Below are 55,557 nucleotides of genomic sequence, written 5' to 3'. Positions count from 1 at the left end.
TCGACACCTCACGCAAAAGCGAAAAGTGTTACCTATGTGTCCGGTACGTTTTGTTACCTATCTCTCAGGCCGGGCACCCCGATGCGGAAATCATCATATTCGGATAGAGTTTTGGTGCGTCCGTAAGAGCGGCCAGGCGTCCGTGAACGCTAAGTGTCAGTTGACCTGAACTGTCATGGCCAACAGCAATCTTCTGGACTAAATCACGGATCGCTGATGCGGCCTCTTCGTTGTCAGGGGATATGCCGTCGTCGAATGCTTTGGACAGATTTGTGACGTATTGCCGGTAGCGTTTAACGGCGGTTGGATGAAGAGAGATAACATTTGGTTCAGGCTCCATTGCCGCTAGCCGTAATTCGATAGCTTCCTTATCATCATTGAGTGATCTGAGTTTCGGACCGGCTAATTTCATGTCGATGAGTTCGTCCTCATATTCCGCCCAGATGCGGTCGATGGATCGCTGAGTACGGGCAAGATCGTTCTCAAGCTTTAGGTGTGCCTTTTGTTTGTCGGCAGCGAGCCTGATCCTTTCTTTCTGGTATGTTTCTACAAACTCTGCCAATAGCTCTGGGCTCTCAAGGTGTTCTTGCAACCCGGAAAGCACAGCTGTTTCAATCTGATCCAGATAGTAGATTTTCTTGTTGTCGCACGAACCGGATTCCTTTCGCGTGGAGCAGTGAATTCGGATACGCCCGTTATCTCTATCCTTGATCGAAATTCCGCCACCGCATTTCTGGCACTTAAGCAGACCCGACAACAGACGCTTCGCCTTGCGCTGCTTTGCAGGATATTCACAGCTACGCGCGGTCTTTCTGGCCTGCACGGCGTCAAAGATCTTGTTGTCAATTATGGCAAGCTGAGGAACGTTTTCGCGATTCCATTCCTCAGGTGGATTGGGCCTCGACACGCGTCGGCCGGTATCTGGATCTTTGACCATCCGAACACGGTTCCAGATGAGGCGACCAGCATATAGCTCATTGATCAAAATCCCGTAGTGCCGGGACCGATTGCCATTGATCGTTGATGCTACCCATTGCTTACCGCGTGGCGGATCAATACCATCGTTGTTGAGCCCCGATGCTATCTCCCTTGGCGTTTTTCCAGCCAGATACTCATTGAATATTCTCTGAACGATCGCGGCCTCTTCATCTACGATCTCTAACGCGCCCGGTCTGCCCGGAACCGGGCGGTAGCCGTAGGCTTTTCCGCCAGCATGTCTGCCGTCGCGGACAACGCCTTGCATTCCTCTTCGGACTTTATTGGCCAGATCTGCGAGGTAGAGAGTACCCAGCAGCCCACGAATGCCAACTTGAACGGCATCAGCGGTTCCCTCATGTACTGCTCGGATTTCAATCCCCAGAAAACTCAATCGTTTCCATAAGTGTGCAAGATCTTCCTGATCTCTTGACAGCCGGTCTAAAGCTTCGACCACCAGCACGCAATACTGGCCATCCTGAGCTGCCCGCATCAGTTTTGCTATTCCGTTCCTGCCGATTATCGTTGAACCGGATTGGGCGCGGTCTTCAAATACAGCAACGGGTGTCAGGTTTTCTTTCGCCGCAAATGTCCGGCAAAGTTCGATCTGGTCATCAATGGATCGGTCATTTTGTAGGTCTGTAGAAAACCTTGCGTAGATAGCGGCTTTAAGCATCGATCAATCCCCTTTGGATATCCGACGCTCCATTTCTTCCGTGTGGTCTGCTCTGGCGGCGGCAATCGCTAGTGTCCGCACAAAATTTTGTAAGAACGACCGTTGTGCTCTCTGTTCTCTGGGTTCTTTCGGGTCAGGAGCATCACTGCTGGTTTTGCGCCCACGGTTTTCCATGGGGCCAATCTGACTCTAACCAATTTGATTGGTCAAAAGAACCCGAAGATATCGAAATCCAAGCCAAAAAAACTCGTGTCGATTGGTGTGCACAGATACACATAGTGGTCCAACCGATCACAATTAATATCGGGCCAACAAAATTTCGCCGATAGGCGGTCGCTCTCAGAAGGCAGTGGCCACAAGTTCGAATCCTGTCGGGTGCAAGACAATGAGGGTAATGACATCCTCGGACGCCCCAAAGAAATCGGCGCAGCGTGGAAACGAAAAGGCGACAAGCAAGGCGCAATCATCCAGCTTGATATCGTGCCTACCGACCTCATGAACCACAACGGCGTGATGTTTCTGGTTCCCACTGAAATTGCAAACAACGGTGGCTCACAATGAGCCACCAACCTTCTCAATCCGAAAAGGTGAAGTCTGAATCTCAAAAGTGTTCGTTCACGTGACAAGATAGAGCAATAATGCTTCGCTACTCAGGCGACATTGCAATCCGGTCGCAATCACTACAGCACCACAATGACCCAAGGGGAAACCTGAAGTCCAATGCAATTTGGAGGTATTTATTTGCGACTGCTTATCGGTGACAAATCAGTCTAAAGTGGCATTTCTAACTGTGCCAATGTTGAGTTGTGTTGAGCCATGCGTTACGTGGTTGTGTTCGGGTCGTAATGTCGGGGGGCATGATGCGGAAATCCATTTTTGTTTCTATATTGGCTTTGGGAATTTCAAGCTGTTCTAGCACTGGACCGAATAACTCTTCCCCGACGAGAGAAGAGATTTTGACCAGCTATTCAGCTCAGTTTAAGCGCTGTGATCGCGAAAACATTTTCAACGGCCGGGAAATGCGCGGTAATAAACGATGTCGACACCCGGATCCACGCAGGCGTGATTTGAACAACCTAGATGGCTTCTTCCGATTGAATGGTAAAGCGATTGCGTTTAGGGCGAAAATGTCGGTTGACGTCGATGGTGGGTACGCACCCTGCGCTGGGACGCGCGGAAGAACAGATCAATGCCCAACCACGTATTTCTACAAGAAGCTTTCACCGGGTGATGAAGCATTGCCAAAATGGCGGCAGAAATACGTCACCTCCGATATTGTTCCTTATGTAGTGATCCCTTACGATAGCCTACGCCCTGGTCGACCGAATGATCGAGAATCTCGCGAGTTTCGAGACAAAACGGGTGTAGCTATGGGGGATGTCGGTGTCGTTGTTGATGGTGACAAAGTCATCCCGGTCTTGGTTGCCGATGGCGGTCCGCATAACAAAATCGGGGAGGGGTCACTAGCGTTGTTCGATGCGCTCGGTGATACTCGATGTGCTAAGCGCCTTTCGAGTGACCCGAGGTTTTGCACGAAGGTAAAAAACTACAGCTTAGGTCGCACAGTTGAGTACGTTCTCTTCCCCAGCTCAAAGATCAATGACCTTACGCCGTCAAACACAAATAGAAAAGTTAGCGAAAAAGCATTGAAACTTTATCGTGCATTGGGCCGATGAAATGATGCGCCAGAAACCCGCTTTCGAACCCAAACGATCTTTTCGTTTTTTGGTAATGAAGGCTATTAAGTAAGACCGCGAACTGTTGCCTAAAGAGCTATTGCAAGATGTGTGGTGTAGCACACCACATCTTGGCAAGGGGAACTCGTTGTTCCCCGTTGCATCCCCTCAGTGTGTGGCACTGATCTGGCATTGAGCCCTTCAACACCAGCGAAACGATCCAGCGATTCATTGAGGCCAACGGCGGGACGCTGAATCACCCTAAGTCATGGAGAAAGCCTGGCATTGGGCGTCGGAGCTCGGTTCAAACGGTCCGCTGTTTGAACCTCATCAAAAGAGCTTATGCTATGAGAGGATTTCTATCGAAGCCTCCTCTTTGCCGGCTACGGGTAAAGAAATACCCCATGGAAAGGGTGGTTTGTGGTCAGGCTCATACTGATAGATGATGGTGGGTGGCGACAACCGCTTATCAAACTGCGTTCCGAACCGAAACGATAAGCTTGCAGGCGCGGCCAAAAAAAGATGGATCTTCTTTACGCCTTTGTCTTTCAAAATCTGCACCGTGTTGCGGAGACTGGCAGCCAGAGCAATTTGCTTGCTTTCAGACCAGTGGCTTGTAGTTGACCGATTTTCCAGATCGAGCTCAACAAGCGGCAGATCACCGGCTGCCTGAAGTGCACCTTCAATGTCCACCTTAAACGACGCTGATACCGCTAAGATAACCTCATCGGTTTTGTCTGGTAATTCCTGAACATTGGATGGCACAAATCGATATAAATCATCTACCCCATCAAGCTCTCGCCATTTCAAAAGGTCTCTGTCCCAGTCCAGTATGGCTTCTAAGCCTTGCTCATTATCTAGCATCACACCAGTCAAGAACAGGAATGGTACGGGAGCGAGACCACCAAAAACTCTCACAATATCTGCACGGTTCTGTCCCTGCTCCCGTTGCTGAAGAGTTGAAACGACCGTAGAAATCTCCTTAATCGCTGCGATTGGTTCGATCTGCCCATCGTCTTTGGGCTTTAGCGAAATAAGCAATGGATCTTTAGTGCCTCTAATGCTTTTGGGTATGGCTTCTGCAAGAGGCGCTCCTGATACGCCTCTCAGACCACGCAGTTCGATGACGGCTATTCGCCTTCTGTTTTCCCGTTGTATGTCTCTCAGGTGAGAAGCAATTTCGAACAAAATTCCTATAACGAGTACACAAAAGCCTAGAACTAGCTGTGCGCTAGGGGCATCGCCGAAGGTAAAACTCGCTGTAATGGGGACATTGCCAAATTGGAATGCGGCCACCGCTCCAAATGTTATACTGGATGAGCCGATAAGAATTAAACCAATATTAGCTAGATATCGAGGGGTATTTTTTAGTCGAAAATAGTAATCAATAGCTCTGGCGGCAAAATGAAAAATTAAGATAAAAATTTTTCTCATTTTTATATTTGCCTCTCGATATAAGCTTTATGTGTCGCGAACCACGAACGAGGGGCAATGCTTCTGAAAGAATTGATTTTGTGCCGAAACTCACAAACTCCAAGCCTTCGGTCACACCCACAAGGGCACTTTCGTTTGTTTGCGATGCGGCGTCGAAGTGAGGCAAGCGTAAAAAACTGAACAACTTGGCGTTCTGTTTGAACGTCGAGCATGTCTTTGTAGTCTTCGATCAATCCGGCCAAGCCATGTGAAAGTTCGCCAAACAAAAAGCGACCTAACGAATGGGCATATAAGAATGGAAATATGCAGTTCGACGCAAATCCCAACAGCGTTTTGTCACTATCTGTGAGAAGCTTCAGGCGCAACGGAGAGCCCAGGCACAGACTTCCATCTAGGTTGACGTGATTCTCAGGCTTTCGAGGAATTTTTTGTCCCACCTCAAAAACCGTCGGCATTTCTCTCGGGAAGTTTTCTGGAATTTCAATCCGCAGATTGTACGAGCCAAAAGTCTCGTTGCCATGTTCATCAACAGCCGCGAATTCATATAAGCCTTCTAAAGTCAAAGCGGAGGATTTCGATGGACGAAGAACCATCCTCGGTTGGCTCTTAAGAAAATTTCTGACACCGAGGGAGACTTCCTTCATTTGGTCGAACTTGATCTCCAGGGCTTAGGATTTTCGCTCGTTACAACGTGAACCTGCGACGGAATGGTTTCAGCTTTTGCTGGCTCATCAATTATTCCGGCAATAGCCGCTAGTGGAATAGTGGTGCCTAACTTGGTTTGTATTTGCTCACTCACGAAGGCGACGCTCTTGGGGTCATTCAACAACTCAAAATCGGTCTGCGCCTGAGCGAGCCAGCTCCAAAAATTCTCTTCAAGATGCAAATGCCCGTATTGAGGCATACTCCAGCGATCAGCAAAATCTTCACTTGGATTAACGGGGTTTGCGACCCTCGGCGCTGAAGCATTGACGTGATCACCCATTCTTAGGAGAACACCTTCAAGGGCGCTCTCAAGTGTTGTTTCTCCCTGATATGACCGTGCAGCGAGTGTGGTGATGATCACCGATATAGGCTTGGAATCTTCGTCGTTCTTAAACATCTGATCCCGATGGCGCTTCAAGATTTGCACAACCCTTTGCAAGGGTGTCTTACGCTTGTACGCTGGCAGATCATCTATTTGCGCTTTTTCAGCAAGGGCGATCGCGCGCTTTTCGGTCATACGATCTTCAAACCATTGAGCATATCCCTCAGGATTACTGGACAGCCAATCGTCTGAAATAACGCGGTAGTTGGGAAGCCTGTTATCTGTGATGCAAACTGTGTGCTCAGAAGCAATCTGTGAAATTCCGGCGCCTTCGTAACGAGCCATCTTTGTAAACGCGGCGCGCTGTTCTTCTTCTGCCGCTGGTACGCAGGGCACGATGTCCATGTGGAAACTCGGTGAGTCTCTATAATCGAGACGCCAGCATCTGTGCTTTTCTTCCTGTTGTGACTTTATTCCTCGCGCGTCTCTGTACCTACCAATTTCATGTCCAACGAGAGATTTGATCTGCTCTTGCGTGTGCGAGGTCTTGGTTGCGCCCTGACTCAGTTTACAAGCAAGGTCCAAGTCATACTCCTCGGACTCATCCAGCGGACGAATAGCAGTTCCGAGACGAAACGAACCCTGAGGATAAACATGGGGTTCGAACTTCACGACAGCAGAATCTGCACGACCCAGCCACTCCCCCAAGTCCCCATACCGCGCTGCTGCACGTTCGTATGCGGTATCAGGAAGGTCCAAAACCTCGACCAGCTTCTCAAGAAGTTTGTTTTTTTCGTTATTGCTGTGATGCTTCATAGCCTCATCCTTTCGGGGGATACGGATCATTGCCATATGAATTCCGTTCCCGAATTTGACCGTTTTTTCCGTGAATGAGCATTTCGCTCTGTTGGTTGATGGCAGTAGACCGAGCTGACTGGATAGCCTCTGCCTGAGTGGCATGGACGCTCGTCGCTCTTTGGTTACCGGCACCTTTCACAGCCCACCCATCCTGGTGGGGCACAACGTGTTGATTTCGTTTACTCATCTTAAATTTCCTGTTCTGGAAGCTCGATGAACCTCAAAATTTTTGGTTTGACGCTTCATTTCAATTAATAGATAATATAATATCAACTAAGAGATGTGTCAAGAAAATAGGAGGATGATTGTGAATATTCTTATTAAATGTGCGCTTGTGAAATGACATACGCTGATTTCGACGTAAAGTGGGGTGTTCGTAAGCGTATGGAGTTCATAGAGTTTCGGCTGTTTTGGTACGGGCGCTTTAATCGCCCTGATTTGTCCTCTGCCTTCGACATTTCAGCGCAACAAGCCACTAATGACATATCGATGTACCAAAGGCATGCGCCTGAAAATTGCGAGTATGATCCAAAACAAAAATCATATGTTCGATTGCCGCGCTTTGAACCGAACCTTCTCAAGAAAGCAGGAGAGCGGTATCTACTACAACTAGTTGCGGTCGAGAGTGGTTGGATGGAGCGAAAGGAGACGTGGTTTGAAGAAATGCCACCCGTCGAAGTCGTGTCCCTCGAACGAGCTCCGATTAACACCATGCATCTCATGTCCGTTTTGGACGCAATCCGACTAAAGCAAGAGCTCACAATAAGCTATCATTCGTTGACCGGGTCGCCCGCCTCGGAAAGAACGATTGCTCCCCACGCAATTTCGCACAGCAAAGGTGTTTGGTACGTTCGCGCCTGGAACAAAGGCCACAATGACTTTCGCGACTATCATCTAAACAGAATTAGCGCGACCAGAAATGCGACAGCCTGCGACATCGACTATGATCTTGATTATCAATGGTTTCAAAGAATTAACTTTGAACTCGCCCCAAACCCCAAGCTAGACAGGGGCAGACAGAAAGCAATCTCAAGCGAATACGCAATGGTTGACGGCATCAAAAAAGTTCCCGTCAGGTTGAGTCATGCATTTTACCTCATGGATCAATACAACCTTGATGTTGAGGAAGGGAAAATACCACCTGAAAAACAGCAGCTTGTCTTGATCAACAGAGAAGATGTCTTGGCTGCAGTCCGAACTGCCAGAACGATGTCCACCGAAGCCTTGGAAAGAGTGTCCGAGCAATGAAGCTATCTGGGCTGAAGGTGAAAAAATGTCCATCTTAGCGGCTGCTCTTTACGGCAGCCGTGCAAGAGGCGATCAGAGTGAAAATTCAGATACAGACATATTGCTCATAACCGACGATGGGCAAATACAGCACAAATCTGCAAGCAATTTGTCGCTTTCATTTTACCCGCTCTCAGACTTGAGGAACAGAGCGCAAGAAGGAGACCTCTTCCTCTATCATGTATTGAGTGAGGGAAACGTTTTGTACGATCCCCTTAGTCTATTTGCAGAACTCAAAGACGGCTTCCAATTTAAGTCATCGTACGATTCGGAAATTGACAGCGCAAATGAGATCGCGTGGTTCATAACAAAGTGCTCTGACGAGCTCTTGTCGTCGCCCTTACTGCCAAAACGAATTGCATGGTGCGTGAGAACCATTCTGATTTCACTATCAGCAAATCGGGGGAGTCCGGTCTTCAGTCTAGAAAGATTAGATCAATTTCATGAGGGGCATAACGTCCTCAGTTTGATACGAGCAAAAGATGCACAAAGCATCTCTCAAAACCTCATCGCTGACTTCGAGACGTTTCTCAAATCTCTTAAATTGACTGACCCAAACCCACTAGCCTTACATTTCGAAGACTACAAACAAGCATTTAAGCTATCTAAAAATAGACTGGGTTTAAGTCTTTTGAGGCATTTGGAAGATGCGACGTCATGGTCTGAATATGATTGACTATTTTTCGAGGCACTTTAATGCCCTCGAAATTGTGAGCGGTGCGACGCCGTAATTTCGGGCGATGTCAGTGATTGTGTATTGCCTTGCTGCGATTTGTGTACGGGCGCGAGTGATCTGGTCTGCATTCAGTTTTCTCGGTCTTCCGATATGTTTGCCGCGGGCCTTCGCCGCTTGCATGCCTGCCTTGGTACGTTCGCTGATTTGTTCCCGTTCGAACTCAGCAAAGACAGCGAGCTGACCGTAAAGCATTCGGCCGACTGCGTTGGTCGTGTCGATGCCCTGCGTGATCGCCTGAAAGTCCACACCCCGTTTTCTCAGATCATCCAGCATCTGCAATAGATGGATCGTGGAACGGCCCAGCCGGTCCAGTTTCCATACACACAGCGTGTCGCCCTGCTGGAGTGAGGCAAGCAGTTCTTCCAAACCCTGCCGTTTCGTGACTGCGCCTGACACACCGTGATCGCCGTAAATCACATCGCATCCGGCATGTTTCAGAGCGTCAATCTGCAGATCCTCAGTCTGCTCCTTATCCGAGACACGGATGTAACCGATTTTTTTCAGTCGTCTTTGGGATGGGGCTTTCGTCGTCTTCGTCGCCGAAATCCTAACGTTTTCAGCAGCATGAGCAAGGACGGCACATGCAATCGAAACCCATCAAAAGGGTTGCTTTTTGAAATCGTTGATTGACGGTGTTTTGAGGGCGACTGCACCTCAAGATTGTCCTAATGAATCAATGGATGAGAGCGAAATCAAGAAAAATATGGTAATGATATCAATAGGGAAGCCTTTTGACATGCGCCCCTCAACTGCTCTTTTCACTGCAAGCATTTTTGTTTGTTTCTCCTTATGCCAACGCCGATACGAATGGTATCAGTTCTTCGTTCACAGGACTGGAATTTGATATCAGCGGTGTTAGCCTTGACATTCCAGCCGAGCGAAGTCTCAAGGCACTCAATCCGAATTTCCGGTTCAAGACAAAACACTGGAAAGACAGTCAGAACCAAAAGGTTCGGGAAGACATAGCAGATCAGAGTTTTGCCACCGGCAATATCATGGGTGTTAGGGAAGGCGTCAGGATTATCGTGACGCCTTGGCATTCCGGCAACCTGATCCAGCAAGTTACCCGTCAGGTTTCGATTAAGCCCGACGACCAGAAACCGACGATTGATGATTTCGTTGCTGCGACCAAGGCTAAATACGGAGAACCCTCACAGATCATCACCAAGGGAATATTCGGACGGCAACCCCGCCATCAAGCCAAATGCTTGCTCCACCATAGGTAGACGACCAAGGGCAGGCATTTCGTCAAGAAAGAAGAGAATGGGCTTTTTGGGCTTCTGCTCAATGTTGCGCGCATTGACCGTCAAAGACTGCTGGATGTGCACACTGAGCCAGGCTGAATGGGATTCCAGCTTATCTGCGGGCAGCACTAGAAAGACGCTCATCTGGCTGTTCTTCAAGTCCTCATAACTGTGGCTAATTCTGCCATCATTCACTTGTACGGTGAATTCCCGTACACTTGACATGTACGCCTATTTACCGTACATACTTGGAAATCTCATGCCCCTGAGAGATCAGGTTGGCCCTAACGCTGAAAGGAGACGATCATGTTGGCATTTGAAGATGCGACTGCTTCAGTCGACGAGCCGAAAAGTGCTCGCCTTGAGGCACGCACCCAGCCTTCCGTGAAAGACACGATCAACCGTGCCGCGACATTGAACGGAGTCGATGTTAGTTCTTTTGTCGTGAGCGCTGCCTATAACGCTGCGCAATCGACGATTGAGGCACATAAGGTGACGGTACTCGAAAGCGAGGCGGACAGAGAGGCGTTCTTTAATGCGCTCGATAATCCTCCGAAGCCGACCAAGCGACTGCAAGAAGCGTTTGTACATCGCAAGAAGCTGATTGCGAATGCCGACTGACGCGGAAGAGCAAGCACCTTTCACAATTCAGCCGTTCGATCCGAAAACACATGATCGGGCGGCTTTTTCTTGCGGCGTTCCGCAAATCGACAATTACCTTAAGCTGACAGCGAAAAAGGGCACCAAAGCAGACGTCGTTCGAGTCTGGGTTGTCATTGACGCAGAAAACAACATCGTCGGCTTTTACGGCATTAATATGCATTCGGTCGACGTTAAAGAGATGCCTGCCTCCTACAAAAAGAAAGCCATGAGGCATGGTCTATTACCGGCCGCATTTATCGCTATGATCGGTGTGGACGAAAAGCATCAGGGCAACGGTTTGGGAAGTGCATTGGTAGCTGACGCGCTCGACAGAATTGCGCGCGCCTCCGAGGAAATCGGGACCTGCGTGATCATGTTGGACGTCTTTGACGATGGAGATAGTGACGCTGTCACCCGCCGCAAAAACTATTATGAGAGCTTTGGCTTCGCACCACTGCCTGATCAGCCACTTCGGCTCTTCATGCCCATCGCAACGGCGCGAGAAGCAGCAGGATAGTTTATGGACAGCGATGAAGAGTATTATGATGACTATGCGGCGGATCAAGAGCCGAGTTTCCGATCGCACACCGAAATCACACCGCATGAATTGACGTCAGCACTCCACTCGTTGGTTCTGCTTCGCAACGACGTGTATCTCGGTTTGCAGGTGACAAACCTGACAGTGGTCGATCAGTTCATAATGAACCTCGAAAATCAAACGCTTCAGGAATACATCCAGACGGACAAAACCCCGCCAACGACGTTGTTCCTCAATGCACAATCGCAGATGTGGATCTTTGCAGCCTACGAGTTTCTGAGGACCTGGAGGGCACGAGCCAGGGACATCATCAAGCTGGCGAACAACGGCGGTTTGGAGCTCAAAGCCACTAGCCTTGAAGAAGATCAAGGGTATCTGCATGCCGGCCGCGAAATGCGGGCAAAACAACTGCGAGAAATCGCTGCCGATCCATCAATCATCGAGACAATCAAAATTGCATATTCCTTTTTCGAGGCTCGAGCACCTCAGAGTGTCCTTCGCCAAACATGAAGTGCGTGGGCGAAACAACTCGATCGCCTATGCGCCAGGCTACGGTCGTATCAGCATGACGAATGGTTCGCTTCAGTATCAACTGGAAAATGGACCAGTTATTCTCGACACCATCAGCAGACGCGATGTTGCCGACGAATTACGTGCGCTGAATGATCAAAGTAGCATTCCAACTGACGAGGATTTGCAAGGCTTCGATGAATTCATGCGTGCATCAATGGCGAAAGAGGAGCTTCAAGCCATGCGCGCAGAAGATGTGGAGTTTTGATCGACGGCACAATAATAGTCAGTCTTCGACTTCTATCGCCAAACTGAAGCTGTTCGGTTTCCCTTATCGCTCAAACGATCGGCGATATCGCTTGAGAAGACGCATTTTGGAACTCTATTCCACGCTAATTCTAGAAAATGGATGTCCGCTTCTAAGGTATAGTCGATGTGTCTCAGCATTCGCAGCGAATGACTGCTTCCCACCCAAGTTGGTCATGTGCTGCAGCGCAATATGACGTTTGTGAATCTAGGTCTGCGCACCTCTTTATTTCAGTAATCTATAACCGTCAGAGCTTATCCATCGCGCCCGTATGAGATGCGAATCAAATTGCAACTTACATCGAGATTTATCTTTCGCAGGATCGGTTCCGAACGCGGACTTGAATGCACTTTCCCAATGCTCGCCAGTATTGTCCGCTTCGAGCAACATCAGGTAAAGCTTGAAGCACCTGCGATCGTATGCGGTGATGCGCTCTGAATTCGGCGGAGCGTCCAGAAATTCCTGCATGAGCATCTATACCGCACTTCAAGATACAACTATTTGTAGAGTATACTCCGTGGTTAAATACGCCGCAACGGCGTCGTCTCTCGTTCATGAATCTACGAGAGACATTCGCGGCAAACCTGCGGTACTACCGGCAGGAGAAGGGTGTGTCGCAGGAAGACCTTGCCCATCGAGCCGGTCTTGATCGCACCTATATCAGTTCGCTCGAACGAAGCGTCTATTCGGCCAGCATTGACGTCATAGAAAAAGTTGCATTGGTTCTTGAAGTTGAGCCGCACAGGTTCCTCAAAGTTCGCAACCAGAGCTAGTTCTTACTTGGCTGTTTGTGGTGGCTTTAATGACGAAGAGGGCGCTTGCTGAGAAGGCTGGCTTTTCGCAGTACGGAATTGACGATCTGATCCGACAAACGTCTCCAGCATATATGGGATCAGATCGGTGATTGCTTCCCGTTCCCCATATTCGGCTTCGTATAGATTGGCGTAGGCTGCGAGCATTTGCTGCAGGTCCGCGCTAGCGGTGAACGTGATCTTGGCCGTTTCCCGGTTCGGAAGTTTTTTGAGTTTGAGTGGCGACATGGCTATTGGTTCCCCTTCATGGGCGGGAGGACTATGTCCTTGTGCACGATGATGCGAAGCGGCCAGCCGGGTCGTACGGTGATGGTTGGTTGGATATCGAGGCTGCGCTGAACCAGGGACTGGCCGGCCCGATTGGTAGATTGCTGAGCGCTTTCCCGGATCGCCTCGACGAGGTCGGATTCGTTGTCGCCCAACGTGAGCTCGGTGCCGACGCCTAGGACGCTGGAGAGTGCGATGCCTTTGAGAAGGGCACCGGCGTGGTGGTTCACCCGATCGGTAAGACCCGCATTTCCGGCTTCATCGGTTCCTGGCAGATTTTCTATCACGATCGAGGAGCCGTCCGGCCGGATAATGCGTTGCCACACGACAAGCGCCCGGTTTTGTCCGAAGGAGACCTGGCTATCGTACTTTCCGATGAGGCGGGAGCCCTGAGGGATAAGCAGGTATTGGCCGCTGACAGTGTCATAAACATGTTCAGTGACCTGGGCGATCACCGTGCCGGGAAGATCGGAGTTTAGCCCAGTGGCGAGGCTTGCCGCGATGATTGTACCCGCCATGAGCTGATAGGGTGAGGCGGGATGCTGGGTGGCGTGTTCGTTGTAGATGTCGTCGTCTGGCCCATCCTCAAGGAACGCCAGTTTTGCCTTTTGCTGGTACTGATCTGTGGGCCGGTTGGCTTGGGGCAATGTTGATAGCGCTGATTGTGGGCTTACACTCGGCCTGGCGGTCGATGCAGGCTCTGCCTTTCTGTTGTTTCCGAGGTCAGAGGTTTGCTTCCTCTGCGAAAAGAACAGATCGGATCCAGCGGATTGCGCTGCAAGACGTGCCAACCTGATGCGCTCGGCGCGCCTAAACTCCTCTTCCGGATCCGGCCGGTAGGACGGTAGCTGTCGACCGGGAAGTGGTTTGATGCCGAGATCACGCTCGACCCGAGTGATGGTTTTGCCAATGTCGCCGGCATTGGGCGGGCCGAGCTTCGGAATGCGGTCATAGGTTTCGGGCAGTTTTTCAAGTCCGTCCGGAGGAGCCTTGTGCCGTGTCTGATAGAGCTCCTTTCTTTCTGTGTCGGTTCGCCAGTTCGGCGGATCGAGCGCGATCAGAAAAGCGCCGCCGATGAGGGCGAGGGTGATGGCCGCACCGCCAAGCAGGACCTTACGGTTGATGCGCGTCACCGGTTTTGGCCTGGCCCGCAGCTCGAAGTTTTCGGGAGGCTGCTTATTATCTGTCATGGAAGAGCTCCCGCTTTTTCGCTGAAGCCCTTCGTTTCGCGTCGGTTCGAACGATACGCACAATCCTTTGCGGCTTCTTTCCAAGGCGCAGTTCAGCCACCGCAAAGAGCCTGTCGATGATGTAGTAATTGTCCCGCACCCGGTAGTTGACCAGCGCCGGTTGTCCATCTGACGCGATGACGAAGAGGGGCGGCGCCTCACCCTGGCGCAGGCCGGAGGGAAACTGGACGAAGACCTTTTGACCGTCGTCGAAGGCACGCAGCGGCTTCCAGGGGGCATTGCCTTCGATGCGGTAGCGGAACTTGATCCGGTCCAGCTTCAAACCGGAGCTGATCGTGTTGTTTGCCGTTTCGGTCGCCTTGGCGTTCACCCGGTTCAGGGCAAGGAGGTCGGAGTATGGATAAGTCCAGGAAACCGACGCCATGTAGGTCTCGTCCGTCGAGTGCATCTCCAGGTGATAGGTGCGCCGGTCCGTGGCGATCACCAGATTGGTCTGTAGGTCCGGTGCTATCGGCTTGACCAGGACATGGACCTGATCCTGCCGGTCACCTTTGACTGACCTTGCACCGGAGCGTGTATCGCCCACCACCCAGCGAACCGTGTCGCCGCTCGACACCGAGATCAGTTTTTCGCCAGGTTCAAGCGTGATGTCCGAAACCTGGTTGACGGCTGCGTAGAGCTGGTAGAGCGCACCTTCTACGAAGGGGTAGTTCTGGATGGCGTTGACATAACCGTCCTTTGTCGGCTCGAACTTGGCGATCTTGTTGGCCTCGGTCACCAGCTGCTCCGGGGGCAGATTGTCCTCTTTCTTCTTTGCCCCGCCACCTCCGGGCGGTGGTTTCAACTGGCCGGGCAGGGGAAGCGGCTTCGGCAGTTCCACCAGCCTGACCGGCTTTCCAGGTTCCTGTTGGCGTAGGGCCGTGTCGAAGTCGAGGTTGTCGTAGTTGATTTCCGGAATGTCCGGCTTCGTAGCGCAAGCGGCAAGGTGAAGCGGAAGGACGAGCGCGACTAGTCGCACCGCCTTTTTTGGGGCAGCTGATCTCATGGATTGTCTCCAGATGATGGTTGGTGGGATCGGTTGGAAGGAGAACTCGTCTTCAGATCGCGCGACCAGTTGATGTCGTGCACATAAATGCCGAGCGGATTTTTGCGCAGCGTCTCGATATCGCGCGGCTGTTCGATGACGACCGCAAAGACACCAGTCCATCGGTCGGTCCGGCTGAGCGATCCATTGACGTAAATGCGTTCCAGCCAGCGGATCTGAAAACTGCCAGTCGAGGCGCGAACGACACTTGTGACTTCCACCGACACGGTGCGTTCGCCAACGCGAGCGAAGGGATCGGTGTCACGCGCGTGTTCGTTCAGCGTATTGGCTGCGCGGGCAGTGGTGTAATCGTAGGCTCTCAGCCAGTTCTTACGCACAACGATGGGATCGGCGGGCAGGGAGCGGATGTTTTCAATAAAGGACGCCAGATGGAAAGCAATCTGCGCGTCGGTTGGATCGTAGTCTGCTGCTGCAGCTTTTGTTGCCCTCGCCGAACCATCCGCTTCGAGTTCGATCACGTAAGGAACGATCCGCGATTGCGCGGCAAGCCATGTCATGCCGCCTGAAAGGCTCAGCGACAGCGATAGGCATCCGAAGGCCATCAGCCGCCAGTTTCGTGCCCGCACCAGTGCGTCGCCCATCCTAGTGTCCCAGACTTGGGCAGCCTTCTGATAGGGTGTTTCGGGGATGGGCGTATCGCCATAGGCCGTGCGTGATCGTTTGAAGATCATGGTGTCCTCACTTGTCAGGATCGAGTTTGGGGCCGTCGCCATGGGCGCCGCGGTCGCCCTCGCGCAGGGAATGGGCTGCCGACTGGCTGGCTTCGCGCAAGCGCTGCCGCCGATGCAACTTCCTGGCCCAGCCTGGTGCTCCAGTGCTGCCTGAGGGCGGTCCAACGACACCTGCGCCACGCCCGCCGGCGGGTGACGGTGAAGAGGATTGGTTCGCCCGAAAGCCGTATGCCTGACCTTGTCGGTAGGAATCCGTGACCGGTGCAGCCGCGGCCGAGGCCGTGTTTTTCAGCGGCGCGCCGACCGTGGCCTTCATTGCGCCAGCCGTGCCACCGCTCTGAAGGCCTGCGCTGGTTCGTCCGGCCATGTTGGCAGCTGCCTTGACGCTTCCTCCCGCCAGATGTCCTGCGCCACGAAGCGCGCCGGATGCCGCCATGCCTCCGACAACGCCGGTGCCGACCAGACCCGCAGCCGTGCCGGCCGCTGCGCCCGCGCCCAATTGCGGTGCTCCAGAGACAAGGCCAGCCGCGATACCGGGAACAAACAGGGCAAGCCCGAAGACGGCGATGGCGGCAAGGATGACGGAAGCGGCATGCGCAAGATCCACGTCGGCCGAGGGAGGTGTCGCGATTTCACCGAAGATGGACGAGCCGATCCCGAGCACGATGGCAAGCACCATCAGCTTGATGCCGGAGGTGATGACATTGCCGAGGACGCGCTCGGCCAGAAAGGCCGTCTTGCCGAAAAGCGCAAAGGGTACGAGCACGAAACCGGCAAGCGTCGTCAGCTTGAACTCGATGATGGTGATGAAGAGCTGGACAGAAAGGACGAAGAAGGCGAGGAGCACGATCAGCCAGGCAATCAGCAGCACGACAATCGTCACCACATTGTTGAAGAAGGTGGTAAAGCCGATGAGTTCACCCGCCGCTTCCAGCATCGGCCAGGCGGCGGTAAAGCCGGTGGTGGCAACAAATCCCGGCCGCATGAGCTGATCGGCGCCGAACGGCGCATTGCCGGCCTTCAATCCCAGTCCAGCGAAGGAGTCGAAGACAATGCCCGAAAGAGACTGGAAGTTGTTTATGAGCAGCGCGAAGAAGCCGATATAGAGCACCTTCCGGATGAGCTGCGCGGCAACATTGTCCTCGCCCATCAACGCCCAAAAAAGGCCGGCAAGCACGATATCGATCGCGACCAGTATCGAGACCAGGAAAGCAACGTCGCCGGAAAGCAGCCCGAAGCCAGATTCGATATAGGTGACGAATGTCTCAGTGAACCGGTCGATGACATTGAGATCGTCCATGGGGCTCTCCGGGCAAACCTTTCCCGTTCACGGAAGAGGTGGCTTCCGTGCGCATGTGTGTGGGTTGTTTCAAAAGCTGACCGCCTGCTTCAGTCAGGCGGTTCAGCGATTGGACGGATCAGTCCGGCGAATAGGCATCGCTTTCTCCGAGAAAGTTCCTGAACCGGGTCCGGGCTTCTTCCTCGGCCGCCAGCGTGCTTGCTCGGTCGACCGTTGCAGCGCGAGCCTCAGTTGCAAGCAGCTGCTGCAGTTGCAGCGATTGTTTGACGGCAAGGCCCGTCAGCTCATTCCCGGCCTGCATTGCCTGCAGGTTTCCGACCGACGCGCGCGAGCGGGAAAGCAGGGTGTTGAGTAGGTCGCCATCGGCTTCCGCATTCTCACTGATCTGGGCCTGCAGGTTGGCGGAGCGTTTGTGAGCGGCAAGCGCTTCTTCCCATCGTTCCCTGGCGTTCTGCACCATATCATCGGTGGAGAGCGATGCCTCGAAAGTGTTCGGAAAGAGTTCCTGCATCGCCGCATCTGTTTCCTGAACCGTCATGGCGATTGCGTTCGCCTGATCCATCAGGGTGTTGATTTCGGAAAGGGTGGCGGCCAGATCCGGCGCAATCGTCTCAGTCAGCTGCGTCAGATCCAAGTCCATGTTGAGCAGCATCTGCGCCTCGTTGCGCAGCTGCTCGATTTGCTGGTTGATTTCTGTCAGCGTCTGCGAGGCCGTCATGATGTTTTGGTGATAGTTCCAGGGATCGAACACGGTCCAGGCCGCAGGCGGCCGTTCCGGGTGTGCCAGGATGAGGCCTGTGCAGATGGCGGCGACGGCTGATGCGTGTTTCAAGGCGGATTTTCTGGTCCTCATTGTGGAACTCCTTTCGAACTGTCGTTGGGGGTGATTGGTTGCTGTGGGCTGTCGATCATGTCTGCTGTGGTCTGCGCCCGATCCTGCACGTCGGTCGGTGTTTCGTGTTCATGGGCAAAACCGGTGAGCAGGTCTGCTCCCCAGTCGAGACCCTTTGCGCGCAGTTGGTCAGCGACCCGCCGGCCAGTCTTGCCGGTGCCGCCGGTTACAAGGATATGGTTAGCCATCGATGAACTCCTGAAAGTTGGATGTGAGTGTTTCGATCCCGCCAACCGCTTCGAGCAGGATCAGAGGGTTCCAGTAGTCGCGGTAATGCACAATTCGCCCATCGCGGACCCGAATGACTGAAATGTAATTCTGATCGTATCGCGCACCCGTCTCGCTGCCACTGCCTTTGCAGGAGAACTCCAGCACGAAGGTTTCGCCGTCCATGGCGGCATGGGTAATCGGCGTCCCCATGCTCTCAAAGGCAAGGAGTGCGCCGACCTTCGGAAGATAGGCCGCCATTCTAACCTTGCCCCGCACCTCGGTGACGGTACCGGGCGGTGCAAAGGGAAACTGGAAAACGATATCGTCATCGCACATGGCGAGAAAATCCTCGCCCGCATCGGCGGCGAGTGCGTCGCCCAGGGCAACACGCAGCATTGCCCCGAAGCTTGGAATGGTTTGCGCATCGGACATCTTCATCTCCTGTTGGTTCCATGGTGCTGCCGATCTCACAGGTTTATTCGGCCTGCCATGGCTTATGTGTTTCGGTTCAGTTGCATCGCCAGGACACCGCCGATAACCATGATCGTTCCGACAATGCGGCTCAGCTCAACAGGGCGGCGGGGAAATCCAAGCAACCCGAAATGGTCTACCGCCAAAGCCATCGTCATCTGTCCGGCAACGACGGCAGCGATAAACGCGGCGGTTCCCAGGCGTGGCGTTAGCAACATGGTGGCGATGACATAGGCGACCCCAATGGCTCCGCCGAGCCAGGCCCAGACTGGTGTCGCGGCCAGCGAAGACCATGTTGGCAGGCCGGGGCGTAACAGCGCTGTTGCGACCATGAGGCATCCGAAAGAAACACCAAAGGACAATATAGTCGCCCAGATCGGGTGCGCTGCGGTGCGGCTCAAACTGGCGTTCATCCCGGCGTGAACCGGGATGAACGCACCACAGATGATTGCCGCAATCACAAGGGAGGGAGAGTGAGCCGACATTCACATTGCCTTTTGCTTATACTCGCCACCAGGCGAAGTGTTTTCAGGTCTTGATTAGTACGACATACGTCGATACGGTACCGTTCCGTCGATATAGGAAGTGTTACGATGGAACGCAAGAGTTCCGACGAAAAATCGTCAAATAGGCCAAGCCGCAAAGTCGCCGGGGCGGCGGTTCTACAACCTTCGGTGACGGCCTCATTGCATCGGGCATTGTTCGAGGAGTGGGCCGAAACAGGCTACGCCTCCCTGCGGATGGAACGTATTGCCGCGCGTGCGGGCGTTGGAAAGGCGGCACTCTACAGGCGTTGGAAAACCAAGCGCGATCTGGCCTATGAAGCGGTGGAGACGACGGCGCTGACAATTACCCCGATTCCGGATACTGGCACCCTTGACGGCGATGTCCATGCTATCATTCGAGCTTTCGCCATCGTTTTGCGCCATCGTCTTGTCCGGTGCATCCTGCCGGACCTGCATGCCGAACGCGCGCGATCCGATGCGTTGGACGCGCTTCTGGACAAGGTGACGAAGGGGCGCCGCGCGCAGGCCGCCGTTGTGCTCAAGCGCGCAATTGAACGCGGTGAACTTTCCACTGATATTGACCGGCAACTGGCCTTGGACATGTTGGTGGCTCCCCTCTACTGGAGCGCCATCGTTCAGCAACGTCATCTGAGCACAGCGGAAATCGAGCGAATTGCCGAACTTGCATTGCTTTCAATTCGAAATGTTTCGTGCTGATACTGGCCCATGCCCGGCACGGGTCAAAGGCTTCAGGCGCCCGGGCAGCGAACTTGCAGTTGATGGATATACAGAAATGGGCAAGGCGACCGCCAAGGCCAACTTCATCAGTAAGTGTAACTCGAAGAACATTCGAAGTTCAGGATATAGATGCTGGTAATCCAGTGGGCAGAGCACAGATTGTCAGAGCGAGATTGAGGTGCAATTAGACGAAGCTCAATCATCATGCCACTGATTCGAATAACTGCCGTGGACAGCATTGGTTGCGAGCCCCTGATTTGAACCCGCAGTGTATGCACGACACAATGCGAAAGGTTTCCGGTCGCGCGTTTGGTAATTTTCCACATTTTTTCATTGGAAGTGTGAAAAAATAACGCAAGCAATTCCAGAAGCTTACGATATTGACGTTATTTCTGACGGTATGCGCGAATTGTCGCAGATAAACTCGACATGAAATCATACACTTACCCGCTCCATTGATCATCGAGTGGGAGTGAGGATTGCGATGGACCTGTGTTGACGGCGGTTGACCAATGTTCTCAAAAGCAATTGATATAAAGAAGTTTTCCATCATCACCCAATGTCTGTCATGTGCGGAAATTGCGGTGAAGCGAGAATTATTGACGGTATATTTGACGGACCTTGGCGCCACCGATTTCGGCGACTCCGACCGGTACCGTCTCCTATGTTGGCGCTCGTGACGGTATTTCTCGAGACCGAACCAGCTGAATTCACTGCGAGAATATCGTGAACGCGGTCCCGAAAAGGGCTGACGGTACTTTTGTGCCGAAGGAGGCCGTGTGCTCACCGATTCAGAGCTTAAGCATCTGAAAGGAAAAGCAAAACCGTACGATGTGTCTGACTGGTCCGGATGTATGCCTACGTATCATCTGCGGGCACTGTGAGCGTTCGTTACAACCACCGGATCAATTGGCGCCGCGAGACATCGGTTATCGGTTAATACGGCCGCGACGGCAAAGGGAGAAGCAGAAACTGCGGGAGGCGAGAAGCTTTGGTCGGTTTGCGAAGACTGGTTCAGGGATGCCCGCATGGCCGAGAGCACCAAGGTTATGCGGCGCTTAATTTATGATCGCGACATTTCCCCGACGCTTCGCCTCTAATTGCTGAAGCAGATCAGACCTGAGAGGGTTGATTTCTTGAAAAACATCTAATTAGATAGTAATCTATATTTATTTCGATGCAAAGAGAATTAACCTATGCCCCTTCAATGTCCCGTCGACGAAATCTGGATAGCCTGTTTCGCTGACAGTTTCCGTATGTCCGGCGTTCAAGGGGGGGAACTTGTTTATGTATTGTCGGAATCCCGGTCCAATCCGACTCTGGTCCAGTTGGCCGAGCTTGGGTTGGGGCGGATCGGCGCGCGCGTTGTGACCCTGAAACTCCCTTCGGCGCGATGCAGCGCAGCACAGCCGATCCGCTCGACCGGGGCTTCGGATGCCGCTGACAGCTATGGCGATCTGATGCGGGCAATCGGGCCGACTGGGCTGATTGTGGATCTGACGGTGGAGGGCATCCTGCACAGCCCCGCGCGACAAGAGTTGCTGTCGGCGGGCGGGCGAGTCTACATGATTTCCAACGAGCATCCCGAGGTGCTGGAACGCTGTATGCCCAACCCCGATCTGGTCGCGAGGGTGGATCATTCGCTGAAGCGGCTGGATGCCGCAAAAACCATGCGCGTGACCTCAGAGGCCGGAACGGATTTGACCGTGGACATCACGGGCGCCCCGGTCCGCGGCGGCGCTGGGTTCCTGACGGATGGCCAGCCGATTGCCTATTGGCCCGCCGGGCTAGCCCTGTGCTTTCCGTTGCGAAAGACGGTCAATGGTTTGGTGGTTCTGAACACTGGGGATGTGAACCTGACATTCAAACGGTATTTCGAAAGTCCTGTCACGCTGACCATCGAAGATGACCGCGTGACGGATATTGCCGGGGAGGGGCTGGATGCGGTTTCCTTGCAGTCCTATTTTGCGGCGTGGAACGATCCCGAAGCCTACACGATCTCCCATGTCGGGTGGGGGCTCAATCCCGGTGCACGGTGGGACAGCCTGCATCTTTATGACAAGAACGAAATCAACGGAACGGAACTGCGGGCCGTTGAGGGGAATTTCCTGATCTCGACCGGCGCCAACGAATTCGCCGACCGCTACACACTCTGCCATTTCGATTTTCCGATGCGCGATTGTTCGGTCTGGATCGATGCGGTGCAGGTGGTGGATGCCGGCCGACTCTTGCCCGAGTTTCAGTAAATGGCGGGTCTCATGCATCATTTCGTATCCGGTGCCCCAAAGCTGTCATTCGATAGGATTGGGGACGGTCCGCCCCTGATCTTTCTACACGGAATTGGCGGCAACCGGTTTCAATGGCGCGATCAATTGGTTGCTTTTGCAGACAGATTTACCGCCATCGCCTGGGACGCGCGGGGTTATGGAAGGTCGGATGATTATGCCGGGGACCTGGCCTTTGGCGACTTCTCTGATGATCTGTTGCGGTTGCTGGATGATCTACAGGTCGAAAAAGCGCATCTGGTCGGGCTGTCGATGGGCGCGCGTATCCTGCTGGATTTCGCTCCGGATCGTCTGGATCGTATTGCCACGCTGACCTTGTGTGATTTCTTCTATGGGTTTGACGAATCCCTCACCGAAGAAAAGCGGGAAGAGTTCATCGCACTGCGGCAAAAACCGCTGCTGGAAGGTAAAACGCTTTCCGATCTTGCACCGGACCTGGTGGCGTCCTTGCTGTCACCGTCTGCGTCTGATGCGGTGCGCCAAAGGCTGGTGGACAGCATCGAGGCGCTGCATGTCGGCAGCTACCTTAAGACCCTCGCCGCGACGCTGCGCTACAACCGTGGCGCCAATCTGGCGGCGCTGAAGGTGCCCGTGCAGATGATTTATGGCGAAGACGACCGGCTGACGCCGCCCGGCATTGGGGAAGGGGCGTTGGCACATTTGCCGGACGGGCGGTTGAACGTGATCCCGAAAGCCGGGCACCTGTCCAATATCGAAACTCCCGACGCCTTCAACACCATCCTTGGGCGTTTTCTGTCCATTTACCGCGATACTGCCTGCTGGAAGGAGGTGTGATGCTGTTTTCCGTGACCCTGATGGACCGCCCGGACGGTGCCGCGCTGCGCGCCGAAACGGCGGCGCGGCACCGCGAATATGTTGCGCGGTTCCTTCCGCAGATTGTGCTGGGAGGTCCGCTGCTTGCAGCGGATGGCGAAACCATGATCGGCAGCCAGATCATCATTGATATGCCCGACGTCCAAGCCACGCGCGCCTTTGTCGAAAACGAGCCCTACAACAGGGCCGGCCTGTTCGAACAGGTGCAAATTCGGCGGTTTCGAAGCGTCGCGTCAAACCCCGAGCTGATCCGGGAAAACCAAATATGAGCCAGCAAGACGCAGACATTCCGGTATTGGTTGTCGGGGCGGGATCAGTTGGGCTGTCGCTGGCGGCTGAACTGGGTTATCGCGGTCTGGATGCGATGTTGATCGAACGGGCCGCTGGCCTGAACCCCCATCCGAGAGCCAACGCGGTCGCCAACCGGACGATGGAATACTACCGCCGTTGGGGGTTGGACGAGGCAATTGCCTCGACGGGTCTGCCGCCCGACTTGCCATCGCGCTATCTTTGGGTGTCATCCCTGTTCGGGCAAAAGGTGCACGAGGTCGACTTGCCGTCCCCGACCAACATCCGAGAATCGGCGCGTGGGGGTTATGCGGCGGGCGAGCACAGCTGGTCTCCCTATCTGAAAACGATCACCGGACAAAACAATGTCGAAGAGATCATTCTGGGCTATGTGAAATCCCGTGACAGTTTGTCGGTTCACTTTCAGACCGAACTGGTGTCGTTTCGGGACATGGGCGACCATGTGCGCTGCACCCTGCGCGATCTGGCCACGAGACAGGACCGGGACATCACCTGCCGATACCTGGCCGCCTGTGATGGGGGCAGATCGCCGGTGCGCGAACATTTCCAGGTGCCGCTTCATGGCCGCGCGGCCCTGTCCCGGTTCATTTCGATCTATTTCCGGGCCCCCGACCTGATCGAGAAGAACCGGTTCGGCAACGCCAACATCTATTTCCCGCTGCACAAGGAATATCGCGGGTTCCTGCTGAACTGGGACGGGGTAGAGACCTTCACCTACCATCTGATCCTAAAAAGTGGACAACACTGGGAAGATGTTGATCCCGCGTCTGTTATTCGCGCCCTTGCCGGCCGCGATGATATGCCGGTCGACGTCATCTCAACCCAGCCGTGGACGGCCCATGCGCTAACGGCGGAAGAGTATCGGCCATCACCCAATATCTTCCTTGTCGGAGATGCCGCGCATCTGTTCACGCCAACCGGTGGGTTCGGAATGAACACTGGTGTGTCCGACGCCATCGATCTTGCGTGGAAATTGCAGGCCGCGCTGGAAGGATGGGCAGGAAACGGGCTTCTGGACAGCTACTCGGAAGAACGCCAGCCCATCGGTGTCCGCAACACCAGCGAAGCTGCGCATTGCTTTGACGGGCTTTATTCAGTCATGCAAAACGGCGATGAACTTGATGGGAAGGGCGCAGAGGGCGCGGAACTGCGCGACGCTCTCAGAGAAAACATCAAACAGCAGGAAAAGTTGATTGTGTCCTCGGGCACGTTGCTGGGCTATCGCTATGAGGGGTCGTCCATCATAGCATCGGACGGAACGCCCGCCCCGGCAGATCACCCGCGCAACTATCAGCCCACCGCGCGCCCGGGCCACCGTGCGCCGCATGTCTGGCTACAGGATGGCAGCGCACTGATGGACCATTTCGGCACGGGCTTTACCCTTGTGGTTGCGACCGGCGCGGAGGCGGACACATCCAAGATCGAACGGGCGGCGCAGGATGCCGGGATGCCCTTGACCGTTTATCATCAGCCCGAGCCCGCTGTTCGGGATGCGTATGAGGCGGATTTTACGCTTGTGCGGCCGGACCTGATGGTGGCTTGGCGCGGCGATACGTTGCCGCAAGACCCCGACAGCGTTCTGAACGTCGTGACCGGGTCCAAGACGTGACAGTCCCTGCCTGGAAACGACCCCGAACGGGATCAGTAATCGTCTTCGAAACAGGCGATTACATCTCTCAATTGTCGCGCGAACTCGCTCGCCCGCTTACGGCCCAACCGTTCTATCAGGCGATCATTCATGGTGCGCGCGCGGCCTTCCAGTTCGGCCACCAGGGCCTCGCCGGCCGGAGTCAGCGTGACAACCGCCTGACGGCCGTCCCTGGCGTCGTTGGATTTGTCGATCAGCCCGTCATCGACCGCCATATCCACAAGCCGCGTGACGGTCGGCTGCTTGAGCATCAGCCGTTTTGTCAAATCCTTGATGGAATAGGGCTGGTGTTCCGAAAGCCATACCAGCATACGCCATCTGCTGCGGGAAATATTCTGCAGTTTCATGCCCTTATGGAATTCTTCGGTTACGAGGTAGCTGCACCTCTGCGCAAGATATGGCAACAAGTCGGGCAAAAGTTTTTGGGGCATGACAAAGTTTCGCAGTCCAATGATTTAAATAGCTTTCTATGTTTAACCCTCGGCGGCGCCAGCCGCAACGTAAACAAAAAAACAATGCACCCGCCCCTCAACAAGGAGAAAATCATGAAGAAACTCAGCAAGAGAATTGTGCCTTTCGTTCTGTCATCGGTTCTGTCGCTTCCAGCTTTGGCGCAAGACACGGTTCTGCGCGTATCAAGCTGGTTGCCGCCGTCTCATCCGATCGTCCGCGACATGGTTCTGCCCTGGAGCGAGGACGTGGCCGCCGCGACCGAAGGCCGGGTGACCATTCAACTGCTGGACGCGCCTCTTGGTCCGCCGCCGGCGCATATGGATCTGGCAATGGCCGGAGCTGCTGACATCACCTATGGTGCCCATGACTATACGCCCGGTCGCTTCACTCTGCACCAGATCGTGCAACTGCCCTTCCTGGCGGACAGTGCGGCAACAGCATCGGTGGCCTATTGGCGTCTTTTCGAGGAGCACCTTGCCTCCGCTGGCGAACACAAGGGCGTCCAGGTTCTCAGCGTGTTCACCCATGGTCCAGGCCTGATGTACCTGCGCGACAAGGCTCCCAGCCCCCTGTCCGAGCTTGCCGGCGCCAAAATCCGCGTGGCCGGTCCGATGACCTCTGACATGTCCAAGGCCCTTGGTCTGACGCCGGTTCAGGCACCTGCGCCGTCGTCCTATGAAATCCTGTCGGGCGGTATTGTGGATGGAACCTATTTTCCGGCCGAGTCCATTCCGTTCTTCAGGATTACCGATGAATTGACACATGGTCTGCGCGCGCCCGGCGGGCTTTATAACATTTCGTTCTTCATGGTGATGAACAGCGCAGCGTTTCAGCGGCTGTCCGAGGCCGACCAGAAAGCGATCATGAAACTGTCGGGCGAAGCCTTTGCCCTGCGCGCCGGCCAAGCCTGGGATGCAGCGGATCAGCGCGGCTATGAAGCAATGGACGGCAAGGTCGACATCATGGATGCATCCGAGGCCGACATTGCCGCCTTGACTGCAGCGACCGCCCCGATGTTCGACAAGGTTCGTGAAAGCTATGACGCCAAGGGCATCGACTTTGAAGCGGCGATGACCAGCCTGAAGGCCGATATCGAAGCCCTGTCGGCTCAATGATCCTTCAGGGCCGCAATACCGGCAGAGCCGCACGGCTTCGCGCACGTGTGGTTCTGCTCACGTCGATTGTCAGTGCCTTCCTGCTGATCGCGCTTACGGCGGTTACGGTCATTGACGTCGTGGGCCGCTATGTCTTCAACGCTCCGCTTTCGGGCGCGTCCGAATTGACCGAATTCCTGCTCCTGGGAATCATCTTCATCGGTCTCCCGGCGATTACCCTGGACGACGATCACATCGCCATTGACCTGCTGACGTCCCAGTTGGCGCAAAGGCCCAGGACTGTGCTGAAATTCGTTGCCCGGGTTCTATCGGCCGGATTCTTTGGGTTCCTCGGCTGGCAACTGCTCGAACATGCCAAACGGTTGGAGGCGTATCAGGACATCACAGTGTTCCTGCGCATACCGTTTGCGCCGTTCTGTACGGCGGCGGCCTATCTGATGATGCTGTGTTCGCTCATCCTGTGTCTGCAGATAGTAGGCCCTCTTTTCCATCGAAGCTCGGGAGTTTCCAAAAAATGAGTTGGCTTCTGGGCCTTGGGCTGCTCTTCCTGCTGATCTTTGCAGGTGTGCCAATTGCGGTTGCGATGGGATTGGTCGGGTTGATCGGCACCGCTTCCATATTGGGTATAGAGCCCGCCCTCTTTCTGATCGGTGGCGTTTATTTCGATTCTGGTCGGAACTACACGCTGTCGGTGGTACCGCTCTTCATTTTGATGGGGAACCTGATCATCATGTCGGGCATCGCCACCGAACTTTATGCGTCGGCCCATGCCTGGATGCGCCACAAACGCGGCGGGTTGGCAATGGCAACCATTGTTGCAGCGGGTGGGTTTGCCTCTGTCTGCGGATCGTCCCTGGCAACGACAGCAACACTCGCCAAGATATCATTGCCCGAAATGCGTAAATACGGATATTCCAATCGGCTTGCTGGTGCGTCCGTCGCTGCGGGTGGCACGCTTGGCATTCTGATCCCGCCTTCCGTGATCCTCATCCTTTACGGGATCATGACGCAAGAACACATTGGCAAACTCTTTCTCGCGGGGCTGGTGCCGGGTCTTCTTGGCGTTTTCTTTTATCTTGGCGCCGTGCGCTTCTCGCTAATCATCAGCGATGAGACCCTGGAGGCGCAGGATAAACTGCCTTTACGCGATCGTATCCGCAGCCTGCGTGGTGTGTTCCTGACCTTGCTTCTGTTTCTGTTCGTGCTGGGGGGCATTTACCTCAACGTTTTCACTGCAACGGAAGCCGCTGGAATGGGCGCTGCCGGAGCGTTCATCATCACCGCGTTGCGGGGTAAATTGGCGATGAACGATACTCTGCGGATGTTGTTTGACACAGCCAAGACGACGGCGGTGATGTTCCTTATCCTGTTCGGCGCCATGGCCTTCTTGAACTTCGTCAACCTCTCCGGACTGACGACGGACTTACGCAATTTCGTCAGTGCCATTGGTGCGAGCCCCTACGCGGTAATCATCGCAATTTTGTTGATCTACCTGGTACTCGGTTGTCTGCTAGAAAGCCTGTCGATGATCCTGTTGACGGTGCCGATCTTTTATCCACTCGTCACCGCGATGGGGTTTGACGGTATCTGGTTCGGTATTGTGGTGGTTGTGGCCACAGAATTGAGTTTCATAACGCCACCGGTCGGAATGAACATTTTCGTGCTTCGGGCGACCGCGCCAGACGTGCCGCTCTCATCAGTATATCGAGGCATTTTGCCTTTCGTTGGTGCGGACATCGTGCGCCTCACGCTGATAGTGGCTATACCTGGGTTAGTCAGCTTGTTTGGTCTTTTGTACTAATTTGGCACTGGGTGCGTCCTAACTGGAAGGCCGAGCTTTTTGTATCCCTCTCCGCTGTCCTTCAAGCAAACTCGTGGCTACATGAACGTCTAGCGCGGGGTTGAAGAATCATGGTTCGAAAAATCGTCACTGGACAGTGAACTTTGAACTGAAGGGCAGGCTGGCTGCACCAATTGCCTTTGGGGAAATTTCCAGATCGCCTGCAAGTGCAGTGACATTCGGATTCAGGTTCATCAGTTCGCCTATTACCTGTTTGCAGATGCCTTTCGGGGCTTGTGATGACAGGACTACGGTGGTGACGGGCACAAATTGAGATAACGCTTCCAAGGACTGATTGAGCTGGTCCACACACTCTTTTCGCCACTCGATTTCCGCATGGCCCAAATCCGGCCAGGAACCGACCTGATTCCAAATCGGAGCGGTCGGGTTATCGGTGCCCTCCAATCGATTTTGTAGATTGAGAAGGCCGACGTCGTAGCTCCGGCGCATCTGGCCGTTGAAGATCTGGTGATTGAGAACGAGCCGATTGTGAAGTCGTGCGCCAAGGTAAAAGAACAAATAGTCCGTCAAAGGTTTTGCCGCGCCAAACATGCTTTCACCGGCGGCGGCGGCCGTGATGTCATTTTGGACATATACCTCAATGCCTATGGCGGATTCGATCTCTTCTCGAAGGCTCTCGTACCGTTCGATGGTGCCATTGGGAACCAATTCCAATTCGTGATGATCTTCGGGCAGCGCCAGACCGATGCCCGCGATTCGCTCCCGGTTGCTTTTGGGCAGCGCGTCGACTGCCGCCTGGACCGTGGTCAGAAAGTCAGAGTGATTTGTGTTCTCATCCGGATGCGGATTTTCGATCGTTGTGTGGAAGCGCACCGTGCCGACGAAATCGATCAGAACGACGTCCGTTTGATGGTGGCCAAGGCTGATGCCGACAGAGAACGCGCCTTGCGGATTGAGCGACAGCGGGATTGTCGGCGGCCCGATCCGCCCCTTTTGCGCTTCTCCCTTCGAAACCAGACCTTCCTGCTCCATGGAGCGAACAAGCACGGATACGGTTTGTGCCGACAAGCCCGTCCTCTGTCCGATTTCCATGCGGGACAATCCCTCATTCTGCAGGAGCAGGGATAGTACGAGGCGTTCGTTATAGCTCCTGACGGAGACGGCATTCATGCCGGGAGACCGATCGGCGATTCTGATCGGGTTTGGTGGAGCGAACCGCATATCAGGCATGACAGCTGCCTGTCAGGCTTATATGCCCGATACCTTGAAAAAGACGGCTATACATTCTCATCCCACCCGATTGCCAATACCTCCCGCGCCATTACGACGCCGAGCGTGTGATGCGCTTCTCTACTGAGGTGAAAACCGTCGGCCGGATCCGATTTGATAACCGAACCGGCGTCAAAAAAATGCACCTCAAGTGAATCGGCTATGATCTCGAACTCCAGAGCCAGCTTGTGGCTCTTTTCTTGTGCACCTGAAAATATGGACTCCCATTCTTTGATATCGTCCAGCATCGGCGGGGGCGCCACGATCAGTATCTCGGGGATATTGCCAATGGGGCCGGGAGCCAGTTCCTTGATGTCATGTATGAGGCATCCAATACCCATCGCCACTTCCGACGGCGGTTGTTGGAAGCGCCGTTTGAGATCGTTTGTTCCTAGCATGATGATAGTGAGGTCGATCGGTGCGTGGCTCATCAGGCAGGGTCGAAGATAACGACGGCCGTTCTTGATGTCTCCCTCGATCGGATCGTCATAAACCGTTGTGCGTCCGCTCAGGCCCTCCTCGATGACATACCAGTTTTCGCCCAGCTCGCGGCGCATGACACCAGGCCATCTTTCTTCCGGACCGAAGCGGTCGAGCGGCGTGCCGCCGGGCATCTGCCCGTGGGTATTTGAATCGCCAAAACACAGTATCGATCTCATCCGGTCTTTCTCAGAGCTCATTTATCTTTTTATTTCAGCGACTTGTAAGAGCGGCGCATAAGGTCGCAGGGCTGTCAGATTCGCACTATTTTTATGAAAAGGCAATCCGGGCTAGTTATTCATTCAACATGAATAACTATTGACACCCTAACACGATATGTGGTTTTTGGCGACATGGGAGGAGTACCTGGAAGACACTTTCAGGAGTTCTTGGCGCAGACAAACATCGTATTTCGCGGCAACATCGGATGCCATGAAAGCTGCTGCTCCAGGTGCGGAATCTCCAAGAAAATCGGGCTGGCGAAGTGAGCTAACCAATCACTGCGTTCGTCTCGAATGAGATTGGAAACAGAGAGCCCAACATGGAGGAACGCTCAATGAGATCACTTTTGAAGAAACTGGTCGTCGGCACGTTATTGGCGATGACGGCGGCTTCCGCGCCGGTATTGGCGGCGGATGTGTGGCTGATGGACGGAGTCGAGCCGAGGCCGGAAGGAAACGCCACGGTCGAGGCGGGGAAGTTCAAGAAGGATGGCCCCTGGGTCATCGCCATGAGCCACTTCGGCGTCAACGCAAATACCTGGACGGTGCAGACCGCCCATGAGGCACAGGGCATCGCCGATGGGGACGATCGTATCGGCAAGTTCATCATGCTTGATGCGAATTTTGATCAGGCCAAACAGGTTGCCGACATAGAAGACCTTCTTGCTCAAAATCCGGACGCCCTTATCGTAATGCCGGTGACTTCGACATCGGCTGACGCAGGCATTCAAAAAGCGATCGATGCTGGAATTCCGGTGGTCGTCCACACCGGTCGCGTGGAAAATCAGAATTTCACCGTCGACATCCAGGGCGGCGCCGAGAATTTCGGCAAGGTGATGGGCGACTTTCTGGTCGAGCAACTGGACGGCGAGGGCAAGATCTGGGTACTTCGTGGACTGCCGTCCCATCCCGAGGATATCAACCGGTACAACGGATTGATGCAAGCGCTCGAAGGAACGAGCATCGAGATCACGCAGGAAGATCATGGCAGCTGGGTCTATGACCTGGGAAAGAAGCTGTGCGAGACATTCTATCTCAACGATCCCAATGTGGATGGCATCTGGTCATCCGGTGCGGACATGACGCGTGCATGCGTCGATGTGCTCAAGCAATTCGGCGCGGACATTCCACCGATCACCGGTGAGGGAAACAATGGTTTCTTTGGCCAGTGGATCAAGGAAGGCTATCCGTCGATTGTCGCCGAATACAGTCCGTCTCAGGCTGCGGCTGGCGTCCGCGCGGCGGTTGCTCTTCTTGAGGGCAAGGAGTTGCACAAGCACTACATTTACGAGCCGGCCGGCTGGAATATCGAAAAAGCCAAAAAGTACTACCGCGACGATCTGACGGCGAATGTGTGGTGGCCGACCGAACTTCCCGAAGACAAGCTGCAAGAACTTTACGGCAAAAAATAACGCTCCCACAACTTCCTTTCCGAAGGCGTTCGAACCGCCTTCGGGGAGACTTTTTCTTTGATCCGGCCGGTGGCTTTATGTCGAACCTTATCGAAATGTCGCGCATTACCAAGGCCTTTGGAGCCAATGTTGCAGTCAGGGATGTTTCGCTCGAACTGAAATCGGGCAGCGTTCATGCGCTGATGGGAGAGAATGGCGCCGGCAAATCGACGCTCATGAAAATCCTGGCCGGGGTGCATAGGCCGGATAGCGGGGAAATCTACAAGGACGGGGAAGCGGTCAGCTTCGAAAGCCCAAGGCATGCCCTGGACTTTGGGATATCGACCGTTTTTCAGGAGCTTTCTCTTCTTCCCAATCTGACCATTGCCGAAAACATGTTTCTCGGCCGCGAGCCCGTCAACGCGATCGGAGCGATCGACTATCGCTTGATGCATAAGGGGACCCAAAAGGCACTGGGCGACCTCGGGCTCAGCCTCGAGCCGTCAACGCTGGTCTCCGAACTCACGATTGCCGAGCGCCAGTTCGTGGAAATTGCCCATGGCATCAAGGCGGATGCCAAAATCTTCATTCTCGACGAGCCGACCGCAGCCCTGAACGCGGCGGATGTTGAAATCCTCAATGAACAGATCCGCCGCCTGAAGGCGGACGGCAAAGCCATCGTCTACATATCTCACCGTATGGATGAGATCTTTGAGATCTGTGACACCGTCACAGTGATGAAAGACGGTGTCCATATTGCCACCAGACCGCTTTCCGAGCTCACGCCGGAATCCCTTATTGCCATGATGGTGGGCCGCGAGCTGGAGACCTTGTTTCCGGAAGCGGGGCGAGCAGGGGACTCGGCGCTTCTTGAATTCACGGATTTCAAGCTCACGCAGGACAGTGAACCACTGTCATTTACCATCAAAGCTGGAGAGATCGTCGCCCTTGCCGGGCTGGAAGGCCAAGGCCAGCGGGAAATTGTCCGCTCCGCCATAGGGCAATTCGTGCCCTATAGGGGAACCATTTCAGTCCGAAACCAGACCGTAACATTGCCGGTCGCGGAAAGCAGCGGTGTTCGATCCTTGAAGGCGCTGGGAGTCGGATTTGTCCCGGAGGATCGCAAAGAAGAAGGACTGCTGCTCAGTTTGTCGGTGTCCGAAAACATTGAACTGGGCATTCACAGCTCGAGGAGCGCGATATTGCCGGCTCAACGCCTTCGAGACACGGTCAAACAGACGATGGAAAGCCTTGGCATCAAGGTGGCTGGTCCCACGGCACCGGTCGCGTCATTGTCGGGAGGCAACCAGCAAAAAGTTCTTCTTGGGCGATATCTCGCCTTGGACATCGATGTCCTCATCATTGAGGAGCCGACCCGCGGCGTCGATATCGGCGCAAAGGCGGAGATTTACCGGCTGCTCAGAAACCTTGCCGATTCCGGCAAAGCCATCCTCGTCCTTTCCAGGGAGACAGTTGAACTGATCGGCCTGTGTGATCGCATCAACGTGGTCCACGACCGGACCATCGTCGCGGAGATGCCGGCCAAAAACGCAAGCGAGCACAAGATTCTGGAAGCGGCTCTGCGCCAATACGAGACCGAAAACGAACTCTGAAAATATGGCGACGCAATCATTCAAAACATATTTCGGGCGAAATTCGCGTCAGGGACTTTGGTATGTCCCATTGCTCATCACGGTCGTCGGTGCAGTCATTCTGACAGTCTACACCGATGACTTCGCGTCGCCTCAGAACCTGTCGAATCTCCTGTCTCAGGCCATGCCTCTGATCATCGTCGCTATCGGTCAGATGATTGTCATTGTCATCGGTGGAATGGACCTTTCTGTCGGGGCGATCATCAGTCTGACGACAGCACTCCTTGCGCTTGATGCGCCGGCATTTGTGCTTGTCCCGGCGGTGTTTGCGATCACCGCCCTGATTGGCTTGGTGAACGGGTATTCGATCGTGAAACTGAATGTGCATCCCATCATCGCGACGCTTTCGGTGCAGTTCATCGTCGTAGGGTTTGCAAGGATACTGCGTCCGGTTGCCGGAGGTTCGGTTCCCGATATTGTCGTGTCCTGCGTTGCGGGAACGGTCTTCGGCATCCCGCTGACGGTTTTCTGGGCCGTCATCGTCCTTCTGCTTGGATGGAAGCTGATTCACGGCTCCCGGTATGGACTGCATCTTTTTGCGATCGGCGGGGGCGTTTCGTCAGGTCAGGAAGATGCGGCTCACAATTTCGGTATCTCGGATCAGCGCAACGTCATCCTGGCCTATGTTTGCAGCGCCCTGTTTGCCGCGCTGGCAGGCTTCTATATTGCCGGCAGGATCTCCTCCGGAGACCCTGGGGTCGGCGAAACGTTCGCACTGGATTCCGTAACTGCCGTTGCGATCGGCGGCACGCAGCTTTCCGGAGGAATCGGCAGTCTGCACGGTACTCTGTTCGGCGCCATCTTGATGGTGCTTTTGTCGAACGGCATGAATCTCGCCAATCTGTCGGCATTCCTGCAAGGCGCCATAAAGGGGGCAATCCTTCTGCTGGTGGTGTCCCTTCAATCCCGCAAGAAGATGGGGCTGTAAAGATGGGAGCCATTGCAGCAAATCCGGTCCTCCAGCGTGCGATTCGCGTGCCGCCGGCCTATCTGGTCTTTGCGGTCCTGTTGATCACGCTGTGGGTGACCAAACCTCAGCTTATGAATGTCAATGTCATGGGCATTTTCATCAGACAGGTCGCGCCGCTGGGAATTCTCGTCCTCGGCCAGCTTCTGGTGATGCGCGTGCGTTCGATCGACCTGTCGGGTGCGGGTGTTTTGTTGGTCGTCAACTACATGATTTCCTCGGGTATAATGGGTGATGTTCCCGCGATCGCCTATATTGCGATGGCCCTTTCCGTGGGGTTGGCCGTCGGTCTGGTGAATGGCTATCTGGTTGGGCGCCGTCGCGTCTCCGCGGTGATTGCGACACTCGCTGTCACCGTGATCCTGACGGGCATCATCCAGTTTCTGGCGAGCGGCAAGCCTCCCGGGGATATGCCCGGTTACTTCAATGACATCTACAACACGAAGATCTGGATCGTGCCGACGCCGGTGGCGTTCTGGCTTTTGCTTACGGTTTTGATGTCGCTGTTTTTGTCGCGTTTTGTATTCGGCCGGTTCATTGCCGCGATCGGTGAAAATCCGACTGCCTCACATTTTTCCGGCGTGCCTGTCGAACGCACGGTCATCGCTTCTCACATTTTGGCCAGCGTTATCGCCTCCGTCGCGGCGCTTGTTCAATCCGCATCCGTGGCGGTCGGCAGCATTCGGCTCGGGCTGGAAATGCCCATTGACGCGGTTGCCGCGACGATCCTGGGCGGCGTGATTTTCGGCCGCGGTGATGGCGGTGTTTGGGGGCCGTTTTTCGGTGTGATGTGTTTCGCCCTTCTTTTCGTTGTGATGACGAGTTTCGGCGTTCCAGATCCCGGCAAGCAGATAGCCAGGGGTCTGATCATCCTGCTTGCGGCAATCTTCTACGGACTAAGCAGTTCAGAAAAATGAGACCAACAAGGCGGCGAAGCCGACCAGGAGGAAAACTATGACCAAAAAGCGGATTATGTGTTTCGGAGATTCACTGACCTGGGGTTGGATCCCGGTCGAGGAGGGCGTGCCAACGACGCGTTTTGCCGAAGACGTGCGTTGGACCGGGATCTTGGCGAAGCAACTCGGCGAGGGCTTCCAGATCATCGAAGAGGGGCTGAGTGCGCGTACGACAAATTTGAACGACCCGATCGACCCGCGTCTCGATGGAAGTGCCTATCTGCCGGCCGCCCTGGCCAGTCATTTTCCGCTGGATCTCGTGATCATCATGTTGGGAACCAATGATACCAAAGCTTATTTTCACAGGACGGCTTTCGAGATCTCGGCCGGCATGTCAAAGCTTGTTGGTCAGGTGCTGACCTCCGCTGGTGGGGTCGGCACAATTTATCCCGCACCGCAAGTTCTCATTATTGCGCCACCGCCCCTGACGCCGATGCCGCATCCCTATTTCCAGTCCTTGTTCGGAGGGGCTCATGAAAAAACCGGCGAACTGGCAAAGCACTATGGCGACCTGGCGGATTTCATGAAGGTGCATTTTTTGAATGCCGGCGACCACATTTCAACGGATGGTGTCGACGGTATCCATTTCACCGAAGAGAACAACTGCGATCTCGGCAAAGCCATCGCCGTTAAAGTTCGCGAGATCATGAAATCGACCTAGATCGGATCAGCGTTTGATTGACTCGTTTGGGATTCCCTTTCGGTTTGATTTAAGACTCAGGCTGGGTGCCGTTGTCGGTCAGCACTTTGTGGATCCGGTAGGGGACGGCTTCGACGAGTTCATCCAGAAAGGCTGCGGCCGCTTTGATGTTTGCACGCTCCACCAGTTTGGCGAATGCGAACTTGGATGTCCGGTCAATAGCAATGAAGAGATAGAGCTTGCCCTCGGCGGTTCGCAGCTCGGCAATGTCGATATGGAAGTAACCGATAGGATAGCGCTTGAAGCGCTTCTTTGCCGGCCTGTCGCCGGTAACGTCCGGCAGGCGGCTGATGCCGTGGCGCTGCAGGCAGCGATGGAGCGACGAGCGTGTCAGATGCGGGATCGATGGCTGTAGGGCGTAGAGACAGTCATCGAGCGGCAGCAGCGTATGACGACGGAAGGCAACGATAATGGCCTCCTCATCTTCACTGAGAACGGTTGAACGTGGGTTCCTTGGCCCTGTTTTGCGATCTTCGACCGTTGCCCGCTTGCGCCATTTCTGAACCGTCTTCGGGTTGATCCCGTAGGTCAGGCTTAACGCCGAGATCGAAGCTTTCGATCGCTGTATTGCCGCTCGGATGGCGTGCGTCGTCGTGGCGCTGCCGTGAAGTACCTGTCCCATAGTGCCTCCTTCCATTGCAAAGAGAAGATCGCACCATCAAAGCCTGGGATCAAACACCAATAATCACAGGCCCAAGTCCATGCTGGGTTCTTACATCCGAACTGCAGCACCAAAGAGGCACCGGTCAATTTTCGGCGGGAGCCGGATTAGCGTGATGCGTTCCCCCCTGGCGGAAGCTGCTGAAAATCTGGTGCAAATCGAACAATATGCTGAGTTGTCGCTCTTGGACCATGATCGCATTTTGACGGCTCTGAAAGCGAGAGATGTTGACGCCGCACGCGATGCGATGCGTCGGCATCTGGAGCGCTATTGGAAAATCATGGGATGGCCTGAGGCCCTCGAACGCTGATTTGAGGCGCAAGAGCGTCGACTACACCTATCGAAATCGCCTTGTGGTCACCCTGAAGGCGAGCCACTCCCGGCTGAACTGATCGATTGTGCTCAGCGCAGGGGTGGCCTTGCCAATATCGGTTAACAGATCGATTTGAAGTAACCGAACGCAGTGCTGCTGTCTTGCCGGGGCTACGTCGCCCCATACAGCGGTGTATTTCGCTTGTTCAATCTTCCGGGCTGAAAGCCTACACGCGTGTCTCCGATCAGTATGTCCCGTTCGCGGCTCAGATCATTCCGGCCACGGTGAACGAGGTCGGGCGAAAGATAAAAGAGCAGTCCGCTGACACTGGCGGGTTCACCGATCTGGTCTTTGCCACCACATCCCTTCTCGGGGACATTTTCATTCCCCGCATCTGCGATCTGCCGTCGATACGTTTGCACGTTTTCGAACCGAAAGCCACGCCGTAGGAGCCGAGCGGCCAGGCAGGGGACTGCGTTCGCGAAGCCACGATCATCGCCAAATGGTCCATTCCAATGCGCTCACGGATGAACCGAAACATGTCGCAAAAAGTCTGTCGCATTAATGTCTGACAAAATAATTGTTTTTGTCAGACATTAATGATACGCATTGCTTACATTGAACTTCGTATTTGGAGCAGACGGAACTTTGCAGGAACGAAACCAAGACGCCGCCGTTCTCAGTTTTGAGGCACTTCCTGCCGGAAGTTCGAGCCGCCAAGTGCTTGAAGAACTGACGCGAGCGATTGAGGCCCGTGGTCTCTCTGTCGGGGATCGCTTGCCGCCTGAGATTGAAATAGCGCGCGGTCTGGGGATCAGCCGCACCAAGGTACGCGAAGCGCTGACGTCATGGCAAAATATGGGCATCGTCATCCGCAATAAAAAGGCCGGAACCCGACTAGCGGCGGAGGTGGTCTCGAATGCGATCCATCTTCCTTTGACCCTGAAAATTGAGGCGGAAAGCATGCTGCGCACCCATGCAGTACGGCGGCCGTTGGAGATAGAAGTTGCAGGCCTTGCTGCCGTTAACGCAACGGAGCATGACAGGCGGATCATCATGGCCCGCGTCCGCGAGTTGATGGCCTCGCATACGGCGGGCGAAGATTGGCGTCAGGCCGACCGTCGTTTTCATGGTGCGTTGCAGCATGCCTGTGGAAATCCTCTTTTTGGGCAGCTCATCCAACAGATTCAACAAGGTTTCAATGAAGTGTACGAGGCCCCTTTTGGCAGGCCCCATATTGGGGAGACTTCGATCCCGAAACACCTGCCGATGGCCGAGGCTATCGTTCAGGGAAATGCAGAAGCTGCACGGCGTTTGATGGCGGAGATACTTGATCTGGTCACAGAGGAAGTTCGCAAGGTGATGGTGACGATCAATGTCTGACGCACAAGATATCGGAACAGTTCTTGCCGCCGTGCTGGATGATCCTTACGGATCGATTGCGCCGCCGATTGCCCAGTCCTCTCTTTTTGCCTTCGACAGCTATCAGGCTTTCGAAGATCGGATGGCAGCGCGAAGTGACCAGGCGATGTATACGCGCGTTCAAAATCCGACAGTTGCCGCCTTTGAGGGTTTAATGGCGCAGGCGGAAGAGGGCGGGGCTGCCGTCGGTTTTGCCTCGGGCATGGCAGCCATATCTTCAACGCTGCTCGCGTTTGCAAAGCCCGGTGACCGCATCGCCTGTATCGAACATGTCTATCCTGACACCTACCGCTTTATGGAGCGCATGCTGCGCCCCTTTGGGGTGATCACCGAGTACCACCCCCCAGCCGCCTTTGAGGATGACCCGGATTTGCTGGATGGGGTAAGGCTTGCCTATCTGGAAAGCCCAAGTTCAGTAGTGTTCCAGGCCATGAACCTGGCCAAGGTCGCCGAACATGCGCGTCGCCATGGCACGCTTACGATCACTGACAATTCCTGGGCAACGCCGGTCTTTCAGCGCCCCTTAACCCTTGGCATTGATATCGTTCTCCATTCCGCCTCGAAATACATCTCTGGGCATTCCGATACCGTTGCAGGCGTCGTCGTGTCCTCGCAAGAGCACATTGCGCAGATTCGCGATCTCACATTGTCTCTGCTCGGCGCGAAGCTGGCGCCGTTTGAGGCGTTTTTGCTGACGCGTGGATTGAGGACACTTGCGGCCCGGATGCGTCAGCACCAGGCCACCGCCAACCTCTTTGTCGACCGGCTTGCCGCGTTGCCACAGGTGCGCGGCGTCAATTCGCCGGGTTCGAATGATGTGCCGGGGCTTGCCGGACGCTCTGGTTTGATGTCGGTCGAGTTCGACGAAACTGTCGATATTCCCCGCTTCTCCGATGCGCTCCGGCACTTTCGGCTTGGCGTAAGCTGGGGCGGCTTTGAAAGCCTCATCCTGCCGGCACGTGTAGGCCTTGCCCAGGCGGGCGAGAAAAATTCCATGCAGAAATTCGGCGTATCGCCGAACCTTGTGCGCCTTAGCCTTGGGCTGGAGCGCGCCGAAGACCTCTGGGCGGATTTCATCTCCGCCCTCAACGAAAGTGTCACCTGAAAGGTCGGCACTTCACCAAACCAAAGGGAAGGAAACATGAAAAGACTTATTGCAGGACTATCTACAGCGGCCATGCTCATGACAAGTTCGGCCATTGCTGAAACGAACCTCAAGCTTGTTGAAGTCATCACGAGTCCCGAGCGCACCGTCGCTCTACAAGGTATCGTTGACGAATTCGAAGCTGCCAACCCGGATGTTTCTGTCGAGATTGTTTCCCTGCCATGGGGAAGCGCTTTCGAAAAGCTCGCGACTATGGTCGCGGGAGGCGATATCCCTGACGTGGTGGAGATGCCTGATACCTGGGCCGCGCTCTACGCCGGTTCAGATCAGTTGGTCAGCCTCGCCGATCACGTCTCGGGTTGGGAACATGCCGGTACGCTGACCGAAAAGACCGTGGCAATGGGCAGTCAGGCAGGCGATCTGTATATGATCCCCTATGGCTTTTACCTTCGCGCGATGTTCTACAACAAGAAACTCCTGGCCGAGGCCGGTGTCGAAAGCCCGCCTAAAACCATGGAGGAATTCATGGCAGCGGCGGCCGCGGTTTCCGAGCTTGACGGAAAATACGGATACTGCCTGCGCGGCGGTCCCGGCGGCACAAATGGCTGGATTATGTTTGCCGCTTCCATGAACGGCACCAACGAGTTCTTCACCGAAGATGGCAAGAGCCGCATCAACGAACCGGGGGCTGTTGAAGGTATCCAGTTTATGCTCGATATCTATCAGAAAGGCTACGCGCCCAAGGATTCGGTAAACTGGGGTTTCAATGAAATTGTCGCCGGTTTCTATTCGGGAACCTGTGCGTTTCTGGATCAGGACCCTGATGCGCTGATCGCCATCGCCGAACGGATGCCGGCAGAGGATTTCGCGGTTATTCCGATGCCGCTTGGCCCCTCGGGCAAAGCCTTCCCGACCATCGGTTTTTCGGGATGGTCTATCTTCAAGGCAACCGAACATGAGCAAGAGGCTTTCGATCTGATCGCCGCGCTGTCATCTCCCGAGGCCAACAAAACCTGGGCCAAACGTGTGGGCGTGATCCCGATCCACAAGGGCGCTGATCAGGATCCCTATTTCCAGACCGAGCAGTTCAAGGGCTGGTTCGAAGAGCTGAACGGCGCGGAATACGAGCCCACGACAATGCCGACCCATCTGGAGGAATGGGGCTATTTCACAAGCACTGTGTTGCTTGAATCGGCGCAGGAGGCCTTGTTAGGACAACGCGATGCGCAGGGCCTGGCTGATGAATGGGCCGGCTTCCTGACAGAAGCCCAGGCAAAGTGGCTGGCCGCACAGTGATCGCGCGACCGCTTGAACCTGCTGTGCCCGGGAATTCCCGGGCACGGCGCTCACTCTACCTGCAATATATGGTGGAGCCTTTCTACTATCTAGCACCCGCAGTGATCCTGATCGGGGCAGTCATGATGATGCCGCTGATCATCGGGATATCCTATTCCTTCCAATCCATTGAGCTTCTGAACCCGTTCAAGACCGGCTGGGTCGGGCTCGACAATTACGCCGATCTGTGGACGGATCGCAAATTCTGGATTGCACTAGAGAATACCTTTTTCTGGACGTTCTGGTCCATCACCTTTCAGTTTCTATTGGGGCTGGGGCTCGCGCTTTTGCTGAACACGCAGTTCTTTGGCAAACGTCTGTTTCAGGCGCTTGTCTTTCTGCCTTGGGCAGTGCCGACGTTTTTGTCTGCGCTGACATGGGCGTGGCTCTTTAATCCGGTGATCGGACCGTTGCCGCATTGGTTGGTCGCTGTCGGCATCCTGTCAGAGCCCTACAACATTCTGGGCGACCCTGATCTTGCCATGTGGGGCCCGATCATGGCCAACATCTGGTTTGGTGTGCCGTTTTTTGCAATCACATTGCTTGCCGCACTCCAGTCAATTCCGTCCGAGCTTTATGAAGCCGCTGAAATCGACGGAGCGACGCCTTGGCAAAGCTTCACGAAAATCACGCTTCCTTTCCTCGCGCCGATGATCGCGATCACGGTGATGTTGCGCACGATCTGGATTGCCAACTTCGCTGATCTGATTTTTGTCATGACCGGCGGCGGGCCGGCGAATTCAACCCAAATTCTGTCCACCTATATCTTTACCACGGCCTTTCGGAAGCTCGATTTCGGCTATGCCTCCACAATCGCCGTGGCGCTGCTGGCCATTCTACTCGTCTACGCCTTGATCCTGCTATGGCTGCGCAAGAAGCTTGTGAGAATCTGAACCGATGTCCATCATGCGCCGTCGCCACCCTTTGTTTGCAGTCGGAAAGTACGCGGCACTTCTGTTCTACCTGGCCTTCGCGCTCTTCCCGCTCTATTGGCTCCTAAAAATTGCGCTGACACCGGATGCGTTGATTTTCAGCGAAGGCACCCGATTGCTACCCTCGGCGATGACCTGGTCGAATTTTTCGGCTGTTCTCTTCGCTACTGATTTTCTCGCATACTTTGGCAATTCGCTGATCGTATCGCTGGGCACCGCATTTGTTACGACGCTGGTCGCGGCAGGGGCAGGATACGCGTTTTCGCGCTTTGTCTTTGCGGGCAAGAAGATCATCATCGCGGTGATGCTCATCACCCAGATGTTTCCGCTGCTGATGATCATTGCGCCGATCTATAAAATCGTGGCGGATCTGGGGCTTTTGAACTCACTTACATCACTGATCGTGGTTTACACGGCTTTCAACATCCCGTTCGCAACCTTCCTGATGCAAAGTTTCTTTGACGGCATTCCCAAAGACCTTGAAGAGGCGGCGATGATGGATGGCTGTTCTCGCTTTCAGGCGCTGCGCAAGGTGGTATTCCCACTGACATTACCAGGTCTCGGCGCGACGCTGGGCTTTGTCTTTACCGCCGCCTGGTCGGAGCTTCTTTTTGCGCTCATGCTGATTTCCCGCAATGATGCGATGACCTTCCCGGTGGGGCTTTTGACTTTTGTTTCAAAGTTCTCCGTCGATTGGGGGCAGATGATGGCCGCAGGTGTTCTTGCGCTGATCCCGTCCTGTCTCTTCTTCATTTTCATTCAACGCTATCTCGTCCAGGGGCTGACCTCCGGCGCGGTGAAAGGATAAGCCATGGCCCACCTCGAATTGAAGGATGTCTCCAAAAGCTACGGCCCGGTCGAGGTTCTGCGCGACATCAACCTTCAAATAGCGGATGGCGAGTTTGTCGTTCTTGTCGGGCCTTCCGGGTGCGGCAAGTCCACGCTATTGCGCATGATTGCCGGACTAGAGCCCATCTCCGGCGGCGATTTTCTGATCGATGGGGCACACATGAACGATGTACGTCCTCGAGATCGGGATATCGCGATGGTTTTCCAATCCTACGCGCTCTATCCGCATATGGATGTTGGCCGGAATATGGGTTTTTCCATGGAAATCCGGAAAGAACCCACCGAGACACGACGGAGCAAAGTTGCCGAGGCCGCTCAGACACTCGGCCTTAGTCATCTGATAGACCGGTTGCCTAAGGCGCTGTCCGGAGGGCAGCGTCAGCGTGTGGCCATGGGACGCGCGATTATTCGCAATCCGCGCGCGTTTCTCTTTGACGAGCCGCTTTCAAACCTCGACGCAGCGCTTCGCGTTGAGATGCGACTGGAAATCGCGCGGCTTCATCAGAAGCTTGGCTCAACTATGATTTATGTTACGCATGATCAGGTCGAAGCGCTTACGCTCGCCGACCGGATTGTTGTCTTGCATGGCGGAGATATTCAACAGGTCGGAAGCCCTCTGGAACTCTATGAGCGCCCAGCCAATAGATTTGTTGCACAATTTATTGGCTCGCCCACGATGAATGTCGTCGAAGTGGAGGGCGGTGAAACCGGCGTGACGACTCGGAACGGCACGCTCATTTCCGTTCCGCGAACGTCGGATACGCGGCGCGCGACAGCGCTTGGGATCAGGCCGGAACATCTTGAAGTCGTCGATCTCAATCAGGGTGATCTGACCGCGGTGGCTGATGTGGTTGAACATCTGGGTTCAGATACGAATATCTATGTTAAAGTGGATGGGATCGGTCCTCTGATGGTTCGAAAGCACGGTAATATCCCGGCGCGCTCGGGGGATAGGATTGGTCTTAGAATTCAGGTTGAAAACGCGCACCTCTTTGCGCCGGATGGAACCACCCTTAGCTAAATCACAGGATCAGGAAACATAGGGGAACTGCGTGTGACCTGGGTCCCGGAAAGTAGTCCACGCTGCTTGTTTGAATCTGGCTTAATTCGTGCGCTTGAAGAAGAAGGGGATGAGCCGGAAGACTAACAAACCCGAACAGATCACAGGAATGCTGCGTGAAGCGGAGATCAGGCTGAGCCATGGCCGGACGGTCGAAGAGAGTTGCCGTGGCTTCGGAGTGTCAGGGCAGAGTTACTACAGGTGGCGCCGTGAGCACGGCGGCGTGGAAGTCAGCCAGACCCATCGGCTGAAGGAACTTGAGAACGAGAACGCTCGGTTGAGCAAGGCAGTCTCCGGTCTGACGCTCGACAAGCTGATCCTCAACGAGGCGCTGACGGGACTAAACACCTAGCCGAGTGAACCGATCTTCCACCATCAAATGTTCCAAGCTAGATCAGAATTGCGCTAGGTCTCCCCAGGGGGCACGGATCAGCCTGTTCGGAGGTACTGTTTGCTACGGAAGGCGCGTGCTTCGGACAAGGCGATCTCGCACAGTTTGTCGAGGCGCGAGCCCAAGTGCGACAAACAAAGGCCTTTCGCTCTTTTCCGATTTCCTTCCGCTCTGCATTTTCGCGTTGCCCTTCCTGAGAGATGGGTGACATTTCATTCCGGACACATGGGTTACACTTTTGGCCCCTTGCGGGAGAGCAAGGATGCCTTGGAAGGAGTGCAACGTAATGGAATGAGTAATCGAATGCCGAACTTTGGGTGAGCAGGACCAAAGTAGCTTATTCTGCAAATCAATCCAGACAATGAACGCTTCTGAACAGAATGCGCGGCCGATGAAATCCCAACAAGGACAAGTTCTGGCAATCAGGTCCCAACCCGACAGGCAAGACAGATGGTTTGCCCAGTAACAATTGGTTGAGCATGTATTTGTTCCAAACTTGGCAGGCGCGTGTTAAACAGTGTGTTAACTAAATGGACACTGGTTTGGCGGACTTTTTTCCATGAGTTTACTTGCAAATTCAGTTGGTCGATTTGAGAACAAGCATCGACACGGCCCGGCTTCGACGGCGGATGAGGTGGGAAGCTGGTTCTCTCATGGGCATGATGGTGGACATCAGGTTGTTCCACTTGATTCTCCAAAATCGGGCGGCTCGGTGGTGCTATCAAGCGCCAGCTTTCCCGGCATAAAGACAACGATCGCGGATTGGGGCTTCTCAACCGAAGGTACAACACTGGTCGATCAGCAGTTGTATTGTCTCGCACTCCCGCTTTCGGGATCTTGCATGGTTTTCGATACGCATTTCGGAAAAATTGAATGCCACAAAAAACGAGGGCGCATAATCCGCAGAAATGCTGGAACCAAGGTTGTGGCTTCTGCCGGCAACAAGATGATCTACCTGGCAATTCCCGCAGATCGGCTGGAAGCGCGGGCGCGGAGCTTGTTCAATTGCGAGCTCGATGATTCATTGCGATTTTCGCCCGGCATCGATTTAGATACCCATCGTGGCGGCATAATCCTAAGCTTGTTCAGCTATTTGCTCACGTTACATGGTAATTCGGAACAGGCATTTGAGCATGAAATCGTCAACGCTAGTTTCTTTGATTATCTGACGACATGCATTCTCAGTACATTGCCGCATAACTACAGTTTTGGACCTGATGCATCAATCGAATATGCTATTCCAGGAGTTGTGCGCCGGGCCGAAGACTGGTTGCAGGCACATGCTCACGAACCAGTATCAATGGAAATTCTGGCTCGAGAGGTTGGTTGCAGCGAACGGGCTTTGCAGAACGCTTTCAGAAATTTTCGGGACAAAAGTCCGATGACGGTTTTACGTGACATCCGCCTCGATCGCGCTCACTCGGATTTGAAACTTGCACAAGCCACCGTTACGGATGTGGCGCTCAAATGGGGATTTTCAAATCTTGGTCGGTTCGCGGCACAATATGAGGCCAAGTTCCACGAGAAGCCATCGCAGACCGTCGGGAGAAATTCCAGTTAGCTGTCAGGATGGTGTGAAGCAGAGTTTCGGACCTCAACAAAGCGGGATGTTGTGGTCATTCGTTGCGGTCAGGGGAAGCATGTTCAAGTGAAATCATTTGTGGTTTTTTGAACGATCCTAAATGCGCTTTGTCATCTCCGTCGCATGAGAGAAACCAAAAATCCTGCTAAGTATGCCAAGCGACATAACCGATCTTTCCCTAAAGCCCTCTCGCTCGTAAAGCGACCGAGCTCGAGGGTTTATATCGATCACATCAAGCCGAATGCGCTGAAGTTTCGCGGATACCGCATGATCCTCGATCGCATGCAATAACGCGGTTCCTACACCGCGCCCGCGAGCTTCCGGTTCCACGAAAATACCATCCATCAACAATGTACCGTCTTCAACCTTGCGCTCCAGAACGCTCACGAGAACGCCGCGGAGTGTCCCGCCCACCCATCCGTAGACGGCAGCAAGATCCTTGATGTCACCGCCAATGAATGATCCGCTATGCGATCTGAATCCGGCAACGCCGAGAAATGCGCCTGTATCGGACAACGCGCTGATTGCATAATCCGGATCAAGCACGCCCTCTATGAAAGCCACAGCCTTTGCTTCTGGACCCAGTGGATAGCGCAGCTTCGTTGCAAATGCTCTCCAATATCCCCGAGCGGCGGGCGCGCGGTGTTCGGGCCGCAAGCCATGATTAATGACGAAATCTGATGTCGTTCGGTTTGTTTCCAACGCGATAGCTCTCCATTTTTCATCTCAGATGGACGCTTATCTGGATGGTTTCAATGAGACAGCGTTTTGATCAATGAGTCCTTAGCCTTGACAAAAGTATCCGGTGATGCCCGCAATTTTCTTCTGAAATTTCTTGCATTCTACATTCATCGATGTGAGGTAGCCCTTGACTGGCTCGAGATCCGGTGCATCGAACGAGCTACCTCATATTTGGCGGATTGCCTTATACGGAAAAGACGTCCCCAGCGGATCGCCTTCCTATAGCGATCATATTCGGGTCAATAGCTGATAACCTGGTGCTGTTTGCGCCCTGACCAGCGTGATGGGTGCTTCGTCGATCCAGGTCGTTCGTTCAATGACAAACAATGCGTCGCCAATCTTGGCGTTTAGGAGTTCGGCGCTTTCTGGGCTTGCGCTTTCGGCATAAAATCGTAGATCGCATCTGCTGTAGGGTTTGTTCTGGACCAGCCATTCATTTGCGCTGACCGTGGTCAGATCAATATCGAGGATTTCCGGAACAGTCGTCGTGTCGACCCAGCGATCTTCGAGGATATAAGGCCGACCGTCCGAAAGGTGGAGCGCCTTTACACGGAGCATCTCCTTGCGCTGAGCAAGCTCAAAATTTCCCGTCACCGATCGGGGTGTCATTGCAGTCTTGGAGCTTATCAACTGATATCCGTAACGAGCACCTTTCTGTTCAACCTCTGTCCGGGTGACCGGAATGTCCAGTGTCGCACGAGTGACAGGATCGGATCGCACACGGGTGCCGCCTTTGCGGCGACGTTCAACAATTCCCCCATCGGAAAGGTCTTGCATGGCGCGCTGAACCGTGGAGCGGGCACAATGTAACTCCTCGGCAATATCCGCGTCACGGGGCAGTCGGTCACCTGGGGCGTAATCTCCCGAAAGGATACGTTGATGAATCCTGTCGCGTACCTCCTTCCAGGATAGTCGGGCTCCGGTCATCATATATGCTGCCCCAGTTCCGTTATCACTTTTCTGAATTCCTCTACTATAGCGTCTCGCTTGACGTGGCGACCCGATTTTACAACGTGGCGTCCGGCACTCCATACGTCGGTAATGCACTCACGCCCCCGCCCGCCAAAGATCAGGCTGTCGAGGCAGGCGTCGCCGGTCCGTCCGCATATCCATTCATTGTCTGTACTGAGGCCGATCAGGTCCGCCTGCCGGCCAACCTCGATCCGTCCCGAGTCGCGGCCACTGGCTTGCGCGCCGCCGGTGGCAACAGCATCGAATAACGCCCTTCCTGTGGACCGTTCTGGGGTGGCCAGCGCTGCGCGGCAACGATCTCTTAGACGCTGGGAATATTCCAGCGTTGCCAGCTCGTCGAACAAAGCGATATGGACGTTTGAATCCGAACCGATACCGTACCGCCCACTTTGGGCACTGTATTCAACTCCGTTGAAAACACCGTCACCTAGACTGGATTCGGTGATAGGACAGAGACCCGAAACGGCGCCTGATTGAGCAAGGCCGGCGGTTTCCGCATCTGTCATCTGTGTTGTGTGAATCAGGCACCAGCGGCTGTCGACCTGCGCATTGTCCAAAAGCCATTCGACAGGGCGGGCGCCAAGGGCGGCCTGCACTTCATCGACCTCGGCTACCTGCTCTGCCAGGTGCATATGGATCGGACCGTTTCCGAAGCTTTCGACAACTGACGCAAAATCCTCCGCTGATACAGCTCGCAGTGAGTGAGGCGCCACTCCGATTTCAAAATCATCGGGCGCGTCTGCAATTTGCGCGCGCGCGGCGTCGTACAGGTTGCTGAATTGGGTCAGATCGTTGCCGAACCGTTGCTGCCCCCCTTCCAGAGGCCGCCGGTTGCATCCGCCATAGGTGTACAGCGCTGGCAGGAGAGTGAGCCCGATCCCGGTCCGCTTCGCCGCCGAAATGATACGGCCCGACATTTCGCCAAGGTCACTATAGACGGCGCCGCCGACTGAATGGTGCAAATAATGGAACTCGGTAACACCAGCGTAGCCGGCTTCCAGCATTTCCATAAAGACCAGATTGGCGATCGCTTCGACCTGTTCGGGCGTCAAACGGTCCAGGAACTGGTACATCAATTTGCGCCAGGACCAGAAAGTGTCGCGCGGGTCAGTGCTGCGGGTTTCAGTCAAGCCGGCCATTGCCCGCTGAAACGCGTGACTATGCAGGTTAACTGGCGCTGGCAGAACGAGGTCGCGGACCTGCCCGCGAACAGGCGAATTCTCTGTAACATTGGTGATTTGGCCGTCTGGGCCAACCTTAATTTCAACGTCACTTGCCCAGCCTTTCGGCGTAAGTGCTTGTTTTGCGTAAATAGCGTGCATTTTTCTCTTGGTCTGTTGACAATTATGTAGCTACATAATAAATTTATTGCAGACATAATACAAGAGTGAAGAAAAATGGAAGACGTTCGGCTCATAACGAATGTTTCAGCGGCAACCATGATTGGACCAGACGGTGTCGGACTGGTCCCGCAAGCGGGAATAGTGATCCGAGGCGGCCGGATTGCCTGGGTCGGTGCAATCACGGAACTTCCGAAAGAGTTTCAGGAAATCCCCGCGGTTTCCTATGATGGCCGGTTGGCAACGCCGGCTCTCGTTGATTGCCACACCCACCTTGTGCACGGCGGCAACCGTGCCCGCGAATTCGAGATGCGGCTTGAAGGGGCAAGTTATGAAGAAATCGCCCGGGCTGGTGGTGGTATCGTTTCTACTGTATCCGCGACCCGCGAAGCTGGCGAAAAGGACCTGCTTTCGCAGGGACTGCGCCGGGTTGACGCGCTGATTGCCGAAGGTGTTGCGACAGTCGAGATCAAATCAGGCTATGGGCTGGAGCCTGAGACCGAGCTGAAGATGCTGCGGGTCGCGCGCCGGATCGCGCAGGAGCGGCCGATCAACGTGAAAACTACATATCTGGGTGCGCATGCATCCCCGAAGGGCATAGACCCAGACACCTACATCGATACCATCTGCATCCCGACGCTGGATGCTGCCCATGTCGAAAATCTGGTCGATGCGGTGGATGGATTCTGCGAGAGTATCGCCTTTAACCCGGACCAGATCAGCAGGGTGTTTGATCATGCAAAATCATTGGGGCTGCCAGTCAAGCTTCATGCGGAGCAGTTGGGTCATTTGGGAGGGACCGCACTGGCGGCACGATACGGGGCGCTATCGGTCGATCATGTTGAATACGCCACCGAAGCCGACGCCCGCGCTCTTGCTGATGCAGGCAGTGTTGCGGTGTTGCTGCCCGGCGCGTTCTACACACTGAAAGAGACCCAAAAACCACCTATCGACGCCTTCCGCAGGCACGATGTTCCGATGGCTGTCGCGACCGACTGGAACCCCGGATCCTCACCGATGGGTTCTGTGCTTCTGGCCATGAATATGTGTTGCACGCTGTTCGGGCTTACGCCCAGCGAGGCGCTGGCAGGCACAACCCTCAATGCTGCACACGCGCTCGGATTGGAAGATCGTGGCGTGATTGCCGAAGGTATGCGGGCTGACCTGGCAATCTGGGACGTCGAAGATATGGCGGAGCTCTCCTATCTCATCGGTGCCAATCCACTCCACAGCCGGATATTCGCGGGTGCCTTATGAACCTGTTCGACTCAGCCGGGGGGCAATCCCATCGCGATAGTGCAACGGCATGGCGGCACTCCTGTACCGGGATGCATCTTGGCACGGCTGACGGGCGATGGATGCCGATCGGCCGGCAACGACTTGTATATCAACCGGCTGCCGGTCAGGGCGGCGCTCCGAATTGGGCTCGCCGCGAGAACCGCGTCTGTGCCCTCGGACGGCGTTGTCAGGCAATGCCTGCAAACTCAGCGATCTTCGCCGTGTCGGGCGCAATGAACCAGAAAGGACATGCAACATGAGTGATCCGCGCAAGAACTCACGCGACATATACCCTCCCACCGGCCCGGAGCTGAATGCGAAGAGCTGGCTGACCGAAGCGCCGCTGCGCATGATGATGAACAACCTGCACCCGGATGTAGCCGAAAACCCGCATGAATTGGTGGTGTATGGCGGCATCGGGCGTGCGGCGCGGACGTGGAAGGATTTCGATCTGATCGTCGACTGCCTGAAGGGGCTGGAAGAGGATGAAACGCTCATCGTCCAGTCGGGCAAGCCGGTTTCGATCATTCGCACCCACAAGGATGCACCGCGCGTGCTGATCGCCAACTCGAATCTTGTGCCGCATTGGGCCACCTGGGACCATTTCAACGAGTTGGACCGCAAGGGTCTGACGATGTACGGTCAGATGACGGCGGGCTCTTGGATTTATATCGGCTCGCAAGGTATCGTTCAGGGCACCTACGAGACCTTTGTCGAGGCCGGACGTCAGCACTATGGCGGCGATCTGACCGGCAAATGGGTCCTGACCGGTGGCTTGGGCGGCATGGGCGGCGCGCAACCCTTGGCGGCGGTTATGGCCGGTGCCTGTTGCCTGGCTGTCGAATGTGACGAAAAGAGCGCCGATTTCCGCGTGCGCACCAGGTATGTGGACGAAAAGACCCGCGACCTTGATCAGGCGCTGGAGATGATTGATGGCTGGACCAGGGCGGGTGAGGCTAAATCCGTCGCGCTGATTGGCAACGCCGCTGACGTATTCCCCGAAATATACCGCCGCATGAAGGCCGGTGGAATGCGCCCGGATATCGTTACCGACCAAACCAGTGCCCATGACCCGGTGAATGGATACCTGCCGCAGAACTGGACCGTGGCCGAGTGGCGCGCCAGGGCCGAGACGGACCCCAAAGGGGTTGAACGCGCGGCGCGCGCCTCGATGAAGGCGCAGGTCGAGGCGATGGTCGCCTTCCATGACGACGGTGTGCCGACCGTTGATTACGGTAACAATATTCGCCAGATGGCGTTAGAAGAAGGATTGGAGAACGCCTTTGCCTTCCCCGGCTTTGTTCCGGCCTATATCCGGCCGCTGTTCTGCAAAGGCATCGGTCCGTTCCGCTGGGCGGCGCTATCGGGCGATCCTGAAGATATCTACAAAACCGACCAGAAGGTCAAAGAACTGCTGCCGGACGACGCACACCTGCACAATTGGCTGGATATGGCGCGCGCCCGTATTGAGTTTCAGGGTCTGCCGGCGCGTATCTGCTGGGTCGGTCTGGGTGATCGTCACCGGTTGGGTCTGGCATTCAACGAAATGGTGGCGAACGGTGAACTGAAAGCTCCTATCGTCATCGGACGGGACCACCTTGACTCCGGATCGGTTGCATCGCCCAACCGGGAGACCGAAGCTATGATGGACGGATCGGATGCGGTATCCGACTGGCCGTTATTGAACGCGCTAATCAACACTGCCTCGGGGGCGACTTGGGTGTCTCTGCACCATGGCGGCGGCGTCGGCATGGGCTTCAGTCAGCATTCCGGCGTTGTGATTTGCGCTGACGGCACCGAAGATGCCGCCAGGCGCATTGAGCGCGTTCTGTGGAATGACCCTGCAACCGGTGTCTGGCGTCATGCCGACGCCGGCTACGATATCGCCAAAGAGCACGCCCGCAAATGTGGCTTGCGACTACCTGCGATCCTCGGAAATTAAACCATCTGCCTGCAACCAACTAGGGAGTACCAAGAAATGGATAGACGCAGATTCCTGAAGACCGGCGCCGTTGGCGCCATAGCGGCACCGCTGGCCACACCGGCGATCGCTCAAGACAAACGACAGTGGAAAATGGTCACGGCATGGCCCAAGAACCTGCCCGGTCCCGGTGTCGCGGCACAGATGTTGGCCGACCGGATCACAACCCTGTCGGGTGGCCGTATCGAGGTCAAACTGTTTGCCGCCGGCGAACTCGTGCCCGGTCGCGGTGTATTCGACGCGGTCAGCGAAGGCACCGCTGAGTTGTATCATGCCGTTCCGGCCTATTGGGGCTCGAAATCCAAGGGCATCCTGCTCTTTGGTTCTCAGCCATTCGGGCTGCGCGCCGATGAGCAAGTCGGCTGGCTTTACCATGGCGGCGGTCAAGCACTCTATGATGAAATGTACGGTCGTTTCGGCATCAAGCCTTTCCTGTGCGGCAACTCCGGCCCGCAGTGGGCAGGTTGGTTCCGCAACGAGATAACCTCGGTCGATGACCTGAAAGGAATGAAGTTCCGGACTACAGGTCTGGCATCGGAAATGGCATCCAAGCTGGGCATGGCTGCCGAAGCGCTCTCGGGTCCGGCAATGTTCCAGGCACTTCAGACCGGCGCGCTGGACGCAGGCGAGTTCATCGGTCCCTGGACGGACAGTGCATTGGGCTATCATCAAGTCGCGAAATACTACTACTGGCCAGGAGTAGGCGAACCGTCCTCGGCAGAGGAGTGTGGCATCAACGCTGACTTGTACAACGGTCTTCCCGATGACCTGAAACAGGTTGTGAGCAATGCCTGTGAAAGCCTCTACAACCCCGTTTGGACGGAATATACGACCAAACACGCCATTTCGCTGAAGAACCTTGTTGACGAAGAAGGCGTCCAGGTGCGCCGTCTCCCGGACAGTGTCATCGAAGCGATGGGGACGGCGGCTGCCGAAGTCATCGACGAATTGCGTCAGGATGACGACAAGCTTGTTCAGCAGATTACGGAGAGCTTCGTATCCTATCGCGACAGCGTCGGCAGTTACATGACCTATGCGGATAACGGGCAAATGAACGCTCGCGCCCAAGTCCTGGGCTACTGAGACAAGTGCGCGTGGGACCATCGGTGCCCACGCGCCGCACAAACATATGGGGGAGGATTCATATGCTGCGGCTTGCGGATTTTTTGGACAGCATAAATTTGCGGCTGGCGATGGTCATACGCTGGTTCGCTCTGTTGATGCTGCTGATCCAGTTCGGCATCGTGCTCGGGCGCTATGTATTCGGGATTAACTCGATCGCGGTACAGGAAAGCGTACTTTATCTGCACGCTTCATTGTTCATGCTTGCGGCGGGTTACACGCTTCTTGTCGATAAGCACGTGCGTGTTGACATATTCTACGCCGCGGCTTCTCCGACCACAAAAAGGCGAATCGACATAATCGGGCACCTAATATTGCTGCTACCGGCGATGTGCGCTTTGGCGTGGTGGTCTTGGCCTTCAGTAAGGAATTCCTGGAAGATTCTCGAAGGGCCCATGGCCGTCGGTGGCATCGAAGCGGTCTTTTTATTGAAAACGCTGATACCGGCCTTTTGTCTGCTGGTATCCATCCAGTCCGTTGCCATTCTTCTGAGACTTCTTGCCGGGAAGGGGGTGCAATGACACAGTATCTTGACCTGTTCATGTTTGTCGCTTTGATCATAGCGATCATGTCTGGCTTTCCGGTGGCTTTCAGCATTGCTGGCATCGCCGTAATTTTCGCCTATTTGGGCTGGTTCGCCGGTGTTATGGACATCTCACTCCTCGGCGCCTTCGGGCAGCGGGTATTTGGCCTGATTTCGAACCAGGTTCTGATCGCCATTCCATTGTTCATCCTTATGGGTGCGCTGCTCGAAAAAAGCCGTATCGCGGAAGATCTCCTAGACACCATGGGCCGGGCGTTCGGTCAGCTCCGTGGCGGGCTGGGGATCTCGGTTGTTCTGGTGGGTGCGCTTCTGGCGGCCTCTACGGGTATAGTCGGGGCCACGGTTGTGGCCATGGGGCTAATCGCGTTGCCGACGATGCTGCGCTCGGGCTACGATCCCCGGGTGGCATCCGGCATCGTCTGCACGGCAGGGACGCTGGGGCAGATCATCCCACCCTCAACGCTGCTCATCATCCTGGCCGACGTTATGTCGAACGCCTATCAGCAGGCGCAGTATGAACAGGGCAAGTTCTCGGTCGAGGCGCTGTCGGTTGGCCAGTTTTTTGCCGCGGCCATCTTGCCGGGATTGATGCTGGTCTGTCTGTACCTGCTTTACATCATCGGCCGCGGCATGCTCAGACCGAATGACATGCCGCCGGCGGGTGATGACGTTCCAAGACCCGACCGGACCGAGGTGCTAAGCGCCGTGGTGCCGCCGATCCTGCTGATACTGGCTGTTCTGGGGTCGATCCTGTCGGGAATCGCGACGCCAACCGAGGCGGCTTCCGTTGGCGCCGTCGGAGCGCTGCTCATGGCGGGTACTCGGCTGGGCAAAAACCGGCGAATGATCCTGTGCGGGGCGACCGCGCTGGTCCTCCTGGCAATCGCAGCCGGCGTGTTTCCGGTCCGCCTTCAGCGTTCGGATGTTGGCCTTGTCGGAACGGGTGCGGGTGTCATTTACATCTGTCTTGCGATTGCGGGAGTGATTGGTCTTTTGGCCGCGTTGCGAAACGTTATTGCCAAAAAGATGATCAACGAGGCACTCACATCGACGATGACAATGACCTCAATGATCTTTGCGACCATCCTTGCCGCGGGAATGTTCTCGCTCGTGTTTATCGGTCTGGGAGGGGAAGAACGTGTAGCGCATTGGCTGGAAAACCTCCCCGGAGGCGCAACCGGCGCGTTGCTGGTCACCATGGTGATCGTGTTCATTCTCGGCTTCTTCCTCGACTTTGTGGAGATCTCGGTGATCGTGCTGCCGATTGTCACGCCCACACTGATACTGTTGGGCCATGACCCGATCTGGTTGGGGATCATCCTGGCGATAAATCTTCAGACCTCGTTCCTGACGCCGCCCTTTGGCTTCTCGCTCTTCTATCTGCGGGGCGCCGCACCGGCCGAGGTCACGACCGGGCACATCTACCGGGGGGTTGTTCCGTTCATCATCCTGCAGGCCATCGGCGTTGCGCTGATCTGGTTCCTGCCGGAAATTGCAACCGTGCTGCCTGAGGCAATGTTCTGAAGGTGGCTTGATATCGAATCACACGAACATGGAGATATGCCGCCCGGTAAAGGGTGGTGTGATGGTCACAAGTCAGATGTGTTCATGAGCGGAAACAAGTGCTGGTAAGTTTGCCCCAATGCTTTCTGATTGGATTTTGTGATCGAATTGGCTCTTTTTGAGCATGGATCTGCCAAGCAGACAGGCTACAGGTTCCGGTTGAAAAGCTCTGCCATCTTGATGCTGGTCATCCAATCCGCGTTAGCCTGTTAA

The 55,557-nt window shown here is 54.9% G+C and carries 59 protein-coding genes and 2 pseudogenes; 38 read left to right on the top strand and 23 right to left on the bottom strand.

The annotated features are described in order from the left end of the window. Positions 1-64: 64 nt before the first annotated feature. The gene (locus tag OOZ53_RS24800; protein ID WP_271092471.1) at positions 65-1,651 is read right to left on the bottom strand and encodes a recombinase family protein; all 1,587 of its coding nucleotides are present in this window, start codon (positions 1,649-1,651) and stop codon (positions 65-67) included. 375 nt (positions 1,652-2,026) lie between these two features. Between OOZ53_RS24800 and OOZ53_RS24795 the strand changes: the two genes are divergently transcribed. Together OOZ53_RS24795 and OOZ53_RS24790 are read left to right on the top strand one after the other, a co-directional pair. Beyond that, positions 2,027-2,212, top strand: coding sequence for a hypothetical protein (locus tag OOZ53_RS24795; RefSeq protein WP_271092470.1), 186 nt, complete (start codon positions 2,027-2,029; stop codon positions 2,210-2,212). Positions 2,213-2,607: 395 nt separating this feature from the next. Next, positions 2,608-3,327, top strand: coding sequence for a glycoside hydrolase family 75 protein (locus OOZ53_RS24790; protein ID WP_271092469.1), 720 nt, complete (start codon positions 2,608-2,610; stop codon positions 3,325-3,327). 345 nt (positions 3,328-3,672) lie between these two features. Here the strand turns inward: OOZ53_RS24790 and OOZ53_RS24785 are convergent, their stop codons facing one another. The 4 genes from OOZ53_RS24785 to OOZ53_RS24770 are packed head-to-tail and all read right to left on the bottom strand — an operon-like array spanning position 3,673 to position 6,833. Beyond that, positions 3,673-4,761, bottom strand: a complete 1,089-nt coding sequence (locus tag OOZ53_RS24785; RefSeq protein WP_271092468.1) for an SAVED domain-containing protein — start codon at positions 4,759-4,761, stop codon at positions 3,673-3,675. A 2-nt stretch (positions 4,762-4,763) separates the two neighbouring features. Next, entirely contained in the window at positions 4,764-5,405 is a 642-nt protein-coding gene (locus OOZ53_RS24780; RefSeq protein WP_271092467.1) for a hypothetical protein, read from the bottom strand. Next, the gene (locus OOZ53_RS24775) at positions 5,402-6,604 is read right to left on the bottom strand and encodes a nucleotidyltransferase domain-containing protein (RefSeq protein WP_271092466.1); all 1,203 of its coding nucleotides are present in this window, start codon (positions 6,602-6,604) and stop codon (positions 5,402-5,404) included. Before OOZ53_RS24775 ends, OOZ53_RS24780 begins: the two co-directional genes overlap by 4 nt. Before the next feature lie 4 nt (positions 6,605-6,608). After that, entirely contained in the window at positions 6,609-6,833 is a 225-nt protein-coding gene (locus OOZ53_RS24770; RefSeq protein WP_271092465.1) for a DUF2188 domain-containing protein, read from the bottom strand. Between the two features lie 152 nt (positions 6,834-6,985). Here OOZ53_RS24770 and OOZ53_RS24765 point away from each other — a divergent pair, with 152 nt between their 5' ends. Both OOZ53_RS24765 and halB read left to right on the top strand, forming a co-directional pair. Beyond that, positions 6,986-7,894, top strand: coding sequence for a helix-turn-helix transcriptional regulator (locus OOZ53_RS24765; RefSeq protein ID WP_271092464.1), 909 nt, complete (start codon positions 6,986-6,988; stop codon positions 7,892-7,894). Further along, positions 7,824-8,609: an anti-phage Hailong system nucleotidyltransferase HalB gene (gene halB / locus OOZ53_RS26565; RefSeq protein ID WP_425499233.1), complete on the top strand. Its 786-nt coding sequence runs from the start codon at positions 7,824-7,826 to the stop codon at positions 8,607-8,609. The genes OOZ53_RS24765 and halB overlap by 71 nt, the downstream gene beginning before the upstream one ends. Here halB and OOZ53_RS24760 read toward each other — a convergent pair whose 3' ends face one another. Beyond that, a complete protein-coding gene (locus tag OOZ53_RS24760; protein WP_271092477.1) occupies positions 8,610-9,155 on the bottom strand; it encodes a recombinase family protein in 546 nt (181 codons plus the stop codon). Between the two features lie 245 nt (positions 9,156-9,400). Between OOZ53_RS24760 and OOZ53_RS24755 the strand changes: the two genes are divergently transcribed. Next, the gene (locus OOZ53_RS24755; RefSeq protein WP_271092478.1) at positions 9,401-9,895 is read left to right on the top strand and encodes a hypothetical protein; all 495 of its coding nucleotides are present in this window, start codon (positions 9,401-9,403) and stop codon (positions 9,893-9,895) included. On the opposite strand, the gene OOZ53_RS24750 is transcribed toward OOZ53_RS24755, so the two are convergent. After that, complete coding sequence (locus OOZ53_RS24750; RefSeq protein ID WP_271092463.1) at positions 9,821-10,057, bottom strand: type IV secretory system conjugative DNA transfer family protein; 237 nt, start codon at positions 10,055-10,057, stop codon at positions 9,821-9,823. The two genes, OOZ53_RS24755 and OOZ53_RS24750, sit on opposite strands and share 75 nt — an antisense overlap. Positions 10,058-10,219: 162 nt before the next feature. Between OOZ53_RS24750 and OOZ53_RS24745 the strand changes: the two genes are divergently transcribed. The 5 genes from OOZ53_RS24745 (at position 10,220) to OOZ53_RS24725 (ending at position 12,683) form a co-directional block, all read left to right on the top strand. Continuing rightward, positions 10,220-10,534, top strand: coding sequence for a type II toxin-antitoxin system TacA family antitoxin (locus OOZ53_RS24745; RefSeq protein ID WP_271092462.1), 315 nt, complete (start codon positions 10,220-10,222; stop codon positions 10,532-10,534). Next, entirely contained in the window at positions 10,524-11,072 is a 549-nt protein-coding gene (locus OOZ53_RS24740; RefSeq protein ID WP_271092461.1) for a GNAT family N-acetyltransferase, read from the top strand. The genes OOZ53_RS24745 and OOZ53_RS24740 overlap by 11 nt, the downstream gene beginning before the upstream one ends. A 3-nt stretch (positions 11,073-11,075) precedes the next feature. Continuing rightward, positions 11,076-11,603: a hypothetical protein gene (locus OOZ53_RS24735; protein WP_271092460.1), complete on the top strand. Its 528-nt coding sequence runs from the start codon at positions 11,076-11,078 to the stop codon at positions 11,601-11,603. After that, on the top strand, positions 11,584-11,871 hold the full coding sequence (locus OOZ53_RS24730; RefSeq protein WP_271092458.1) for a hypothetical protein: 288 nt from the start codon (positions 11,584-11,586) through the stop codon (positions 11,869-11,871). Before OOZ53_RS24735 ends, OOZ53_RS24730 begins: the two co-directional genes overlap by 20 nt. Positions 11,872-12,464: 593 nt before the next feature. Beyond that, positions 12,465-12,683, top strand: a complete 219-nt coding sequence (locus tag OOZ53_RS24725; RefSeq protein ID WP_271092456.1) for a helix-turn-helix domain-containing protein — start codon at positions 12,465-12,467, stop codon at positions 12,681-12,683. A 3-nt stretch (positions 12,684-12,686) separates the two neighbouring features. On the opposite strand, the gene OOZ53_RS24720 is transcribed toward OOZ53_RS24725, so the two are convergent. From OOZ53_RS24720 to OOZ53_RS24680, 9 genes are all read right to left on the bottom strand, one after another. Continuing rightward, entirely contained in the window at positions 12,687-12,950 is a 264-nt protein-coding gene (locus tag OOZ53_RS24720; protein WP_271092455.1) for a DUF2274 domain-containing protein, read from the bottom strand. Positions 12,951-12,952: 2 nt separating this feature from the next. Next, positions 12,953-14,179 (bottom strand): TraB/TrbI/VirB10 family type IV secretion system protein, encoded by a 1,227-nt coding sequence (locus OOZ53_RS24715; protein ID WP_271092454.1) that lies wholly within the window; start codon positions 14,177-14,179, stop codon positions 12,953-12,955. Beyond that, positions 14,169-15,224 carry a P-type conjugative transfer protein TrbG gene (gene trbG, locus OOZ53_RS24710; RefSeq protein ID WP_271092453.1) on the bottom strand — a complete coding sequence of 352 codons (1,056 nt, stop codon included), beginning with the start codon at positions 15,222-15,224 and terminating at the stop codon, positions 14,169-14,171. Before trbG ends, OOZ53_RS24715 begins: the two co-directional genes overlap by 11 nt. Beyond that, positions 15,221-15,997 (bottom strand): conjugal transfer protein TrbF, encoded by a 777-nt coding sequence (gene trbF, locus OOZ53_RS24705; protein ID WP_271092452.1) that lies wholly within the window; start codon positions 15,995-15,997, stop codon positions 15,221-15,223. The genes trbG and trbF overlap by 4 nt, the downstream gene beginning before the upstream one ends. Beyond that, a complete protein-coding gene (trbL, locus tag OOZ53_RS24700; RefSeq protein ID WP_271092451.1) occupies positions 15,963-17,255 on the bottom strand; it encodes a P-type conjugative transfer protein TrbL in 1,293 nt (430 codons plus the stop codon). The genes trbF and trbL overlap by 35 nt, the downstream gene beginning before the upstream one ends. 118 nt (positions 17,256-17,373) lie before the next feature. Then, a complete protein-coding gene (gene trbJ, locus OOZ53_RS24695; protein WP_271092450.1) occupies positions 17,374-18,108 on the bottom strand; it encodes a P-type conjugative transfer protein TrbJ in 735 nt (244 codons plus the stop codon). Then, on the bottom strand, positions 18,105-18,335 hold the full coding sequence (locus OOZ53_RS24690) for a hypothetical protein (RefSeq protein ID WP_271092449.1): 231 nt from the start codon (positions 18,333-18,335) through the stop codon (positions 18,105-18,107). Before OOZ53_RS24690 ends, trbJ begins: the two co-directional genes overlap by 4 nt. After that, positions 18,328-18,789 carry a nuclear transport factor 2 family protein gene (locus tag OOZ53_RS24685; protein WP_271092448.1) on the bottom strand — a complete coding sequence of 154 codons (462 nt, stop codon included), beginning with the start codon at positions 18,787-18,789 and terminating at the stop codon, positions 18,328-18,330. Before OOZ53_RS24685 ends, OOZ53_RS24690 begins: the two co-directional genes overlap by 8 nt. A gap of 62 nt (positions 18,790-18,851) precedes the next feature. Beyond that, positions 18,852-19,313: a DMT family transporter gene (locus OOZ53_RS24680; protein WP_271092447.1), complete on the bottom strand. Its 462-nt coding sequence runs from the start codon at positions 19,311-19,313 to the stop codon at positions 18,852-18,854. A gap of 108 nt (positions 19,314-19,421) precedes the next feature. Here OOZ53_RS24680 and OOZ53_RS24675 point away from each other — a divergent pair, with 108 nt between their 5' ends. The 5 genes from OOZ53_RS24675 (at position 19,422) to OOZ53_RS24655 (ending at position 25,109) form a co-directional block, all read left to right on the top strand. Further along, positions 19,422-20,051, top strand: a complete 630-nt coding sequence (locus OOZ53_RS24675) for a TetR/AcrR family transcriptional regulator (RefSeq protein WP_271092446.1) — start codon at positions 19,422-19,424, stop codon at positions 20,049-20,051. A 1,217-nt stretch (positions 20,052-21,268) separates the two neighbouring features. Further along, positions 21,269-22,318, top strand: a complete 1,050-nt coding sequence (locus OOZ53_RS24670) for a 2,5-dihydroxypyridine 5,6-dioxygenase NicX family protein (RefSeq protein WP_484477145.1) — start codon at positions 21,269-21,271, stop codon at positions 22,316-22,318. A 12-nt stretch (positions 22,319-22,330) separates the two neighbouring features. Continuing rightward, positions 22,331-23,152, top strand: a complete 822-nt coding sequence (locus tag OOZ53_RS24665; RefSeq protein WP_271092444.1) for an alpha/beta fold hydrolase — start codon at positions 22,331-22,333, stop codon at positions 23,150-23,152. Next, positions 23,152-23,460: a YciI family protein gene (locus tag OOZ53_RS24660; protein ID WP_271092443.1), complete on the top strand. Its 309-nt coding sequence runs from the start codon at positions 23,152-23,154 to the stop codon at positions 23,458-23,460. Before OOZ53_RS24665 ends, OOZ53_RS24660 begins: the two co-directional genes overlap by 1 nt. Continuing rightward, complete coding sequence (locus OOZ53_RS24655) at positions 23,457-25,109, top strand: FAD-dependent monooxygenase (RefSeq protein WP_271092442.1); 1,653 nt, start codon at positions 23,457-23,459, stop codon at positions 25,107-25,109. The genes OOZ53_RS24660 and OOZ53_RS24655 overlap by 4 nt, the downstream gene beginning before the upstream one ends. A 32-nt stretch (positions 25,110-25,141) precedes the next feature. Here the strand turns inward: OOZ53_RS24655 and OOZ53_RS24650 are convergent, their stop codons facing one another. Continuing rightward, positions 25,142-25,495, bottom strand: a complete 354-nt coding sequence (locus OOZ53_RS24650) for a MarR family winged helix-turn-helix transcriptional regulator (protein ID WP_271092441.1) — start codon at positions 25,493-25,495, stop codon at positions 25,142-25,144. Positions 25,496-25,501: 6 nt separating this feature from the next. Here OOZ53_RS24650 and OOZ53_RS24645 point away from each other — a divergent pair, with 6 nt between their 5' ends. Genes OOZ53_RS24645 through OOZ53_RS24635 form a run of 3 tightly spaced genes read left to right on the top strand, consistent with a single transcriptional unit; the run spans position 25,502 to position 28,517 of the window. Beyond that, a complete protein-coding gene (locus OOZ53_RS24645; protein WP_271092440.1) occupies positions 25,502-26,716 on the top strand; it encodes a TRAP transporter substrate-binding protein in 1,215 nt (404 codons plus the stop codon). Continuing rightward, positions 26,713-27,234, top strand: a complete 522-nt coding sequence (locus OOZ53_RS24640) for a TRAP transporter small permease (protein WP_271092439.1) — start codon at positions 26,713-26,715, stop codon at positions 27,232-27,234. The genes OOZ53_RS24645 and OOZ53_RS24640 overlap by 4 nt, the downstream gene beginning before the upstream one ends. Then, on the top strand, positions 27,231-28,517 hold the full coding sequence (locus tag OOZ53_RS24635; protein ID WP_271092438.1) for a TRAP transporter large permease: 1,287 nt from the start codon (positions 27,231-27,233) through the stop codon (positions 28,515-28,517). Before OOZ53_RS24640 ends, OOZ53_RS24635 begins: the two co-directional genes overlap by 4 nt. Positions 28,518-28,643: 126 nt before the next feature. Here OOZ53_RS24635 and OOZ53_RS24630 read toward each other — a convergent pair whose 3' ends face one another. Then, complete coding sequence (locus tag OOZ53_RS24630) at positions 28,644-29,687, bottom strand: ROK family transcriptional regulator (RefSeq protein ID WP_271092476.1); 1,044 nt, start codon at positions 29,685-29,687, stop codon at positions 28,644-28,646. 107 nt (positions 29,688-29,794) lie between these two features. Continuing rightward, positions 29,795-30,445 (bottom strand): SGNH/GDSL hydrolase family protein, encoded by a 651-nt coding sequence (locus OOZ53_RS24625; protein WP_271092437.1) that lies wholly within the window; start codon positions 30,443-30,445, stop codon positions 29,795-29,797. Positions 30,446-30,822: 377 nt separating this feature from the next. On the opposite strand from OOZ53_RS24625, the gene OOZ53_RS24620 reads away from it, so the two are divergent. The 5 genes from OOZ53_RS24620 to OOZ53_RS24600 all read left to right on the top strand — a co-directional run bounded on the left by OOZ53_RS24620 (position 30,823) and on the right by OOZ53_RS24600 (position 36,114). Continuing rightward, the gene (locus tag OOZ53_RS24620) at positions 30,823-31,899 is read left to right on the top strand and encodes a substrate-binding domain-containing protein (RefSeq protein WP_271092436.1); all 1,077 of its coding nucleotides are present in this window, start codon (positions 30,823-30,825) and stop codon (positions 31,897-31,899) included. A 77-nt stretch (positions 31,900-31,976) separates the two neighbouring features. After that, positions 31,977-33,491 carry a sugar ABC transporter ATP-binding protein gene (locus OOZ53_RS24615; protein WP_271092475.1) on the top strand — a complete coding sequence of 505 codons (1,515 nt, stop codon included), beginning with the start codon at positions 31,977-31,979 and terminating at the stop codon, positions 33,489-33,491. Positions 33,492-33,561: 70 nt separating this feature from the next. After that, positions 33,562-34,458 (top strand): ABC transporter permease, encoded by an 897-nt coding sequence (locus OOZ53_RS24610; protein ID WP_271092435.1) that lies wholly within the window; start codon positions 33,562-33,564, stop codon positions 34,456-34,458. Positions 34,459-34,460: 2 nt separating this feature from the next. After that, the gene (locus OOZ53_RS24605; protein ID WP_271092434.1) at positions 34,461-35,414 is read left to right on the top strand and encodes an ABC transporter permease; all 954 of its coding nucleotides are present in this window, start codon (positions 34,461-34,463) and stop codon (positions 35,412-35,414) included. A gap of 37 nt (positions 35,415-35,451) precedes the next feature. Then, the gene (locus tag OOZ53_RS24600; protein ID WP_271092433.1) at positions 35,452-36,114 is read left to right on the top strand and encodes an SGNH/GDSL hydrolase family protein; all 663 of its coding nucleotides are present in this window, start codon (positions 35,452-35,454) and stop codon (positions 36,112-36,114) included. Between the two features lie 61 nt (positions 36,115-36,175). Here OOZ53_RS24600 and OOZ53_RS24595 read toward each other — a convergent pair. Further along, positions 36,176-36,775 (bottom strand): annotated as a pseudogene (locus OOZ53_RS24595) (transposase family protein); the annotation flags it as partial. A 79-nt stretch (positions 36,776-36,854) separates the two neighbouring features. On the opposite strand from OOZ53_RS24595, the gene OOZ53_RS24590 reads away from it, so the two are divergent. From OOZ53_RS24590 to OOZ53_RS24545, 10 genes and pseudogenes are all read left to right on the top strand, one after another. After that, on the top strand, positions 36,855-37,124 hold the full coding sequence (locus OOZ53_RS24590; RefSeq protein WP_333780612.1) for an FCD domain-containing protein: 270 nt from the start codon (positions 36,855-36,857) through the stop codon (positions 37,122-37,124). Positions 37,125-37,342: 218 nt separating this feature from the next. Further along, positions 37,343-37,651 (top strand): annotated as a pseudogene (locus tag OOZ53_RS24585) (Tn3 family transposase); the annotation flags it as partial. Positions 37,652-37,775: 124 nt separating this feature from the next. After that, the gene (locus OOZ53_RS24580; RefSeq protein ID WP_271092430.1) at positions 37,776-38,510 is read left to right on the top strand and encodes a FadR/GntR family transcriptional regulator; all 735 of its coding nucleotides are present in this window, start codon (positions 37,776-37,778) and stop codon (positions 38,508-38,510) included. After that, positions 38,503-39,654, top strand: coding sequence for a PLP-dependent transferase (locus OOZ53_RS24575; protein WP_271092429.1), 1,152 nt, complete (start codon positions 38,503-38,505; stop codon positions 39,652-39,654). The genes OOZ53_RS24580 and OOZ53_RS24575 overlap by 8 nt, the downstream gene beginning before the upstream one ends. A gap of 36 nt (positions 39,655-39,690) precedes the next feature. Continuing rightward, a complete protein-coding gene (locus OOZ53_RS24570; RefSeq protein WP_271092427.1) occupies positions 39,691-40,950 on the top strand; it encodes an ABC transporter substrate-binding protein in 1,260 nt (419 codons plus the stop codon). Positions 40,951-41,018: 68 nt separating this feature from the next. Next, a complete protein-coding gene (locus OOZ53_RS24565; RefSeq protein ID WP_271092474.1) occupies positions 41,019-41,882 on the top strand; it encodes a carbohydrate ABC transporter permease in 864 nt (287 codons plus the stop codon). 13 nt (positions 41,883-41,895) lie between these two features. Further along, positions 41,896-42,729: a carbohydrate ABC transporter permease gene (locus OOZ53_RS24560; protein ID WP_271092473.1), complete on the top strand. Its 834-nt coding sequence runs from the start codon at positions 41,896-41,898 to the stop codon at positions 42,727-42,729. A gap of 3 nt (positions 42,730-42,732) precedes the next feature. Next, positions 42,733-43,791 carry an ABC transporter ATP-binding protein gene (locus OOZ53_RS24555; RefSeq protein ID WP_271092426.1) on the top strand — a complete coding sequence of 353 codons (1,059 nt, stop codon included), beginning with the start codon at positions 42,733-42,735 and terminating at the stop codon, positions 43,789-43,791. A 109-nt stretch (positions 43,792-43,900) separates the two neighbouring features. Continuing rightward, positions 43,901-44,182: a transposase gene (locus OOZ53_RS24550; RefSeq protein ID WP_271092425.1), complete on the top strand. Its 282-nt coding sequence runs from the start codon at positions 43,901-43,903 to the stop codon at positions 44,180-44,182. Positions 44,183-44,780: 598 nt separating this feature from the next. Beyond that, positions 44,781-45,782, top strand: coding sequence for a helix-turn-helix transcriptional regulator (locus OOZ53_RS24545; protein ID WP_271092424.1), 1,002 nt, complete (start codon positions 44,781-44,783; stop codon positions 45,780-45,782). Positions 45,783-45,899: 117 nt separating this feature from the next. Here OOZ53_RS24545 and OOZ53_RS24540 read toward each other — a convergent pair whose 3' ends face one another. The 3 genes from OOZ53_RS24540 to OOZ53_RS24530 form a co-directional block, all read right to left on the bottom strand. Beyond that, a complete protein-coding gene (locus OOZ53_RS24540) occupies positions 45,900-46,505 on the bottom strand; it encodes a GNAT family N-acetyltransferase (RefSeq protein ID WP_271092423.1) in 606 nt (201 codons plus the stop codon). Between the two features lie 267 nt (positions 46,506-46,772). Then, positions 46,773-47,474, bottom strand: coding sequence for a histidine utilization transcriptional repressor HutC (locus OOZ53_RS24535; RefSeq protein WP_271092422.1), 702 nt, complete (start codon positions 47,472-47,474; stop codon positions 46,773-46,775). Beyond that, complete coding sequence (locus OOZ53_RS24530) at positions 47,471-48,838, bottom strand: formimidoylglutamate deiminase (protein WP_271092421.1); 1,368 nt, start codon at positions 48,836-48,838, stop codon at positions 47,471-47,473. The genes OOZ53_RS24535 and OOZ53_RS24530 overlap by 4 nt, the downstream gene beginning before the upstream one ends. A 75-nt stretch (positions 48,839-48,913) precedes the next feature. Between OOZ53_RS24530 and hutI the strand changes: the two genes are divergently transcribed. The 5 genes from hutI (at position 48,914) to OOZ53_RS24505 (ending at position 55,305) form a co-directional block, all read left to right on the top strand. Further along, on the top strand, positions 48,914-50,113 hold the full coding sequence (gene hutI, locus OOZ53_RS24525; RefSeq protein WP_271092420.1) for an imidazolonepropionase: 1,200 nt from the start codon (positions 48,914-48,916) through the stop codon (positions 50,111-50,113). A gap of 277 nt (positions 50,114-50,390) precedes the next feature. Then, positions 50,391-52,076, top strand: a complete 1,686-nt coding sequence (hutU, locus tag OOZ53_RS24520) for a urocanate hydratase (protein ID WP_271092419.1) — start codon at positions 50,391-50,393, stop codon at positions 52,074-52,076. Positions 52,077-52,112: 36 nt separating this feature from the next. Then, positions 52,113-53,198: a TRAP transporter substrate-binding protein gene (locus tag OOZ53_RS24515; RefSeq protein ID WP_271092418.1), complete on the top strand. Its 1,086-nt coding sequence runs from the start codon at positions 52,113-52,115 to the stop codon at positions 53,196-53,198. A gap of 62 nt (positions 53,199-53,260) precedes the next feature. Next, complete coding sequence (locus OOZ53_RS24510; RefSeq protein ID WP_271092417.1) at positions 53,261-53,758, top strand: TRAP transporter small permease subunit; 498 nt, start codon at positions 53,261-53,263, stop codon at positions 53,756-53,758. After that, entirely contained in the window at positions 53,755-55,305 is a 1,551-nt protein-coding gene (locus OOZ53_RS24505; RefSeq protein ID WP_271092472.1) for a TRAP transporter large permease, read from the top strand. The genes OOZ53_RS24510 and OOZ53_RS24505 overlap by 4 nt, the downstream gene beginning before the upstream one ends. Positions 55,306-55,557: the final 252 nt, after the last annotated feature.

Origin of the sequence: Allohoeflea poritis, from assembly GCF_027889715.1 — a bacterium.
GTDB classification, from domain to species: domain Bacteria; phylum Pseudomonadota; class Alphaproteobacteria; order Rhizobiales; family Rhizobiaceae; genus Hoeflea_A; species Hoeflea_A poritis.
Note: the sequence above shows the minus strand (reverse complement) of the source record. Positions and strands in the feature narration are given on the sequence as shown.

Excerpts from the sequence above, each read along its gene's own strand:
- OOZ53_RS24800 (WP_271092471.1), bottom strand. The coding sequence starts at position 1,651 with ATGCTTAAAGCCGCTATCTACGCAAGGTTTTCTACAGACCTACAAAAT.
- OOZ53_RS24785 (WP_271092468.1), bottom strand. The coding sequence starts at position 4,761 with ATGAGAAAAATTTTTATCTTAATTTTTCATTTTGCCGCCAGAGCTATT.
- OOZ53_RS24780 (WP_271092467.1), bottom strand. The coding sequence starts at position 5,405 with ATGAAGGAAGTCTCCCTCGGTGTCAGAAATTTTCTTAAGAGCCAACCG.
- OOZ53_RS24775 (WP_271092466.1), bottom strand. The coding sequence starts at position 6,604 with ATGAAGCATCACAGCAATAACGAAAAAAACAAACTTCTTGAGAAGCTG.
- OOZ53_RS24770 (WP_271092465.1), bottom strand. The coding sequence starts at position 6,833 with ATGAGTAAACGAAATCAACACGTTGTGCCCCACCAGGATGGGTGGGCT.
- OOZ53_RS24765 (WP_271092464.1), top strand. The coding sequence starts at position 6,986 with ATGACATACGCTGATTTCGACGTAAAGTGGGGTGTTCGTAAGCGTATG.
- halB (WP_425499233.1), top strand. The coding sequence starts at position 7,824 with ATGTCTTGGCTGCAGTCCGAACTGCCAGAACGATGTCCACCGAAGCCT.
- OOZ53_RS24750 (WP_271092463.1), bottom strand. The coding sequence starts at position 10,057 with ATGAGCGTCTTTCTAGTGCTGCCCGCAGATAAGCTGGAATCCCATTCA.
- OOZ53_RS24745 (WP_271092462.1), top strand. The coding sequence starts at position 10,220 with ATGTTGGCATTTGAAGATGCGACTGCTTCAGTCGACGAGCCGAAAAGT.
- OOZ53_RS24740 (WP_271092461.1), top strand. The coding sequence starts at position 10,524 with ATGCCGACTGACGCGGAAGAGCAAGCACCTTTCACAATTCAGCCGTTC.
- OOZ53_RS24735 (WP_271092460.1), top strand. The coding sequence starts at position 11,076 with ATGGACAGCGATGAAGAGTATTATGATGACTATGCGGCGGATCAAGAG.
- OOZ53_RS24725 (WP_271092456.1), top strand. The coding sequence starts at position 12,465 with ATGAATCTACGAGAGACATTCGCGGCAAACCTGCGGTACTACCGGCAG.
- OOZ53_RS24720 (WP_271092455.1), bottom strand. The coding sequence starts at position 12,950 with ATGTCGCCACTCAAACTCAAAAAACTTCCGAACCGGGAAACGGCCAAG.
- OOZ53_RS24715 (WP_271092454.1), bottom strand. The coding sequence starts at position 14,179 with ATGACAGATAATAAGCAGCCTCCCGAAAACTTCGAGCTGCGGGCCAGG.
- trbG (WP_271092453.1), bottom strand. The coding sequence starts at position 15,224 with ATGAGATCAGCTGCCCCAAAAAAGGCGGTGCGACTAGTCGCGCTCGTC.
- trbF (WP_271092452.1), bottom strand. The coding sequence starts at position 15,997 with ATGGCGACGGCCCCAAACTCGATCCTGACAAGTGAGGACACCATGATC.
- trbL (WP_271092451.1), bottom strand. The coding sequence starts at position 17,255 with ATGGACGATCTCAATGTCATCGACCGGTTCACTGAGACATTCGTCACC.
- trbJ (WP_271092450.1), bottom strand. The coding sequence starts at position 18,108 with ATGAGGACCAGAAAATCCGCCTTGAAACACGCATCAGCCGTCGCCGCC.
- OOZ53_RS24690 (WP_271092449.1), bottom strand. The coding sequence starts at position 18,335 with ATGGCTAACCATATCCTTGTAACCGGCGGCACCGGCAAGACTGGCCGG.
- OOZ53_RS24685 (WP_271092448.1), bottom strand. The coding sequence starts at position 18,789 with ATGTCCGATGCGCAAACCATTCCAAGCTTCGGGGCAATGCTGCGTGTT.
- OOZ53_RS24680 (WP_271092447.1), bottom strand. The coding sequence starts at position 19,313 with ATGTCGGCTCACTCTCCCTCCCTTGTGATTGCGGCAATCATCTGTGGT.
- OOZ53_RS24675 (WP_271092446.1), top strand. The coding sequence starts at position 19,422 with ATGGAACGCAAGAGTTCCGACGAAAAATCGTCAAATAGGCCAAGCCGC.
- OOZ53_RS24670 (WP_484477145.1), top strand. The coding sequence starts at position 21,269 with ATGCCCCTTCAATGTCCCGTCGACGAAATCTGGATAGCCTGTTTCGCT.
- OOZ53_RS24665 (WP_271092444.1), top strand. The coding sequence starts at position 22,331 with ATGCATCATTTCGTATCCGGTGCCCCAAAGCTGTCATTCGATAGGATT.
- OOZ53_RS24660 (WP_271092443.1), top strand. The coding sequence starts at position 23,152 with ATGCTGTTTTCCGTGACCCTGATGGACCGCCCGGACGGTGCCGCGCTG.
- OOZ53_RS24655 (WP_271092442.1), top strand. The coding sequence starts at position 23,457 with ATGAGCCAGCAAGACGCAGACATTCCGGTATTGGTTGTCGGGGCGGGA.
- OOZ53_RS24650 (WP_271092441.1), bottom strand. The coding sequence starts at position 25,495 with ATGAAACTGCAGAATATTTCCCGCAGCAGATGGCGTATGCTGGTATGG.
- OOZ53_RS24645 (WP_271092440.1), top strand. The coding sequence starts at position 25,502 with ATGGAATTCTTCGGTTACGAGGTAGCTGCACCTCTGCGCAAGATATGG.
- OOZ53_RS24640 (WP_271092439.1), top strand. The coding sequence starts at position 26,713 with ATGATCCTTCAGGGCCGCAATACCGGCAGAGCCGCACGGCTTCGCGCA.
- OOZ53_RS24635 (WP_271092438.1), top strand. The coding sequence starts at position 27,231 with ATGAGTTGGCTTCTGGGCCTTGGGCTGCTCTTCCTGCTGATCTTTGCA.
- OOZ53_RS24630 (WP_271092476.1), bottom strand. The coding sequence starts at position 29,687 with ATGAATGCCGTCTCCGTCAGGAGCTATAACGAACGCCTCGTACTATCC.
- OOZ53_RS24625 (WP_271092437.1), bottom strand. The coding sequence starts at position 30,445 with ATGAGATCGATACTGTGTTTTGGCGATTCAAATACCCACGGGCAGATG.
- OOZ53_RS24620 (WP_271092436.1), top strand. The coding sequence starts at position 30,823 with ATGAGATCACTTTTGAAGAAACTGGTCGTCGGCACGTTATTGGCGATG.
- OOZ53_RS24615 (WP_271092475.1), top strand. The coding sequence starts at position 31,977 with ATGTCGAACCTTATCGAAATGTCGCGCATTACCAAGGCCTTTGGAGCC.
- OOZ53_RS24605 (WP_271092434.1), top strand. The coding sequence starts at position 34,461 with ATGGGAGCCATTGCAGCAAATCCGGTCCTCCAGCGTGCGATTCGCGTG.
- OOZ53_RS24600 (WP_271092433.1), top strand. The coding sequence starts at position 35,452 with ATGACCAAAAAGCGGATTATGTGTTTCGGAGATTCACTGACCTGGGGT.
- OOZ53_RS24590 (WP_333780612.1), top strand. The coding sequence starts at position 36,855 with ATGCTGGGTTCTTACATCCGAACTGCAGCACCAAAGAGGCACCGGTCA.
- OOZ53_RS24575 (WP_271092429.1), top strand. The coding sequence starts at position 38,503 with ATGTCTGACGCACAAGATATCGGAACAGTTCTTGCCGCCGTGCTGGAT.
- OOZ53_RS24570 (WP_271092427.1), top strand. The coding sequence starts at position 39,691 with ATGAAAAGACTTATTGCAGGACTATCTACAGCGGCCATGCTCATGACA.
- OOZ53_RS24565 (WP_271092474.1), top strand. The coding sequence starts at position 41,019 with ATGGTGGAGCCTTTCTACTATCTAGCACCCGCAGTGATCCTGATCGGG.
- OOZ53_RS24560 (WP_271092473.1), top strand. The coding sequence starts at position 41,896 with ATGCGCCGTCGCCACCCTTTGTTTGCAGTCGGAAAGTACGCGGCACTT.
- OOZ53_RS24555 (WP_271092426.1), top strand. The coding sequence starts at position 42,733 with ATGGCCCACCTCGAATTGAAGGATGTCTCCAAAAGCTACGGCCCGGTC.
- OOZ53_RS24550 (WP_271092425.1), top strand. The coding sequence starts at position 43,901 with ATGAGCCGGAAGACTAACAAACCCGAACAGATCACAGGAATGCTGCGT.
- OOZ53_RS24545 (WP_271092424.1), top strand. The coding sequence starts at position 44,781 with ATGAGTTTACTTGCAAATTCAGTTGGTCGATTTGAGAACAAGCATCGA.
- OOZ53_RS24535 (WP_271092422.1), bottom strand. The coding sequence starts at position 47,474 with ATGATGACCGGAGCCCGACTATCCTGGAAGGAGGTACGCGACAGGATT.
- OOZ53_RS24530 (WP_271092421.1), bottom strand. The coding sequence starts at position 48,838 with ATGCACGCTATTTACGCAAAACAAGCACTTACGCCGAAAGGCTGGGCA.
- hutI (WP_271092420.1), top strand. The coding sequence starts at position 48,914 with ATGGAAGACGTTCGGCTCATAACGAATGTTTCAGCGGCAACCATGATT.
- hutU (WP_271092419.1), top strand. The coding sequence starts at position 50,391 with ATGAGTGATCCGCGCAAGAACTCACGCGACATATACCCTCCCACCGGC.
- OOZ53_RS24515 (WP_271092418.1), top strand. The coding sequence starts at position 52,113 with ATGGATAGACGCAGATTCCTGAAGACCGGCGCCGTTGGCGCCATAGCG.
- OOZ53_RS24510 (WP_271092417.1), top strand. The coding sequence starts at position 53,261 with ATGCTGCGGCTTGCGGATTTTTTGGACAGCATAAATTTGCGGCTGGCG.
- OOZ53_RS24505 (WP_271092472.1), top strand. The coding sequence starts at position 53,755 with ATGACACAGTATCTTGACCTGTTCATGTTTGTCGCTTTGATCATAGCG.